52 protein-coding genes and 2 riboswitches (2 of these 54 only partly in view) are annotated in these 55,737 nt (G+C 69.8%); of the genes, 11 read left to right on the top strand and 41 right to left on the bottom strand.

From position 1 onward, the window contains the following. Together ACR3ZA_RS11155 and dapE are read right to left on the bottom strand one after the other, a co-directional pair. Positions 1–787 carry the 5' portion of a hypothetical protein gene (locus tag ACR3ZA_RS11155; protein WP_473662025.1) on the bottom strand. It extends 437 nt beyond the left edge of the window, so only the first 787 of its 1,224 coding nucleotides appear in the window; its start codon is at positions 785–787; its stop codon lies off the left edge, out of view. Further along, positions 766–1,845 carry a succinyl-diaminopimelate desuccinylase gene (gene dapE, locus ACR3ZA_RS11150; protein ID WP_473662024.1) on the bottom strand — a complete coding sequence of 360 codons (1,080 nt, stop codon included), beginning with the start codon at positions 1,843–1,845 and terminating at the stop codon, positions 766–768. Before dapE ends, ACR3ZA_RS11155 begins: the two co-directional genes overlap by 22 nt. 39 nt (positions 1,846–1,884) lie before the next feature. On the opposite strand from dapE, the gene dapD reads away from it, so the two are divergent. Further along, complete coding sequence (dapD, locus tag ACR3ZA_RS11145; RefSeq protein WP_473662023.1) at positions 1,885–2,820, top strand: 2,3,4,5-tetrahydropyridine-2,6-dicarboxylate N-succinyltransferase; 936 nt, start codon at positions 1,885–1,887, stop codon at positions 2,818–2,820. 251 nt (positions 2,821–3,071) lie between these two features. Then, the gene (locus ACR3ZA_RS11140) at positions 3,072–3,923 is read left to right on the top strand and encodes a DUF559 domain-containing protein (protein WP_473662022.1); all 852 of its coding nucleotides are present in this window, start codon (positions 3,072–3,074) and stop codon (positions 3,921–3,923) included. A gap of 332 nt (positions 3,924–4,255) precedes the next feature. On the opposite strand, the gene ACR3ZA_RS11135 is transcribed toward ACR3ZA_RS11140, so the two are convergent. The 9 genes from ACR3ZA_RS11135 to ACR3ZA_RS11095 all read right to left on the bottom strand — a co-directional run bounded on the left by ACR3ZA_RS11135 (position 4,256) and on the right by ACR3ZA_RS11095 (position 15,172). Beyond that, positions 4,256–5,482: a citrate synthase gene (locus tag ACR3ZA_RS11135; protein ID WP_473662239.1), complete on the bottom strand. Its 1,227-nt coding sequence runs from the start codon at positions 5,480–5,482 to the stop codon at positions 4,256–4,258. A 163-nt stretch (positions 5,483–5,645) separates the two neighbouring features. Further along, a complete protein-coding gene (dapC, locus tag ACR3ZA_RS11130; RefSeq protein WP_473662021.1) occupies positions 5,646–6,743 on the bottom strand; it encodes a succinyldiaminopimelate transaminase in 1,098 nt (365 codons plus the stop codon). A 6-nt stretch (positions 6,744–6,749) separates the two neighbouring features. Continuing rightward, complete coding sequence (fdxA, locus tag ACR3ZA_RS11125) at positions 6,750–7,070, bottom strand: ferredoxin (RefSeq protein ID WP_473554782.1); 321 nt, start codon at positions 7,068–7,070, stop codon at positions 6,750–6,752. Positions 7,071–7,079: 9 nt separating this feature from the next. Beyond that, the gene (locus ACR3ZA_RS11120) at positions 7,080–7,502 is read right to left on the bottom strand and encodes a hypothetical protein (protein WP_473662020.1); all 423 of its coding nucleotides are present in this window, start codon (positions 7,500–7,502) and stop codon (positions 7,080–7,082) included. Continuing rightward, positions 7,499–7,969, bottom strand: a complete 471-nt coding sequence (locus tag ACR3ZA_RS11115; RefSeq protein WP_473662019.1) for a hypothetical protein — start codon at positions 7,967–7,969, stop codon at positions 7,499–7,501. The genes ACR3ZA_RS11120 and ACR3ZA_RS11115 overlap by 4 nt, the downstream gene beginning before the upstream one ends. Before the next feature lie 89 nt (positions 7,970–8,058). Continuing rightward, positions 8,059–9,960, bottom strand: a complete 1,902-nt coding sequence (gene typA / locus ACR3ZA_RS11110; RefSeq protein WP_473662018.1) for a translational GTPase TypA — start codon at positions 9,958–9,960, stop codon at positions 8,059–8,061. Between the two features lie 57 nt (positions 9,961–10,017). Further along, entirely contained in the window at positions 10,018–11,811 is a 1,794-nt protein-coding gene (locus ACR3ZA_RS11105) for an ABC transporter substrate-binding protein (RefSeq protein ID WP_473662017.1), read from the bottom strand. Positions 11,812–11,832: 21 nt separating this feature from the next. Beyond that, complete coding sequence (locus tag ACR3ZA_RS11100) at positions 11,833–13,473, bottom strand: ABC transporter substrate-binding protein (RefSeq protein ID WP_473662016.1); 1,641 nt, start codon at positions 13,471–13,473, stop codon at positions 11,833–11,835. Positions 13,474–13,507: 34 nt separating this feature from the next. Then, entirely contained in the window at positions 13,508–15,172 is a 1,665-nt protein-coding gene (locus tag ACR3ZA_RS11095) for a dipeptide ABC transporter ATP-binding protein (RefSeq protein ID WP_473662015.1), read from the bottom strand. A gap of 47 nt (positions 15,173–15,219) precedes the next feature. On the opposite strand from ACR3ZA_RS11095, the gene ACR3ZA_RS11090 reads away from it, so the two are divergent. After that, on the top strand, positions 15,220–15,816 hold the full coding sequence (locus ACR3ZA_RS11090; protein ID WP_473662014.1) for a PH domain-containing protein: 597 nt from the start codon (positions 15,220–15,222) through the stop codon (positions 15,814–15,816). 5 nt (positions 15,817–15,821) lie between these two features. Here the strand turns inward: ACR3ZA_RS11090 and ACR3ZA_RS11085 are convergent, their stop codons facing one another. The 3 genes from ACR3ZA_RS11085 to ACR3ZA_RS11075 form a co-directional block, all read right to left on the bottom strand. Beyond that, positions 15,822–17,000: an ABC transporter permease subunit gene (locus tag ACR3ZA_RS11085; protein WP_473662013.1), complete on the bottom strand. Its 1,179-nt coding sequence runs from the start codon at positions 16,998–17,000 to the stop codon at positions 15,822–15,824. A 2-nt stretch (positions 17,001–17,002) separates the two neighbouring features. Next, entirely contained in the window at positions 17,003–18,541 is a 1,539-nt protein-coding gene (locus ACR3ZA_RS11080) for an ABC transporter permease subunit (RefSeq protein ID WP_473662012.1), read from the bottom strand. A gap of 191 nt (positions 18,542–18,732) precedes the next feature. Next, positions 18,733–20,508 (bottom strand): ABC transporter substrate-binding protein, encoded by a 1,776-nt coding sequence (locus ACR3ZA_RS11075; RefSeq protein ID WP_473662011.1) that lies wholly within the window; start codon positions 20,506–20,508, stop codon positions 18,733–18,735. Positions 20,509–20,764: 256 nt separating this feature from the next. On the opposite strand from ACR3ZA_RS11075, the gene ACR3ZA_RS11070 reads away from it, so the two are divergent. After that, complete coding sequence (locus ACR3ZA_RS11070; protein WP_473662010.1) at positions 20,765–21,163, top strand: DCC1-like thiol-disulfide oxidoreductase family protein; 399 nt, start codon at positions 20,765–20,767, stop codon at positions 21,161–21,163. Further along, on the top strand, positions 21,156–21,953 hold the full coding sequence (locus ACR3ZA_RS11065) for a CPBP family glutamic-type intramembrane protease (protein WP_473662009.1): 798 nt from the start codon (positions 21,156–21,158) through the stop codon (positions 21,951–21,953). The genes ACR3ZA_RS11070 and ACR3ZA_RS11065 overlap by 8 nt, the downstream gene beginning before the upstream one ends. Here the strand turns inward: ACR3ZA_RS11065 and gcvP are convergent. From gcvP to ACR3ZA_RS11030, 7 genes are all read right to left on the bottom strand, one after another. Further along, the gene (gcvP, locus tag ACR3ZA_RS11060; protein WP_473662008.1) at positions 21,950–24,898 is read right to left on the bottom strand and encodes an aminomethyl-transferring glycine dehydrogenase; all 2,949 of its coding nucleotides are present in this window, start codon (positions 24,896–24,898) and stop codon (positions 21,950–21,952) included. The two genes, ACR3ZA_RS11065 and gcvP, sit on opposite strands and share 4 nt — an antisense overlap. 6 nt (positions 24,899–24,904) lie before the next feature. Next, a complete protein-coding gene (gene gcvH, locus ACR3ZA_RS11055; RefSeq protein ID WP_473662007.1) occupies positions 24,905–25,264 on the bottom strand; it encodes a glycine cleavage system protein GcvH in 360 nt (119 codons plus the stop codon). Beyond that, positions 25,261–26,394, bottom strand: coding sequence for a glycine cleavage system aminomethyltransferase GcvT (gene gcvT / locus ACR3ZA_RS11050; RefSeq protein WP_473662006.1), 1,134 nt, complete (start codon positions 26,392–26,394; stop codon positions 25,261–25,263). Before gcvT ends, gcvH begins: the two co-directional genes overlap by 4 nt. Before the next feature lie 36 nt (positions 26,395–26,430). Then, positions 26,431–26,584, bottom strand: a riboswitch (glycine riboswitch). After that, positions 26,585–26,673, bottom strand: a riboswitch (glycine riboswitch). A 63-nt stretch (positions 26,674–26,736) separates the two neighbouring features. Next, positions 26,737–27,285, bottom strand: a complete 549-nt coding sequence (locus ACR3ZA_RS11045) for a DUF4190 domain-containing protein (RefSeq protein ID WP_473662005.1) — start codon at positions 27,283–27,285, stop codon at positions 26,737–26,739. Positions 27,286–27,324: 39 nt separating this feature from the next. Then, the gene (locus ACR3ZA_RS11040) at positions 27,325–27,660 is read right to left on the bottom strand and encodes a hypothetical protein (RefSeq protein ID WP_473662004.1); all 336 of its coding nucleotides are present in this window, start codon (positions 27,658–27,660) and stop codon (positions 27,325–27,327) included. After that, positions 27,657–28,871 (bottom strand): TFIIB-type zinc ribbon-containing protein, encoded by a 1,215-nt coding sequence (locus ACR3ZA_RS11035; protein ID WP_473662003.1) that lies wholly within the window; start codon positions 28,869–28,871, stop codon positions 27,657–27,659. The genes ACR3ZA_RS11040 and ACR3ZA_RS11035 overlap by 4 nt, the downstream gene beginning before the upstream one ends. An 18-nt stretch (positions 28,872–28,889) precedes the next feature. Then, on the bottom strand, positions 28,890–30,089 hold the full coding sequence (locus ACR3ZA_RS11030; protein WP_473662002.1) for an SHOCT domain-containing protein: 1,200 nt from the start codon (positions 30,087–30,089) through the stop codon (positions 28,890–28,892). Between the two features lie 321 nt (positions 30,090–30,410). Between ACR3ZA_RS11030 and ACR3ZA_RS11025 the strand changes: the two genes are divergently transcribed. Beyond that, positions 30,411–30,968 (top strand): DUF6434 domain-containing protein, encoded by a 558-nt coding sequence (locus ACR3ZA_RS11025; RefSeq protein WP_473662001.1) that lies wholly within the window; start codon positions 30,411–30,413, stop codon positions 30,966–30,968. A 26-nt stretch (positions 30,969–30,994) separates the two neighbouring features. Here the strand turns inward: ACR3ZA_RS11025 and ACR3ZA_RS11020 are convergent, their stop codons facing one another. Genes ACR3ZA_RS11020 through ACR3ZA_RS11010 form a run of 3 tightly spaced genes read right to left on the bottom strand, consistent with a single transcriptional unit; the run spans position 30,995 to position 33,011 of the window. Further along, positions 30,995–31,363 (bottom strand): zinc ribbon domain-containing protein YjdM, encoded by a 369-nt coding sequence (locus ACR3ZA_RS11020; RefSeq protein ID WP_473662000.1) that lies wholly within the window; start codon positions 31,361–31,363, stop codon positions 30,995–30,997. Then, positions 31,356–32,432, bottom strand: coding sequence for a redox-regulated ATPase YchF (gene ychF / locus ACR3ZA_RS11015; protein ID WP_473661999.1), 1,077 nt, complete (start codon positions 32,430–32,432; stop codon positions 31,356–31,358). Before ychF ends, ACR3ZA_RS11020 begins: the two co-directional genes overlap by 8 nt. Before the next feature lie 21 nt (positions 32,433–32,453). Then, positions 32,454–33,011 (bottom strand): hypothetical protein, encoded by a 558-nt coding sequence (locus ACR3ZA_RS11010; RefSeq protein ID WP_473661998.1) that lies wholly within the window; start codon positions 33,009–33,011, stop codon positions 32,454–32,456. Between the two features lie 60 nt (positions 33,012–33,071). Here ACR3ZA_RS11010 and ACR3ZA_RS11005 point away from each other — a divergent pair, with 60 nt between their 5' ends. After that, positions 33,072–33,662 carry an exonuclease domain-containing protein gene (locus ACR3ZA_RS11005; protein ID WP_473661997.1) on the top strand — a complete coding sequence of 197 codons (591 nt, stop codon included), beginning with the start codon at positions 33,072–33,074 and terminating at the stop codon, positions 33,660–33,662. Between the two features lie 13 nt (positions 33,663–33,675). On the opposite strand, the gene ACR3ZA_RS11000 is transcribed toward ACR3ZA_RS11005, so the two are convergent. The 3 genes from ACR3ZA_RS11000 to ACR3ZA_RS10990 form a co-directional block, all read right to left on the bottom strand. Then, the gene (locus tag ACR3ZA_RS11000) at positions 33,676–34,467 is read right to left on the bottom strand and encodes an SDR family oxidoreductase (RefSeq protein WP_473661996.1); all 792 of its coding nucleotides are present in this window, start codon (positions 34,465–34,467) and stop codon (positions 33,676–33,678) included. A 70-nt stretch (positions 34,468–34,537) separates the two neighbouring features. Continuing rightward, positions 34,538–35,008: a hypothetical protein gene (locus ACR3ZA_RS10995; protein ID WP_473661995.1), complete on the bottom strand. Its 471-nt coding sequence runs from the start codon at positions 35,006–35,008 to the stop codon at positions 34,538–34,540. Between the two features lie 4 nt (positions 35,009–35,012). After that, a complete protein-coding gene (locus ACR3ZA_RS10990) occupies positions 35,013–36,506 on the bottom strand; it encodes a CoA-acylating methylmalonate-semialdehyde dehydrogenase (RefSeq protein WP_473661994.1) in 1,494 nt (497 codons plus the stop codon). Between the two features lie 116 nt (positions 36,507–36,622). On the opposite strand from ACR3ZA_RS10990, the gene ACR3ZA_RS10985 reads away from it, so the two are divergent. Next, the gene (locus ACR3ZA_RS10985) at positions 36,623–37,954 is read left to right on the top strand and encodes a DNA recombination protein RmuC (protein WP_473661993.1); all 1,332 of its coding nucleotides are present in this window, start codon (positions 36,623–36,625) and stop codon (positions 37,952–37,954) included. A 3-nt stretch (positions 37,955–37,957) separates the two neighbouring features. Here ACR3ZA_RS10985 and glpX read toward each other — a convergent pair whose 3' ends face one another. The 10 genes from glpX to ACR3ZA_RS10935 form a co-directional block, all read right to left on the bottom strand. Continuing rightward, positions 37,958–38,953 (bottom strand): class II fructose-bisphosphatase, encoded by a 996-nt coding sequence (glpX, locus tag ACR3ZA_RS10980; RefSeq protein WP_473661992.1) that lies wholly within the window; start codon positions 38,951–38,953, stop codon positions 37,958–37,960. 144 nt (positions 38,954–39,097) lie between these two features. Then, complete coding sequence (locus ACR3ZA_RS10975) at positions 39,098–40,546, bottom strand: GntP family transporter (RefSeq protein ID WP_473661991.1); 1,449 nt, start codon at positions 40,544–40,546, stop codon at positions 39,098–39,100. A gap of 49 nt (positions 40,547–40,595) precedes the next feature. Further along, entirely contained in the window at positions 40,596–41,495 is a 900-nt protein-coding gene (locus tag ACR3ZA_RS10970) for an NAD(P)-binding domain-containing protein (RefSeq protein WP_473661990.1), read from the bottom strand. 20 nt (positions 41,496–41,515) lie between these two features. Next, on the bottom strand, positions 41,516–42,958 hold the full coding sequence (locus ACR3ZA_RS10965) for a four-carbon acid sugar kinase family protein (RefSeq protein WP_473661989.1): 1,443 nt from the start codon (positions 42,956–42,958) through the stop codon (positions 41,516–41,518). Between the two features lie 112 nt (positions 42,959–43,070). Further along, complete coding sequence (locus tag ACR3ZA_RS10960; protein WP_473661988.1) at positions 43,071–43,775, bottom strand: FCD domain-containing protein; 705 nt, start codon at positions 43,773–43,775, stop codon at positions 43,071–43,073. 44 nt (positions 43,776–43,819) lie between these two features. Then, positions 43,820–44,683: a phosphogluconate dehydrogenase C-terminal domain-containing protein gene (locus ACR3ZA_RS10955; protein ID WP_473661987.1), complete on the bottom strand. Its 864-nt coding sequence runs from the start codon at positions 44,681–44,683 to the stop codon at positions 43,820–43,822. After that, complete coding sequence (locus ACR3ZA_RS10950; protein ID WP_473661986.1) at positions 44,680–45,489, bottom strand: TIM barrel protein; 810 nt, start codon at positions 45,487–45,489, stop codon at positions 44,680–44,682. The genes ACR3ZA_RS10955 and ACR3ZA_RS10950 overlap by 4 nt, the downstream gene beginning before the upstream one ends. Next, complete coding sequence (locus ACR3ZA_RS10945) at positions 45,486–46,253, bottom strand: triose-phosphate isomerase (RefSeq protein ID WP_473661985.1); 768 nt, start codon at positions 46,251–46,253, stop codon at positions 45,486–45,488. Before ACR3ZA_RS10945 ends, ACR3ZA_RS10950 begins: the two co-directional genes overlap by 4 nt. Next, entirely contained in the window at positions 46,253–46,723 is a 471-nt protein-coding gene (locus ACR3ZA_RS10940) for a ribose-5-phosphate isomerase (RefSeq protein WP_473661984.1), read from the bottom strand. Before ACR3ZA_RS10940 ends, ACR3ZA_RS10945 begins: the two co-directional genes overlap by 1 nt. Then, positions 46,716–48,455 (bottom strand): dihydroxyacetone kinase family protein, encoded by a 1,740-nt coding sequence (locus tag ACR3ZA_RS10935; protein WP_473661983.1) that lies wholly within the window; start codon positions 48,453–48,455, stop codon positions 46,716–46,718. The genes ACR3ZA_RS10940 and ACR3ZA_RS10935 overlap by 8 nt, the downstream gene beginning before the upstream one ends. 143 nt (positions 48,456–48,598) lie before the next feature. Between ACR3ZA_RS10935 and ACR3ZA_RS10930 the strand changes: the two genes are divergently transcribed. Continuing rightward, positions 48,599–49,351, top strand: a complete 753-nt coding sequence (locus tag ACR3ZA_RS10930; protein WP_473661982.1) for an FCD domain-containing protein — start codon at positions 48,599–48,601, stop codon at positions 49,349–49,351. Positions 49,352–49,388: 37 nt separating this feature from the next. Here ACR3ZA_RS10930 and ACR3ZA_RS10925 read toward each other — a convergent pair whose 3' ends face one another. From ACR3ZA_RS10925 to ACR3ZA_RS10910, 4 genes are all read right to left on the bottom strand, one after another. After that, entirely contained in the window at positions 49,389–50,354 is a 966-nt protein-coding gene (locus ACR3ZA_RS10925) for a substrate-binding domain-containing protein (protein WP_473661981.1), read from the bottom strand. Between the two features lie 61 nt (positions 50,355–50,415). Continuing rightward, a complete protein-coding gene (locus ACR3ZA_RS10920; RefSeq protein WP_473661980.1) occupies positions 50,416–51,528 on the bottom strand; it encodes an ABC transporter permease subunit in 1,113 nt (370 codons plus the stop codon). Continuing rightward, positions 51,528–53,090, bottom strand: a complete 1,563-nt coding sequence (locus ACR3ZA_RS10915; RefSeq protein ID WP_473661979.1) for an ATP-binding cassette domain-containing protein — start codon at positions 53,088–53,090, stop codon at positions 51,528–51,530. The genes ACR3ZA_RS10920 and ACR3ZA_RS10915 overlap by 1 nt, the downstream gene beginning before the upstream one ends. Beyond that, a complete protein-coding gene (locus ACR3ZA_RS10910) occupies positions 53,087–53,689 on the bottom strand; it encodes a DUF2291 family protein (RefSeq protein ID WP_473661978.1) in 603 nt (200 codons plus the stop codon). The genes ACR3ZA_RS10915 and ACR3ZA_RS10910 overlap by 4 nt, the downstream gene beginning before the upstream one ends. A 217-nt stretch (positions 53,690–53,906) precedes the next feature. Here ACR3ZA_RS10910 and ACR3ZA_RS10905 point away from each other — a divergent pair, with 217 nt between their 5' ends. Further along, on the top strand, positions 53,907–54,665 hold the full coding sequence (locus tag ACR3ZA_RS10905; protein ID WP_473661977.1) for an SDR family oxidoreductase: 759 nt from the start codon (positions 53,907–53,909) through the stop codon (positions 54,663–54,665). Further along, a protein-coding gene (locus ACR3ZA_RS10900; protein WP_473661976.1) for a D-apionate lactonase family protein crosses the window boundary here: on the top strand, positions 54,662–55,737 show its 5' portion. The gene runs 697 nt beyond the window's last position; the window shows 1,076 of its 1,773 coding nt (coding positions 1–1,076); the start codon lies at positions 54,662–54,664; the stop codon falls past the right edge of the window. Before ACR3ZA_RS10905 ends, ACR3ZA_RS10900 begins: the two co-directional genes overlap by 4 nt.

Below are 55,737 nucleotides of genomic sequence, written 5' to 3'. Positions count from 1 at the left end.
GGTACGCGGTCGGCGAGCCGGTCACGAGCGCCGCGATCCCCAGCCAGGCGAAGCCGAGCACAGCGCTCGCGAGCCCCGCGACGACCAGGCGGACGCGCTCCCGCACCGGGAAGGGGTCCCGCGCCCGGGTCACGAAGCGATGGATCGCGTGCAGCCCCAGCAGCATCGCGAACGCCAGCGCGCCCGGCCGGGTGAGCGCGAGCGTCGCGATCACGGGAATCGTGAGCAGGTAGCGGCGCTCGAGCAGCAGCAGGAGCGCCGCGAAGAGCAGGAAGAGCTGCATCGACTCGGCGTACGCCACTTGCAGGATTGGGCTGAGCGGCGCCACGCAGAACAGCACGGTCGCGAACAGCGCGCTCTCCGGGATCACCCGGTGCATCAGCCGGTTGAACACGAGCGCCGCCCCCGCCGCGAACGCGACCGACACGACAACCGCCAGCAACTCGAACGGCAGTCCGGTGAGAAGCATCAGCAGCCGCACCACGCCCGGATAGGCCGGCAGGAACGCCCAGGCGTTCTCCTCCACGAAGCCGGCGGCATCCAGCGGAAGCTCCGTGGGGTAGCCCACCACCGCGATGATGTAGTACCAGTGACCGTCCCAGATCTTGGCGAAGCTCAGGTAGTCGGGGGCGGCATCCGTCCACGGATTCGCGGGCTGCAGCGCCGCGAACACCAGCAGAATCGTGGTCGTCACCACGCGGGATGCGGCGAAGACCGCCAGCACCTGGGCCCACCACGGCACAGCGGCGAGCCGCATCGGCAGACTCAGTCGCGCGCCGTCAGCCATGCCCGCAGTCCGCGCTCGCAGCGCTCGATCTGCTCGACCGGAACCCGCTCGTCGTCGGCGTGCGCAAGGCTCGGGTCGCCGGGACCGTAGTTCACGGCAGGGATGCCGAGCGCCGAGAACCGGGCGACATCGGTCCAGCCGTACTTGGGCCGCGCCTCGCCGCCGACGGCCGCGAGGAAGCCCTGCGCGAGCGGGGCATCGAGGCCGGGACGCGCGCCCTCGGCCAGGTCGGCCACGGTCACCTCGAAGCCGTCGAACAGGGAGCGCACGCGCTCGACCGCCTCGGCGCCGGTGCGACTCGGCGCGAAGCGGTAGTTGACGTGCACGGTGCACTCGTCGGGGATCACGTTGCCCGCCACCCCGCCGGCGATCTTCACCGCGTTCATGCCCTCGCGGTAGTCGAGACCGTCCACCGTGACCGTCTCGGGCTCGAAGGCGGCGAGGCGAGCGAGGATCGGGGCGGCCGCGTGGATGGCGTTCTCGCCCATCCAGGCTCGCGCCGAATGGGCGCGGCGGCCGCGGGTGGTGACGTCGACGCGGAGGGTGCCGTTGCATCCGCCCTCCACCTCGCCGTTGGAGGGTTCGCCGAGGATCGCGAAGTCGGCCGCCAGCAGCTCCGGATGCGTGCGGGCGAGGCGAGCGAGACCGTTCAGCTCTGCCTCGACCTCCTCGTGGTCGTACCAGACCCAGGTCACGTCGACACTCGGGTCGGTCAGCTCGGCGGCGAGGACGAGCGCGATCGCGCATCCGCCCTTCATGTCGACGGTGCCGCGACCCCACAGCGTGCCGTCGTCGTCGAGGCGGCTCGGCAGGTTGCCGTTGACCGGCACCGTGTCGATGTGGCCGGCGATCACGGCGCGCTGCGCCCGTCCGCCGTTTGTGCGGGCGACGATCGCATCGCCGTCGCGGATCACCTCGAGGTGGGGCAGCGCCCGCAGCGCCGACTCGATCGCATCCGCAATCGCGGTCTCATTGCCCGACACCGACTCGAGGTCGACGAGGGCTCGGGTGACGGCGACGCTGCCGGCCGCAAGGTCGAGGGCGGGGGCGTCGGTCACCGCACCAGCCTACCGAGCCGCGCCCGATACCCTGGAGGCATGAGCACAGCATGGGGTCACGGACTCGCCACCATCACCGCCGACGGGACGATTCTGGACACCTGGTACGCCGCGCCGCACCTCGGCGCCGCACCGGCCGGGCTCGATCCGTACATCGCCCCGGCCGAGTTCGAGGACTGGATCGGGGAGGACGCGCGCCGCGGCGTGCGCCTCGACTACGTCGCCACGTCGGTCGACCTCGACGAGGCCCCGGCCTCCACCCCGGATGCCTACCTGCGCCTGCACCTGCTCTCGCACCTGCTGGTGACGCCGAACTCGCTGAACCTCGACGGGATCTTCGGACACCTCCCCATCGTCGCCTGGACGACCGCCGGCCCGATGCTGCCGAGCGAGTACGCGCGACGTCGCCCGCTGCTGCAGCGCGCGGGCATCTCGCTGCACGGCATCGACAAGTTCCCGCGCCTGGTCGACTACGTCGTCCCGGATCGCGTGCGCATCGCGGATGCCTCCCGCGTCCGCCTCGGAGCGCACCTCGCGCCCGGCACGACCGTCATGCACGAAGGATTCGTGAACTTCAACGCCGGCACGCTCGGCTCCTCGATGGTCGAGGGACGCGTCTCGCAGGGTGTCGTCGTCGGCGACGGCTCCGACATCGGCGGCGGCGCCTCGATCATGGGCACGCTCTCGGGCGGCGGCACGCAGCGCGTCGCGATCGGCGAGCGTGCGCTGCTCGGCGCGAACTCCGGCATCGGCATCTCGATCGGCGACGACTCCGTCGTCGAGGCGGGCCTCTATGTCACCGCGGGCACCAAGGTCACGGTGCTCGTCGCGGGCGAGGAGCCGCGCGTGGCGAAGGCCGTCGAGCTCTCCGGTCAGCCCGGGCTCCTCTTCCGCCGCAACTCGGTCACCGGCGCCGTCGAGGTGCTCCCCCGCACCGGCTTCGGCGTCACCCTCAACGAGCAGCTGCACGCCTAGCGCGCCTCCCCTCCGCGCCGCCGCGCGCCACGCCGCGCGCCGCATCCGGCCCCCCGGTTGACGAAATGCAGGAGATTCTTCGGGGACGTGCGGTGTCTTCGGGAGAGACATCTCTCCGGCCGACGTCTTCTCCTGCATTTCGTCGCTCGACGGGGGCGGGCGGCTCCTCCGCAGGCTGGCCTGCGCCACGCTGTTCACGGATGCGTCGCGCCTCCGCCCAGTGTGCCGCCTGCGGGCGCGAGCCTGGCGGCATGAACCTCGTGCGCGAAGTTGCACTGCGCGGCGGACTCGCCGCCACGCACGAGCTCCTTCGCGCCGGAGCCACGGCGCACTCGCTGCGGGCGGCGGTCGACGCCGGTTTGCTGATCCGCATCCGACAGGGGTGGTACGCGCTCCCGACCACGCCGCCGGCGCTGCAATCGGCCGTGCGAGTCGGCGGACGCGCGACGTGCGTCACGGCGGCGCGCGACCTCGGGCTCTGGGTGCTCGACACACCTGCGGTGCACGTCCGCATCCCCGCGCACGACGCGCGCCTGCGCGAACCGGACAACGCCCGCCAGCGCCTCGCGCCGGGCGACCCGAGCGTCTGCGGGCATTGGGGTGCGCGCGGCAGCGGCACCCGGTTTCGCCTCAACGCGCCCGACGCGCTGACCGACATGATCCGCTGCCAGCGCCCCGAGCGCACCGTCGCCGCGGCCGAGAGCGCGCTCCGCGCCGGACTCCTGACGAGTCGCGAGTGGGAGCGTCTCGTCACGTGCGCACCGGAGCGGCTGCGGACGCTGCTCGAGGACGTCGACCCGCGTACGGAGTCGATCATCGAGTCGATCACGCGGTTTCGACTTCGGCGACTCGGGTACGACCCGCTGCCGCAGGTCGAGATTCCCGGGGTGGGCCGGGTCGACCTCGTGATCGGGCGGGTCGTGATCGAGCTCGACGGCTGGGAGCATCATCGAAGCCGCGAGGCCTTCGAGAACGATCGACGGCGGGATGCCCTGCTCGCGGCCCTCGGCTATCGCGTCCTGCGCTTCAGCTACCGCGCCGTGATGCGGAACTGGGCTGAAGTGCACGGTGCGATCGCGGCTGCCGTGGCGGCCACGGTCTGAGGAGTCCCGGTCGGCTGGCTCCCCGCGAGCGAGCCGTTGCCTGGCCAGTAGTCGTGCGCGGACTCACGCCCCGCCGCTCCCGCGCTCCCGCTCCCGCCGCTCCCGTCGCTGCCGCCGCTCCCGCCGCTCCCGCCGCTCCCGCGACGAAATGCAGGAGATTTTTCGTCACGGCGGCGTGTTCGCGGGGCGTGGCATCCGCTCGACCGCAGGATCTCCTGCATTTCGTCAACGCGGGAGGGGTCCCGCGGGCGGGCCTGGGGCCACGGGCGGGAGGAGTCCCGGCGGCGGGGTGCCGCGGGCGGGCGGGCGCCGGCGGGCGCCGGCGGCCGGGGCTAGCGGCCGGTGGGCCAGGGGCGAGCCGGGGGGCCGACGTAGAGCTGCTGCGGGCGGCCGATCTTGGTCGCCGGGTCGTTGTTCGCCTCGCGCCAGTGGGCGATCCAGCCGGGGAGGCGGCCGATCGCGAACAGCACCGTGAACATCCGCGTCGGGAAGCCCATCGCCTTGTAGATGACGCCGGTGTAGAAGTCGACGTTGGGGTAGAGACGACGCTCCTGGAAGTAGGAGTCCTCGAGGGCGATCTGCTCCAGTTCCTTGGCGATGTCGAGCAGCGGATCCTTGACGCCGAGGTCGGCGAGCACCGCATCCGCGCTCTCCTTGACGAGCTTCGCGCGGGGGTCGTAGTTCTTGTAGACGCGGTGTCCGAAGCCCATCAGGCGGACGCCGTCCTCCTTGTTCTTGACGCGCTCGACGAAGCGGCGCGCACCGTCGCCGGAGTCGCGGATCTGCGCGAGCATCGTGAGCACGGCCTCGTTCGCTCCGCCGTGCAGCGGCCCGTACAGCGCGTTGATGCCGGCAGACACCGAGGCGAAGATGTTGGCTTCGGTCGAGCCGACGAGCCGCACCGTCGAGGTGGAGGCGTTCTGCTCGTGGTCTTCGTGCAGGATCAGCAGGCGGTCGAGCGCCTTCGAGAGCACCGGGTTGATCTCGTACGGCTCGGCGAGGTTGCCGAAGTTGAGCTTGAGGAAGTTGTCGACGAAGCTCAGCGAGTTGTCGGGGTAGAGGAACGCCTGGCCGAGGCTCTTCTTGTGTGCGTAGGCGGCGATCACCGGCAGCTTCGCCAGCAGTCGAACGATGTTGAGCTCGACCATCTCGGGGTCGTGCGGGTCGAGCGAGTCCTCGTAGTAGGTCGAGAGCGCCGACACCGCGGAGGACAGCACCGACATCGGGTGCGCGGTGTGCGGCAGCGCCGAGAAGAAGTGCTTGAGGTCTTCGTGGAGCAGCGTGTGGCGACGGATCCGCTCGGTGAAGTTGTCCAGCTCGACGGCCGTCGGAAGCTCGCCGTAGATGAGCAGCCAGGCCACCTCGAGGAAGGTCGAGTTCGCCGCGAGGTCTTCGATCGCGTAGCCGCGATAGCGCAGGATGCCCTCGTCACCATCAATGTAGGTGATCGAGCTCTTCGTCGACGCGGTGTTGACGAAGCCCTGGTCGAGCGAGGTCAGTCCGGTCTGCTTCGTGAAGCTCGACCAGTCGACGGCGTCGCGTCCGTCCACGGCACGCATCACGGGAAGTTCGGCGTTGATGTCACCAAACGTGAGCGAGATCTTGTCGGGGCCCCTAGTGACGTCATTCACTCTTACAGCCTAGGGGGTTCCGGCGGTAGCTCGCCTCTTGCCAGAAGCAGGCGTCATGTGTTGGAGGGACCCTCCAACGCTCTGCCCGGGATTACTTGGCGAGTCCCGCCAAACGCGCGACCGCGGCGTCGATCCGCTCGTCGGTCGCGGTCAACGAGATCCGCACAAACTCGTCTCCGGCGGGGCCGTAGAAGTCGCCGGGGGTGACGAGGATGCCCTGTGCGGCGAGCGCATCGACGCTGGCTCGACCGTGCTCACCGCGTGTCGCCCAGAGGTAGAGCCCCGCGTCGCTCCTGTCGATGCGGAACCCGGCGGCCTCGAGTGCCGGCAGCAGGCGGGCGCGGCGCGCGCGGTAGCGCTCGCGCTGCTCGGCGACGTGCGCCTCATCGCCGAGCGCGGCGATCATCGCCGCCTGCACGGGCGCCGGCGGCATGAGTCCCGCATGCTTGCGGGCCTCGAGCAGCTCCCCGATCAGGTCGCTGCAGCCGGCGACGAACGCGGCGCGGTACCCGGCGAGGTTGGACTGCTTGCTGAGCGAGTAGACGGAGAGCGTGAGCCGGCGCGAGTCGCCGATCACCCGACGGTCGAGGATGCACGGCGTCGGCTCGGAGCCGTCCCAGTTGAGCTCCGCGTAGCACTCGTCGTTGGCGATGACGGCGCCGAGCTCGCGGGCGCGTTCGACCGCGCGGCGCAGGACGTCGATCCCGTCGATGTGGCCGTCCGGGTTGCCGGGGCTGTTCAGCCAGACCAGTCGGGTCTCGGCGGGCCACTCGTCGGGGTCGTCGGACGCGAACGGCGTTGCCCCGGCGATGAGCGCCCCCACGGCGTAGGTCGGGTAGGCGATCGTCGGGTGCACGACGACGTCGCCCTCGCCGAGACCGAGCAGTGTGGGAAGCAGGGCGACGAGCTCTTTCGACCCGATGGTCGGCATGACGTTGGCGACCTCGACGTCGACGCCGCGGCGGCGCGCGTACCAGTCGACGATCGCCTCGCGCAGCGCCGGGGTGCCCGCCGTCTGCGGGTAGGCGTGCGCATCGGTGGCGTCGCGCAGCGCGTCGCGGATCACCTCGGGCGTCGGGTCGACGGGCGACCCGACCGACAGATCAACGATGCCGTCGGGATGCGCGCGCGCCCGCTCGGCGGCCGGCGCGAGGGAGTTCCACGGGAAGTCGGGAAGAGACAGCGCCATGGGCGCTCAGTGGGCCTGCGGCGGCAGCGCCGACACGACCGGGTGGTCGCCGGCGATCACACCGACCTTGGCGGCGCCTCCGGGCGAGCCGACCTCCTGGAAGAACTCGACGTTGGCCGTGTAGTAGTCCGACCACTTCTCGGGCAGGTCGTCTTCGTAGTAGATCGCCTCGACGGGGCAGACCGGCTCGCAGGCGCCGCAGTCGACGCACTCGTCGGGGTGGATGTACAGCATCCGGTCGCCCTCGTAGATGCAGTCGACAGGACACTCGTCGATGCAGGCACGGTCTTTGACATCGACACACGGGAGGGCAATCACGTAGGTCACCCGACCATTCTAGGGTCGCGGCGCCGCACCTTCTGTCGCGTGCACGATGCGGCGCGGCCGGGGCTTGGGCCAGGCGATGACGATGGCCGACATGAGCGCGGGCGCGAGCGCCCAGCCGTAGCCGAGTGCGTCGTCGACGATCAGCACTGAGCCGCCCGCCCCCGGCAGGGCCAGGAGCGCGGTGGCGAGCACGACCCCGAGGGCCGCCGCGGCGGCATGCAGCCGACCGCCCATCGCGAGCCGGAAGCCCGCGATGAGGGCCAGCACGATGGCGAACGCGAGCACGAGACCCCAGGGCGCGGAGAGCCGATGCGTGAAGGTGAGAATCGCGCCGACGGCGAAGCCGATCCCTCCGGCGAAGGCGACGCCGAGCACATCGAGCGCGATCGCCACCATGTGGAGGGCGCGCTGCGGCGGGTGCGCTGCGGTCACTCGCCGGTCCCGCGGGTCACGGTGTAGTTGGCGACGTAGCCGTTCGATTCGGTGTCTTCGGCGACGACGACCAGCACGTTGAGGTCGCCCTTCTGGTACAGCAGCGTTCCCGCGTCGCCCGCGATCTGGGCCTCGCCGCTCGACGTGAAGCCGGCGGCCTCCAGCTCGGCGGCGATCTGCTCCGTGGCGTTGCTGCCGACCTTGATCGTGACGTTCCAGATCTTCTCGGTGTCGCTGCCGAAGCCGGTGCCGAAGATCACCTCGCCGTCGACGAGCGGCACGTCGCTCGGGAAGTCGTCGGGCACGCTGCCGCCGGGCAGGTCGATGTCTCCCCCGGTGACGCCTTCGATGACGCCCTCCACGGGGTTCGGGATGAGTCCGCAGCCGGACAGCAGCATCGGCGTCGCGGTGACGAGGGCTGCGGCCAGCAGGAACGTGACGGTGCGCGAGGAACGGTGATTCGACATGGGGGTCTCACTCTCTCGGATTCCGCCTTCAGTGTACGACTGAACCCGATGACGCGACCCGGCGGTCTCGTTCCCCGCCGCGACCGGCGCTACTGCTTCTTGGAGCGCGAGAGGTTGCGCGCGCGCTGCGTGGCGTCGAGCTCGACCTTGCGGATGCGAACCACCTCGGGGGTGACCTCGACGCACTCGTCCTCACGGGCGAACTCGAGGCACTCCTCGAGCGTCAGCTTGCGCGAGGGGGTGAGCTTCTCGAAGGAGTCCGAGGTCGACGAACGCATGTTCGTGAGCTGCTTCTCCTTCGTGATGTTGACGTCCATGTCGTCGGCGCGCGAGTTCTCGCCGACGACCATGCCCTCGTAGACCTCCTGCGTCGGCTCGACGAAGAAGCTCATGCGCTCCTGCAGGGCGATCATCGCGAACGGCGTCGCGACACCCGAGCGGTCGGCCACGATCGAACCGTTGGTGCGGGTGTTGATCTGCCCGGCCCACGGCTCGTAGCCGTGCGAGATCGCGTTGGCGATGCCGGTGCCGCGCGTGATGGTGAGGAACTCGGTGCGGAACCCGATGAGTCCGCGCGAGGGAACGATGAACTCCATGCGCACCCAGCCGGTGCCGTGGTTGGACATCGACTCCATGCGGCCCTTGCGCGCCGCGAGCAGCTGCGTGATCGCACCGAGGTGCTCTTCCGGGGTGTCGATCGTGAGGTGCTCGAACGGCTCGTGCTTCTTGCCGTCGATCTCGCGGGTGACGACCTGGGGCTTGCCGACGGTGAGCTCGAAGCCCTCGCGGCGCATGTTCTCGACGAGGATCGCGAGCGCGAGCTCGCCGCGCCCCTGCACCTCCCAGGCATCCGGCTTGCCGATGTCGAGCACGCGGATGGAGACGTTACCGATCAGCTCGCGGTCGAGGCGGTCCTTGACCATGCGCGCCGTGAGCTTGTGTCCCTTGACCTTGCCGACGAACGGCGAGGTGTTGGTGCCGATCGTCATCGAGATCGCGGGGTCGTCGACCGTGATCGCGGGAAGCGGGCGGATGTCGTCGGGGTCGGCGATCGTCTCGCCGATCGTGATGTCTTCGATGCCGGCGACGGCGACGATGTCGCCCGCGTGGGCTTCCTCCGCGGGGTAGCGCTCGAGCGCGCGGGTCTTCAGCAGCTCGGTGATGCGCACGTTCTGGTGGCTGCCGTCGTGCTTGACCCAGGCGACCGTCTGGCCCTTCTTGAGGGTGCCGTTGAACACGCGCAGCAGGGCGATGCGGCCGAGGAACGGGCTCGCGTCGAGGTTGGTGACGTGGGCCTGCAGCGGGTGCTCGTCGTCGTACTCGGGCGCCGGCACGTGCTCCAGGATCGCCTCGAACAGCGGCTCGAGGTCGTCGTTGTCGGGCAGGGTGCCGTTCTCGGGCTTGTTGTGGCTGGCGGCACCGGCGCGGCCGGAGGCGTAGACGACGGGAACCTCGAGGATCGCGTCGAGGTCGAGGTCGGGCACCTCGTCGGCGAGGTCGCTCGCGAGGCCGAGCAGCAGGTCGTGGCTCTCCTCGACGACCTCGTCGATGCGCGCATCCGGGCGGTCGGTCTTGTTGACGGCGAGGATGACGGGGAGCTTGGCAGCGAGCGCCTTGCGCAGCACGAAGCGGGTCTGCGGCAGCGGGCCCTCGGAGGCGTCCACCAGCAGGACGACGCCGTCGACCATGCTGAGACCGCGCTCGACCTCACCGCCGAAGTCGGCGTGGCCGGGGGTGTCGATCACGTTGATCGTGATCGGACCGTCGGTCGCGAACTTGCCGTCGTAGCTGACGGCGGTGTTCTTGGCGAGGATCGTGATGCCCTTTTCGCGCTCGAGATCGTTCGAGTCCATGGCGCGGTCTTCGAGATGCTCGTGCGCGCTGAAGGAGTTGGTCTGACGCAGCATGGCGTCGACGAGCGTCGTCTTGCCGTGGTCGACGTGGGCGACGATCGCCACGTTGCGCAGATCGGAGCGGCGAACGGAAGCCATGGAAATACCTCAAAAAAGAATGTGGGGATGCGGCGCAGAAAGTGGCCAGCGTCCAGTTTAGGGGGCTGGACGCCACTCCCACGCGTTCCCGGCAATACCACGGGTGAACGGCGAGGGCGAAACCGACTCCACGGTGTCGCGCACGAGAGTCACGGTCGGGTAGCTGAACAGCGGAAGACCGTAGGCGTCCGACCAGAGTTCGGCGTCGATCCCGGCGAGCGCGGCGGCCCGCTCCTCGGCCGTCAGCGGGGTGCCGAGGAGGTCGATCAGGCGATCCACCTCGTCGTTCGCGTAGCGGTTGAGGTTGGCGATCGCGGAGTCGCTGCGGTACACCGTGCCGAGCGCATCCGCGCCGAGCGCCTGCGTGTCCCACGCGAACAGCGCGGCGTCGTAGGAACCGGCGGCACCGAGGGCGCTCTGCCAGTCGGCGCGCGAGCAGTCGCTCACGCGGAACCCGGCGCCGGCGGCGCTCTCGGCGATCAGGCCGACGGCGAGCTCGCGCCGCGCGTCGTTCGCGTCGAAGAGGATGCACACCCGCGGATCCGGCTGCCCGGCCTCGGCGAGCAGCCGCTTCGCCTCCTCCAGATCCGGTTCGGCGAAGCGGGTCGAGCCGTTGCCCGCCACGACCTCGACGTAGGCGGGAGCGGTCTCTCCGATCACGAACGACTGCAGCGGGGCCGCCTCGGGCGCGAACTCGCCGAGCATCTCGGAGATGATCGCCTCGCGCGGGATCGTCAGCAGGAACGCCTCGCGCACGAGCGGGTCGTCGAAGACCGCGTTGCGCGCGTCGTCGAACTGCAGGTCGAGATGCTCGACTCGGGTCTCGACGCCGTGCACGACGCGCACACCGTCGAGGTCGGCGAGCGCCTCGGCGGTGTCACCCAGTCGCGCCTGGGCGACGTCGAGCTCCCCCGAGCGCACCAGGTCGATCGCCTCGGCCGGATCGGCCACCACTCGCAGTCGCACCGTCTCGAAGGCCGGGCGCCGGTTGCCGTCGTATTCGGGGTTCACCCGCAGCGCGACCGCGTCCTCGGCGATCGCGTCGACGACGTACGGCCCGCTGGCCAGCCACAGGGACGCCGCAGGCAGCGTCGCGTCGTCGCTGCCGACCTCGACATCGAGCGCGGTGCTCCAGGCCTCGGCAAGGGCCGCAAGCGCGCGGCGGTCGCGCGTCAGGATCGCGTCAGAGACCGCCGCCTTGGCCTCGGCCGCGCTCGCCTCCGCGTCCAGGTCGAGCGCGACGCGCGCGAGCGCGTGCGCGGCCACACCTGGCGCGAGCACGGTCTGCCATTCGGGCAGATACCGATCGAAGTGGACGAACAGCACCTGTTCGCTGCCGAGCTGCGGTGTCTGCGTCGCGAACCGGATGCCGCCCGTCGCGGCACTGTCGAAGTCGGCACTGTCGAAGTCGACGCGAGCGGTCTGCTCGGCGTCGCCCTCCCGGTCGTCGCCCGCCTCCGGGTCGTCGAGCGCACCCGAGGTGGCCGCCCAGGACAGCAGCAGATCGACCGCATCCACGGCGACACCGTCCGACCACCGCACGCCGGCTGCGATCGTGTACTGCACGGTCAGCGGATCGAGCGCGAAGATCTCGGCGGTGCCGAACGACTCGTCGAGCACGAGTTCGCCGCGCGCATCGCGATAGCCGAACCCGGTCCCGGTGAGTTCGGCGACTTCGGCGCTGGTGCTCGAGGCGCGACCCGCCGTGCTCGCCGCGTTGAGCGAGGTCAGCGGCTCCGAGACCGCGATCGTCACCTCGCTGCCGCCGACCAGCCGTGACGGGGTGCAGGCCGAGAGCGCCAGCGCCGCGGCGAGGCAGGTCGCCGCCGCAATCCATCGTCGGATCGTCACCGGCGTCAGCCTACTCAGCCGTCACGGGGCGGCGACGATGGCCGTGTAGTCGAGCACCGCGCCCCACTCGTGCTCGACCCCGGTGACACCGGGGGCGTATCCGCTGCGGACCGTCGGCGACCAGATCGGCATGATCGGCACCGTCTCCCACAGCTCGTCCAGGGCCGCGACCGCGAACACGGTGGCCCGCTCGTCATCGCTCGCGGTCGCCGCCTGCGCGATCCGCTGTCGGATGCTCGCCGAGGTCAACGATCGGGGGAGCACGGCGGACAGGGCAGCCCCCAGGGAGCCGGTGTCGACGGTGGTGGTGCGCAGCGTGAACGCGGTGAGCGGCTCATCCGAGTCGCCGAGCGCCGCGGCGAGCTCCTCCGAGCTCTCGAACACGACGATCTGGATGTCGAGGTTGAGCACGGCGTCGAACCGCTCCCCGATCTCGGTGGCGAGCCGGACGTCCGGCGTCCCCGCCACGACCGCGATCGTCAGCGCGCCCTCCCAGTCCGAGTAGTCGTTGGCCTGACGCCACAGCGAGCGAGCCAGCTCGTCGTTGGCGCGATCGGTCCACGCTTCCGCGCCGCCGCCCATGCCGAAGCCGACCGGCACGAAGCTGAGCGCCGGTTCGGCGGCCCCGGCCGTCAGGTCGCGCACCAGGATCGCGCGGTCGATGGTGTGGGAGAGGGCGGCCCGCCGCAGGATGCCCTCCTCGCCGGCGAGGTTGCCGGCCGAGCGCGGCGGCACCAGCGAGACGAGGGTCGGGAGGGCCGCCTCGCTGACCCGCCCCTGCAGGAGCGAGGAGAGCGACCCGTCGGTGCGGTCGGGAAGCTCATCGACGACATCGATCTCGCCGGCGAGCAGCTCGGCGAACGCGATCGTGGAGGTGCGATAGAACCGGAACGAGACGCCGGAGTTCTCCACGGTGCGGGTGCCGCTGTAGTGCGGATTCAGGATCAGGTCGAGTCGATCGCCCGGCACCCAGGCGTCGGCGTCGGCCAGCATGTACGGACCTGCCCCGGCCGGCGCCGACTCGAAGCCGGCGGGGTCCTGGAACGCCGTGTCGGGCAACGGCAGGAACAGCGGCTGCGCGAGTCGGCGCGCGAAGGCGGCGTCCGGTTCCTCCAGGGTCACCGCGAAGGTCGCGTCGTCGAGGATCTCGAGCGCGCCCGACTCGACGAGGTCCAGCTGCGTCTCCTCGACGTCGTCCGCCTCCTCCGAGCCGATGCTGCTCACGAAGCCGGCGACGCCCGCGAAGTCGGCGAACCCGGTCGGCTCGGAGAGCGCGTCGCCGGACCGCGCCCGCTCGCGCCACGCCTCCACGAACGAGGCGGCGGTCAGCGGCTCGCCGTTGCTGAACCGCGCCCCCGGGTCGAGCGTCACGACGAAGTGCATGTTGTCGGAGCTCTCGATCGATTCGGCGAGCTCCAGCACCGGCGCCCCGTTCGCCTCCAACCGCACCAGCCCGGAGGCGATGGCGGGAAGGATCCGCTGCACCGCCGGATCCGTCGCGTACTCGGGCGTGATGGGCGATCCCGGCTCGCTGACCGCGATCGAGACCACGCTGTCGGGGTCCGCCTCGCCCGGCAGGCTGGCCGGACCGCACGCCGCGGTCGCCACGAGCACGGCGAACGCCGTCGTGATCGTGGCCGCCGCCCTCACCCGTGCTCGCATCCCGCCCAGCATAGCCAGGCGAGATGAGAGGAGGTCAGCCTTGCAGACGCTGCTCGCGTCGCTCGCGCTGCGCCTCCGGATCCGGCAGCGGCACCGCCGAGATCAGGCGCTGCGTGTACGGGTCCTTCGGACTGCGGAGCACCTCGGAGCTCGTCCCGACCTCGACGATGCGCCCGCGGTGCATCACCGCGATGCGGTCGGCGAGCAGGTCGACGACGCCGAGGTCGTGGCTGATGAAGAGCGTCGCGAACTGCTGCTCGCGCTGGATCTCCTGCAGCAGCTCGAGCACGCGGGCCTGCACCGAGACGTCGAGCGCACTGGTCGGCTCGTCGGCGACGAGCACGCGCGGCTTCAGGGCGAGCGCGCGGGCGATGCCGACGCGCTGACGCTGGCCGCCGGAGAGCTCGTGCGGGAAGCGGTTGCGGTAGTTCCGGGGCAGGTGCACGAGCTCCAGCAGGTCCTCGACGCGCTTGTCGACGACCTTCTGGTCCTTCTCCCCCGCCAGCACCAGCGGCTCGCCGATCGACTGGCCGATGGGCCAGCGCGGGTTGAGCGACGATCCGGGATCCTGGAACACGATGCCGAGGCTGCGACGCACCTCGCGCAGGTCGTTCCGCGAGATGCCGACCATGTTGTGGCCGTCCACCGACAGCTCACCCGAGTGCGAGGGCACGAGGCCCACGACGGCGCGGCCGATGGTGGTCTTGCCCGACCCGGATTCGCCGACGAGGGCGAGAACCTCACCCGGGTAGATGTCGAGCGTGGCGCCTTCGACGGCGCGGAACGCGGGCACGCGGCCGCGCTTCGGGTACTCGATCACCAGGTCGCGCATCGACAGCACCGGCTTCACCGAGGCGTCGCGCTGCGCGACGCTGACGGCGGGGCCCTCGGCGGCGAGCTTCGGAACGGCGGCGAGAAGCTCCTGCGTGTATTCGACCTGCGGGTCGCGGAAGACCTGCATCGCGGTGCCGGACTCGACGACCTCGCCGTCCTTCATCACGATCATCTTGTCGGCGAGGTCGGCCACCACACCCATGTCGTGCGTGATCAGGATGATCGCCGAGTTGAGCCGCGTGTGCAGGTTGCGGAGCAGGTCGAGGATCTCGGCCTGCACCGTCACGTCGAGAGCCGTGGTCGGCTCGTCGGCGATGAGCAGCAGCGGGTCGCACGAGATCGACTGCGCGATCATCGCGCGCTGGCGCTGGCCGCCGGAGAGCTGATGCGGGTAGGAGTCGAAGGCCTTCTGCGGGTCCGGCAGCTCCACCATCTCCAGCAGCTCCAGGGCGCGCTCGCGCGCCTGCGCCTTCGAGAGGTTGGTGTGCACCTGCAGCGCCTCGATGATCTGGAACCCGATCGTGTAGACGGGGTTCAAAGCCGTCATCGGCTCCTGGAAGATCACCGCGATGCGGTTGCCGCGCACCTTGCGCAGGGTCTGCAGGTCGGCCCCGATGAGCTCCTGCCCGGCGAGCTTGGCGCTGCCGAGCGCGCGCCCGTTGTCGGGCAGCAGCCCGAGGATCGCCATCGAGCTGGTGCTCTTGCCGGAGCCGGACTCGCCGACGATGGCGAGCACCTCTCCGGGGCTGAGCGAGTAGTCCATGTCGCGCGCGGCGGACACCCACTCGCCGTCGACCCAGAAGTCGACGCCGAGTCCGGAGACCTCGAGGATGGGGGCGGCCGGATCGGTCGCTGTCGTGCTCACAGTCGTGCTCGGCTCTCTGTGCTGGTGCGAGATGGAATCATGGGGGTGTGTCGACTCACGTCATCGCCCCGGTGTGGGGCAAGGTCCTGACCGTGGTCATTGCGGCCCTCGCCGCACTGTCGCTGGTCAGCATCGCGCTCGGACCGGCGCCCGTCGATGCGGCGCGTCTCGCGCCGACGCTGGGGCTCATCGCGCTGGCGACGTGGGCGATCTACTGGCGCCCCCTCGTGCGCATCGACGACAGCGGCGTCACCGTGCGCAACGTGCTGCGCACCTTCACCGTGCCGTGGAGCGCGATCGACCAGGTCGAGACGCGCTTCGCGTTCACTCTCGTGGCCGACGGCGTTCGCATCGTCGCCTGGGCGGCGCCCGCTCCGGGCCGACTCGCCGCGATGCGGGTGGGACGCGAGGACCTGAGGCATCTGCCCGAGGGAACGCACGTCGACGGCATGGCGCGCCCCGGCGACAGCGCCGGCAGCGACTCGGGAGCCGCCGCCTACCTGGTTCGCACGGAACTGGCGCGGCGCGCCGAACTCGGCCTGCCCGCGGAGGGCGCGCGCGTCGAGCGCCGCTGGCACCTGGGAACGATCGCGGCGTTCGCGGCCCTCGGCGTCGCGGCGTTCGTCGCGACGACGCTCACGTAGCGCGGTCACGAGTCGTCCCGCGGCGGGTTCCGTCGGTCGCGTTCCTCGGCCTCCGAGCGCAGCTCCTCACCGGAGTCGCCGATGCCGGCCCCGCCAGCCGTGCCGCCGCCGACGGCGGCCGTGCGCACGGCCGTCGACGAGGCGAGCGCCCGCGCCTTGCGCGTGAGCGCGCGCTTCTGGCGCGGGTCGAAGGCGTCGCGCAGACCGTCGCCGATGAAGTTGATCGTGAGCGCGATCGCCACGATGATCAGGCCCGGCCACCAGAACAGCCACGGGCGCGTCTTGAACGCCTCCTGGTACTCGGTGATGATCTGCCCCAGCGACACGTCGGGCGACTTGATGCCGAAGCCGAGGTAGCTGAGCGAGGTCTCGAGCAGGATCGCAGCGCTCATCAGCAGCGTCGTGTTGACGATGATGACGCCGACCGCGTTCGGCAGGATGTGGCGGAAGATGATCCGCGCATCCGATGCCCCGGCGACGCGCGCCGCGTCCACGAACTCGCGCTCGCGGAGCGACAGGAACTCGGCGCGAACCAGTCGCGCCAGGCCCGGCCAGGCGATCAGGCCGAGCAGGATCGCCAGCAGGATCGCGTTGCCGCCGATCGTGCGGCCGAGAACGGCGCCGAGCACGAGCAGCGGAATGATGATGATGACGTCGGTGAAGCGCATCAGGAGCTGGTCGGCCCAGCGGCGGAAGTAGCCCGAGATCGCCCCAACCAGGATGCCGATGATCGTCGAGAGCAGACCGACGATGACGGTGACCGTCAGCGACTGCTGGGTGCCGCGCATCACGCGAGCGAAGACGTCCTTGCCGAGCGTGTCCTGGCCGAACGGGTGCTCGCCGATGTGGAACGGGAAGAGCGTGAGCGTCGGGCTGCCGCCGTTGACGATCGGGTAGTTGGTGTACCAATCGGCCCACCACCAGCCCGCGAGTCGAACGCCGTCGACGACCTGCCGGCCGGTATCCGGGTCGACGATCAGTCGACCCGAGCCGCCGACGACGGTGCCGACCGAACTGAAGGCGAAGAGGGTGATGAAGATCAGCACGCCGAGCGAGATGACGGCGCCGCGGTGGTGCAGGAACCGCCGGCGAACGATCGTGCCCTGACTGAGCCCCGCGGTTTCGCGCTGCTCGATCGTCATCTCGTTCGCCGCGGCGTCCGCGGTGGGGTTCGTGTTCGTCATGATCAGCTCACTCGAATCCGGGGGTCAAGGGCCGAGTACACGAGGTCGGCGAGGATGTTCGCGACCACCACCAGGATTCCGGTGATGAGGAAGAAGCCCATCACCAGGTTCACATCCGTGTGCGTCAGTCCGTTGATGAAGAGGGTTCCCATCGCCTGCCAGCCGAAGATCCGCTCGGTGATGACGGCGCCGCCGATGAGCGAACCGAAGTCGAGCACGACGATCGTCGTGATCGGGATCAGCGCGTTGCGGAAGGCGTGCCGCAGCACGACCACGCGCTCGCTGAGGCCCTTGGCCCGCGCGGTGCGCACGTAGTCCTGGTTCATCACCTCGAGCAGGCTCGCGCGTGCGTAGCGCGTGTAGCCGGCGAACGAGATGAGCGTCAGCGCCAGGGTCGGCAGGACGAGGTGGGCGATCAGGTCGAGCGCGTCGATCCAAATGTCGCCCTTCAGGTTCGGGGTGGTGGCCCCGATCGTGGGAATGATGCCGTTGGACAGCGGGATCTTGTTGCTGTACTCGTCGAAGACCAGCAGGATCCGGTCGAGGATCAGCACGAGTCCGACGACGCCACCGGTGATGCCAGCCCAGCGTGCGAGCGTGGCCCGGTTCTCGCCACCGAACACAAGGCCGAACGCAATGCCGATCGCGATGCTCGCCAGCAGCGTGATCGGGATGATCCAGACGACCTCGCGCATGCTGAAGAACAGGAACTGCAGCGGGTACCAGAGGCCGATCAGCACGGCGACGGTGCCGAACACGGCGATCAGGTAGGGGCGCTGGCGGAGACCGCCCGCGGCCAGCAGCACGATCGCGGCGGTGCCCACGCCGAGGATGACGAGTCCGATGATGCCGATCGACGGCTGCGAGAACCATCCGGTGGCCAGCAGGATGCCGAAGATCCCGCCCGACACGAGGCCCGCGACGACAAACGTCGTCGCGCGACGCCGCACCGCTCCGCCGATGACGGCCTGCCAGATGAGCCCGCCGACGGCGCCGAACGCGATCACGCCGAGGATGGGGACCGCGGGGTCGGACATGAACTGGTTGACCCGGATCGCGCCCCACTCCTTGAGCAGCACCGCGACCCAGAAGACGGGAAGCGAGTAGAGCACGAAGGTGATGAAGGTGATCGTGTAGTCGAAGCCGCTGTACTGACGCAGCGCCGAGACCATGCCGACGGCGATGCCGAGGATGATCGCGATGAAGGTCGCGGCGGTGACCAGCGACAGCGTCGCCGGGACGGCCGCCGCGAGAGCCGCGGTGACCTCCTGGTTGGTCACGTAGGACTGCCCGAGGTCGCACTGACCGATGAAGCAGCCGCCGACCCCGGCCAGCCAGCTGAAGTAGCGCAGCGGGACCGGAGTCTCAAGATTCAGCTCGCGAATGCGCTCGGCGATGAGCTCTTCGCGGTTGGGGTCGCGCGAGCCGATGAGATCGGCGAGCGGGTTGCCCGAGTAGGCCGTCAGCAGGTAGACGACGAAGGAGGCGGCGAGAAGGACGAGGAACGTCGCGAGCGTGCGCCGGAGCACGAAGGTCAGCATGCGCCGACCATGATCTGGGGAGTCATATCTTCTGGTTCTTTGTGTCAAGGTCCGGTCGTGTCGCGCACGACGCGACCGGAGTTCCGGACGTGTGCGCGCGTCGGGGCTGACGCCTCAACGCGCGCACACGGATTCGGTCAACACCGGTGGGAAGACGGCGTGGCCGCCTTCCCACCGGCTAGGGATGATCCCTACGCGTCGGCCGGAGCCCACTCCCAGAAGTTCCAGAAGTAGTCCGGGCTGAGCGGGTTGCCCTTGACACCGGTGACGGTGTCGCTCGAGACCCAGAGACCCGGGAACTGGTAGAGCGTGGCGCCGTAGGCGTCGCCCCACAGCTCCTGCTCGATCTGCAGCTGCAGGTCGGCCTGAGTGTCGGGGTCCGAGGTGACCTCGAGCGTCGCGAGGAGCTCGTCCACCGTCGGGTTGCAGTAGCCGTTGTAGTTACCGGCCTTGTTGAGCGGCTCGTCGTAGCACGCGAAGATCTGGTCGGAACCAGAGATCGCGAGGCTCGTCGAGGCCCAGGCGAAGACGACCACGTCGTGCGGGTTCACGGGGAACGCCTCGGGGTCGGTGAACGCCCAGTCGGGCTCGCTCGTGTCGATCACGTTGAAGCCGGCGAGGGCCGCGGAGGCCTGCGCGAGCTCGAACTCCTGGCCACGACGGACGTTGCCCTCGGGGTACCAGAAGTTGACGTCGATCGGGGTGTCGACACCGGCCTGCTCGAGGAGAGCCTTGGCCGCGTCGATGTCGGTCGCCGCGTAGAAGTCCGAGCCGTTCTCGGCGACGATTCCGTCGTACGACGGGGCGCCGGGGATGACGAGCTGCGAGTTGCGAACCGACGCGTCGGGGTTGAGCGGCGAGATGATCTTCTCGACGATCTCGTCACGCGGGAGGGTCAGCAGGAACGCCTGGCGCACCAGCTTCGCGGTCTCCTCGTCTCCACCGTAGGTCGCCGCGTCGAACGGGCCGCCGTTGTTGAAGGTGAGGTCGATGTGCTCGTACGCAGCCTGGACGCCGGACTCGACGTTGACGCCGTCGAGACCCTGAGCGAGCTCGAGGATGTCGGCGGTCGGCTGGCCGGTCCAGATCTGGATGTCGCCGTTCTCGAGGGCCTGCAGCGCCGCGGTCGAGTCACTGATCGTGCGGATCGTGATCGTCTCGTAGTGCGGCGACGGGCCCCAGCTGAACTCGGGGTTGGCCGTCAGAGTGATGAACTCGTTCTCGGCGATGTCCGAGACGATGTACGGGCCGCTCGACAGGTAGAGCAGCTCGTTGTCGGGCATCGTGGTGTAGCCGTAGCCGTTGTTCCACACCTCGACGACGGGGGCGAGCCACTCGGTGTCGCCCTCCTGGATCGCCGTGATGAGGTCCGCCTTGGCCGCGTCCTCTTCACCCGCGGGGTACTCGTCGGGGTAGGCGAGCATCACGGTGCCGTGAGCCGAGACGCCCATGCCGAACGCGAGCTCCCAGTCGACGTACGCGTCATCGTAGACGAGCGTCATCTTGTGGTCGTCGATCTCCGGCGTCGCCGTTACGAGCGAGAGCCCGGCGGTCGAGGCGGGAGCGAAGTCGGTCACGTTGCCCGAGAGCGCCGCCCACTGGAGGAGCATGTCGGCCTCGTCGACGTCGGTGCCGTCGGACCACTTCACGTTGCTGTTGATCGTGTACTCGACGGTCAGCGGGTCATCGCTGATCTTCTCGAAGGAGCCGAAGTCGGTGTTGCGGACGAGCTCCGGAGTCGCGTCGTAGTACGCGAAGTCCGAGCTGGTCATGTACCGGACGTTGCCGTTCGCGGTGTTGTTGCCCGCGGAGCTGTCGTCGTTGTAGTTGAAGAAGTTGTCGTTGTACGCGACGGTGATCGAGGTGCCCTCGATGACCTCCGACGTATACGGGTTGGTGCAGCCGCTCAGTACGAGCGCACCCGCCGCAACGACAGCGCCGATGGCGGCTGTCTTCCGAATATTCATGCATATCCTCCTGGCAATGTGACGGCGTGACGCAGGAGGACCCCCCGCGCCGCGCCCAGATAACTACCGACCCTATGGACGTGGAGTGAGCGGCGCAAAATCTTTGGGAGGAATCGTTACATAGCGGAAACGGAAACGATGATTCTTTGCGTTCAATGCAGAAATCCGCATAGAACTCCCGCCAGGTGCACGATAGTTGTCCGCTACCCGGGAGGACGCCCAGAAATCCTCGCCGGAGCCGCTTAGCATGGGGCTGATGAACTCGGGCACGCCATCGACAGCCGCGCAGCACGACCTGCTCATTTTCGACGGGGACTGCGCCTTCTGCACGCTGTGGGTCAACCGCCTCCGCGACTGGCTGCCGGCATTTCCCGAGGCGCAGCCCTCGCAGTGGACCGATCTGTCTGCGTACGCGCTCAGCGACGACGATGTTGCGCGGTACGCCTGGTACGTGACGCCGCGTCGCCAGTACGCGGGACACCTCGCCCTGTCGGCGCTGCTGCGGCGCCAGCCGCGGTTCGGACTGCGACTCCTCGGCTGGCTGATCGCCACGCCGCCGTGGTCGTGGCTGGCCGCCGCCGGCTACGCCTTCGTCGCCCGATTCCGCCACGTCCTGCCCGGCGGCACCCCGGCGTGCGCGATGCCGCGTGACTGAGGCTGCCCTCCGCGGTGGCAGGGTCAGCGAACCCGGCCGCGCGCGGATCCGCTGGGAGATCGCCATCGTGCTCGGCCTCTCCCTCGGGCAGTCGGCCGTCTACTCCATCGTCGCGATTCTCAACCGGCTCACCCTCGAGGTGCCGCTCGCGGAGCAGACGGCGACCCTCAACCCCTCGCGCAGCACCCGTGAGATCTTCGACCTGATCTACCAGCTGCTGTCGATCGGCTTCGCCCTGGTGCCGGTCGTCCTCGTCGGATTCCTGCTGTGGAGCTCGCAGCGGCCGCACCTCGGCCGGCTCGGGATCGACGGGACGCGGCCGGCCCGCGACGTGCTGTGGGGCGCCGCTCTCGCGCTCGGCATCGGGATTCCCGGCATCGGCGTCTATCTCGCCGGGCGCGCGCTCGGGCTGAGCGTCGCGGTCGACCCGAGCGGCCTCAACGCCTACTGGTGGACGATCCCCGTGCTGCTGCTGTCGGCGCTGCGCGCCGCGCTGCAGGAGGAGGTCATCGTGCTCGGCTACCTGTTCGCCCGGCTCGGCGATCTGGCCTGGCGACGCTGGACCATCATCGTCAGCGCCGCCCTCCTGCGCGGCAGCTACCACCTCTACCAGGGCATCGGTGCCTTCCTCGGGAACGTGGCGATGGGCATCCTGTTCGGCTGGATCTACTCGCGCACCCGCCGCGTCGTGCCGTTCATCGTCGCGCACCTGCTGCTCGACGCCGCGATCTTCGTCGGCTACCCGTGGGCGGCCGCCGCATTCCCCGAGCTGTTCGGCCTGCCCGGCTAGGCGAACGCCTCCACGGGCGGGCACGCGCACACCAGGTTGCGGTCGCCGTAGGCCTGGTCGATGCGCCGCACCGGCGGCCAGTACTTGCGGTGCACGAGCTCGGGCACCGGGTACACGGCCTGCTCGCGACTGTACGGCCGCTCCCACTCCCCCGCGATCACCGCGTGGGCGGTGTGCGGCGCGCGCACCAGCGGGTTATCGTCGCGCGGCCAGTCCCCGGCCGCAACGGCATCCGCCTCCGCCTTGATCTGGATCATCGCGTCGACGAAGCGGTCCAGCTCGGCCAGGTCCTCGCTCTCCGTCGGCTCCACCATGAGGGTGCCTGCCACCGGGAACGACATCGTCGGCGCGTGGAAGCCGTAGTCGATCAGGCGCTTGGCCACGTCGTCCACCGTCACCCCGGTCGCCTCGCGCAGCGGCCGCAGGTCGAGGATGCACTCGTGCGCCACCAGGCCGTGCTCGCCCGCGTAGAGCACCGGGAAGTGCTCGCGCAGGCGCGCGGCCACGTAGTTGGCGGCGAGCACCGCGGCACCGGTGGCCCGCTGCAGGCCGTCGGCGCCCATCATGCGCACGTACGCCCACGAGATCGGCAGGATGCTCGGGCTGCCGTAGGGCGCCGCGCTCACGATGTTCGCGTGCTCGGGCAGTGCGGCGCCGTCGCGCCCGGCGACCACGTCGCGCTGCTGCATCGGATGCGACGGCAGGAACTCGGCCAGGTGCGCCTTCGCCGCGACCGGCCCCACGCCCGGTCCGCCGCCACCGTGCGGGATGCAGAACGTCTTGTGCAGGTTGAGGTGGCTCACATCGCCGCCGAGGTCGCCGAAGCGCGCGTAGCCGAGCAGCGCGTTGAGGTTGGCCCCGTCGATGTAGACCTGGCCGCCCGCCGCATGCACGGCGGAGGTGATCTCGCGGATGTCGTGCTCGTAGACGCCGTGCGTCGACGGGTACGTGATCATGAGCGCGGCGAGGTCGTTCGCGTGCTCGGTCACCTTGGCCCGCAGATCGTCGAGGTCGACGTTGCCGAGCGCGTCGCAGGCGACCACGACGACGCGCATGCCCGCGAGCACCGCGCTCGCCGCGTTCGTGCCGTGCGCGCTCGACGGGATCAGGCAGACGGCGCGCTGCGCCTCACCGCGCGAGCGGTGATAGCCGCGGATCGCCAGCAGCCCGGCCAGCTCACCCTGCGAGCCGGCGTTCGGCTGCAGCGACACCGCGTCGTAGCCGGTCACCTCGGCCAGCCAGTCCTGCAGCTGCTCGATCAGCTCCAGGTAGCCGAGCACATCCGACTCGGGCGCGAAGGGGTGCAGCCCGGCGAACTCGGGCCAGGTGACCGCCGCCATCTCGGTCGCTGCGTTGAGCTTCATCGTGCACGAGCCGAGCGGGATCATGCCGCGGTCGAGCGCGTAGTCCTTGTCGGCCAGATACTTGAGGTAGCGCATCATGCCCGTCTCCGAGCGGTGCGTGTGGAAGACCGGATGCGTCAGATACTCCGACTGCCGGTGCAGCTCCGGCTGAATGCTGCGGTGCACCGGCTTGAAGCCGACCGTCGGGGCGGCGTCGCCGAGGATGGCGGCGAGCACCGCATCCAGGTCGTCGGGCGTCGTCGTCTCGTCGCAGGTGACGTGCACGATGTCGCCATCGACCTGCCAGAGCAGCACGTCGCGCTCGGCGGCGGCCGCGACCACCTCGGCGGCGCGACCGGGCAGGCGCACGCGCACGGTGTCGAAGAAGGAGTCGTGCACCAGCTCGGCACCGCCCGCGAGCAGCGCGTCGGCGAGCAGGTTCGCCTGGCGGTTCGTCTCGTGGGCGATCCGCTTGAGCCCGCCGGGCCCGTGGTAGACGGCGTACATCGAGGCCATCACCGCCAGCAGCACCTGGGCGGTGCAGATGTTCGAGGTCGCCTTCTCGCGGCGGATGTGCTGCTCGCGCGTCTGCAGCGACAGGCGGTAGGCGGGGTACCCGGCCGCGTCCTGCGAGACGCCGACGAGGCGGCCCGGCAGCTGGCGCTCGAGGCCTGCGCGCACGGCCATGAAGCCGGCGTGCGGGCCGCCGAAGCCCATCGGCACGCCGAAGCGCTGGCTGGAGCCGACCGCGACATCGGCGCCGAACTCTCCGGGGGCGGTCACCAGGGTGAGGGCAAGCAGGTCGGTCGCGGCGACGACGAGGGCCCCGCGCTCGTGGGCGGCGGCGGCGAGCTCGGTCGGGTCCCAGATCAGGCCCGAGGCACCCGGGTACTGCACGAAGACGCCGAAGCAGTCGGGGAGGTCGACGGGGGCTGGTCTCGATACGCCCTGCGGGCTACTCGACCGGCTCGGGGTGTGCGGGCTGCTCGACCGGCTCAGGTCGAGGGTGACGAGCTCGATGCCGACGGCCTCGGCACGGTGCGCCAGCAACGCACGCGTCTGCGGCAGCGCATCCGCGTCGACGACGAACACGTTCGAGCTGGAGCCGGAGGCACGGCGCGCGAGCAGCATGCCCTCGACGACCGCCGTCGCCTCATCGAGCATCGACGCGTTCGCGGTGGCGAGACCGGTCAGGTCGGCGACCATCGTCTGGAAGTTGATGAGCGCCTCGAGGCGCCCCTGCGAGATCTCCGGCTGATACGGCGTGTACGCGGTGTACCAGCTGGGGTTCTCGAGCACGTTGCGCTGGATCACCGCGGGTGTGATCGTGTCGACGTAGCCGAGCCCGATCATCGAGCGCCGCACCCGGTTGCGGCCAGCCAGCACCCGCAGCTCGGCGAGCGCCTCGCGCTCGGTCGCGGCGACGGGCAGGGAGCTCGCGCGCACGTCGCCCGAGCCCGGTCCGTGCTCGGCCACCCGGATGGCGGAGGGCACCGCCGCATCCATCAGCGCCTCGACCGAGTCGAAGCCGACCGCCCCGAGCATGGTCTTCTGAGCAGCCGAATCGGTGCCGATGTGACGATCGGCGAAGAGCTCCCGCATGGTGTCCTATTCGTTCGTGAGCGCGGCGTACTCGTCCGCACTGAGCAGGGTCGGCAGCGCCGTGAAGCGCACCTTGATCAGCCACGCGCCGAGCGCATCGGCATTGACGAGCGACGGGTCGTCGACGACGGCCTGGTTCGACTCGACGACCTCGCCGTCGACCGGGGCGAACAGCTCCCCCACCGACTTGGTCGACTCGATCTCGCCGACGACGGTGCCCGCCGCCACGCTCGCGCCCGCCGCGGGCAGGTCGACGTAGACGACGTCGCCGAGCTTGTCGGCGGCGTACGGCGTGATCCCCACGGTCGCGACGTCGCCGTCGACCGAGATCCACTCGTGCTCGGCGGTGTACTGCAGTTCGCTCATGATCGTGACTCTCTCCGGTAGAAGGGCAGGGCGACGACGGTCGCGGGAATGCGACTGCCGCGGACATCGAGTTCAAGTTCGGTGCCGACGGCCGAGGCGGCGGGGTCGACGTACGCCATCGCGATCGGGTGGCCGAGCGTCGGCGACAGCGCCCCGCTCGTCACCTCGCCGACCGGCGCGTCGCCGTGCAGCACGGCATAGCCCGCACGCGCGGCGCGCTTGCCCTCGGCGGTGAGGCCGACCAGGACGCGGGCGCCCTCGGGCGCACCGGCCTCGAGCGCGGCGCGGCCGACGAAGTCGGCGGTCTTGGTCTTCGGCAGCCCGACGCGCGCCAGGCCCGCCTGCGCGGGCCGGATCTCGGTGCCCAGCTCGTGGCCGTAGAGCGGCATGCCGGCCTCGAGCCGCAGCGTGTCGCGCGCGGCGAGACCGCACGGCACCAGGCCGTGCTCGGCGCCGGCCGCGCTCAGCGCATCCCAGAGCGTCGCCGCCCGGGCCGCCTCGACGTACAGCTCGAAGCCGTCCTCACCGGTGTAGCCGGTGCGCGCCACCAGCACCGCGGACCCCTGGAACGACATGCCCATGCAGGCGTAGTAGGGCAGCTCGTCGAGCGTGTGACCCATGGCCCACTCCTCGCGGTGCTCAAGCCCCGCGGTCGCCTCGAGGATGGCGCGCGAGTTCGGACCCTGCACGGCGATCAGGGCGAGCGCCTCCGTCAGGTCGGTCACGACCGCCTCGAAGCCTTGGATGCGCTCGGCGAGCGCCGCCGCGACGACGTCGTGGTTGCCCGCATTCGCGACCACGAGGTACTCGCCGGGGGCGTTCTGGTAGACGATCAGGTCGTCGAGGATCCCGCCGTCCTCGGCCAGGATCATGGTGTACTTGGCGCGCGAGAGCGGGATCGCGCTGGCGTCGACGCACAGCGCCGCGTCGAGGAAGGCGGCGGCCTGCGGCCCGGCCACCATGAACTCGGCCATGTGCGAGATGTCGAAGATGCCCGCCGCGCCGCGCACCGCGTGATGCTCGGCCAGGTCGGAGCTGTAGCGCACGGGCATCTGCCACCCGGCGAAGTCGGTGAAGCTCGCGCCGAGAGCGCGATGCGTCGCATCGAGGGGCGAGAGTCGATCGGTCACGGAGTTCTCCTGAGCACGGCGGGCTGCGGGTGGAACTCCCCCTCTGTACCGGTGCCTGAGAGTTTCACGACGCCCGGCCAGGGGCGGCGCTTTCACCGTGGGCGGCTGCGTCTGCGCGGAACCGGTCTCGATACGCCGACGATGTCGGCTACTCGACCAGCTTCACGCTGCGAAGCTCTTTCCAGAGCGGCCTGTCGATGCGGTACTCGTACCTGAGAGATTGGCGGGGAGGCTTGCTCCTTCGGTGCCTCCGTGCGGAGGCTCTCCCGCATCGCGTGCGGCCCGATCTTCGATTGTGGGCTCAGCCTAGCAAGCTCGTCCGCCGGTCCGAGTCGACAGACCCTAAGAGCCCATCATCGAGATCGGGATGAGCGCGAACGGAACGAGCATCATCATGAAGCTGAACGCGATCGTCACGAAGATCACCAGCAGGTACGCGGCACTGAGCGCGTATCCGATCACGAGGCCGGCGATCGCCATCTCGCGACCCTGCTGACCGGTCGTCTTCAGCTCGCGCAGCGCCAGGTGGCCGAAGATGACGCCGATGATCGGGATCACGAACGACGAGGCGAGGGCGACGATCGCGAACACGTTGTAGGTGGGCAGCGCGGACGACGCCGGTGCGCTCGCGACGACCGGCTCGACCGGTGCCACGACCTGCGGGACCTCGACCGCGGTCGCGTCGGCGGCGGTCGCCCCGGCCTCGGCGAAGCTCAGCCCGCGCTCCTGCAGTGCATCTTCCAGGATCGCCACCGTGCCCGGTGCGATCCCGCGCACCTCGGCGACCTCGTCGCGCGTCTTGGTGGCGAGGATCTCCAGGCTGGTGAGCCCCTCGGCCTCGAGAGCGCGCCGCGCGGGCGCCGACAGCGGGAGGTCTTCGAAATCGGTCATGTCACCATCCTGACACCGCAAACTGAAGGTTGGGTCAGTTCAGTTCGCGGTCACACGCTGCACACGCGTCCGGTGGCTGCGCACGTTGTCGCCCTGCACCGTCTTGCGTGATGTGCCGCGCACCTCGTCGATCTTGGCGTCGCTCCCGGTGACCGGCTGCGAGGAGATCGCGGTCTCCTTCTCGAACTGGTGCGACTTGTCGGTGTTGCGGTAGTAGCGATAGAGCGCGGCGTAGAGAGCCGCCCCCGACAGGGGTCCGGCGACGAGCAGCCAGCTCGCACCGCCGTCTGAGGATTCGGTCGCCTGGCGAAGGTGGGGCACGGAGGCCAGGAGCCCCGTCGCCAGCTCGAACGCCCCGAACATCGTCTCCATCATGAGCTCACCACCAGGAACGCGATCACCAGGGATTCGACGAAGGTGCCCGCGGTGAGCGCGGCGAGGAGGAGCCGTCCGTGCGAGACCGGCACGCTGCCCATCGTCTCGCCGGTGCGGCCGTTGACGGCGATGTAGTGCACCATGCTCTTGCCTCTCTCGACGTGATGGAACGAGTACAGCCAGACTGGCAAGTACATCGACACCCATTTGGTGCCGTGCACGTCGAGCCGTTCCTGCTCCCACCGAACACCGCGGTCGTACGCCGATACCGAACTCGACACCTCGGAGCGCCCGATCGACAGCAGCTGGTTCTCCAGCGCCGGTTGGAGGTGCTCCACGTCCTGGTCGCGCTTCTCCGAGGTGATCCCGTTGAGGTAGCTCGCGTTCCACCGCACGGCGTTCTTGGTGTCGAACGGCAGGATCGTGTTGATGATGTTGTTCGTGTTCTGCGTCGTGTCGAAGTTCGCACGGTTCTCCGACGACTCGAGGGTGAGGTCATCCACCGTGAAGTCGACTCGGCGCTGCACCCGGTAGACGTCGGCGTCGTAGTACGTCTTCTGGTTGTTTCCCGAGCCGCGCGTGTACTGCCGGGTCTTGATCTCGCCAACGCCCCACACTTCCGCGCTCACGTTGCCGTCCACCACCATGTACGGCATGTAGACGGGCACGACGTTCCCGGGCGTGAACTCGCTCTTGAACCGCGCATGCGCGAACATCCGCCGCTTCTTGGCGAACGCGCTGATCCGTGCGACCGCCTCGTCGTGAGACAGGCTGAACGGCAGGACCGCGTCCGGCACCGCCCCGTTCGGAATCTGCTCGTTGACGGACAGCACATGACGACACCAGTGACAGCGCGAGGTCAGCTGCTCACTCGTGTTGATGACGACCTCGGCCCCGCAGCCCGCGCACTTGAGGGTCAGGACGGCGTCGACCGAGTCGTCGATGTCTGCCGCCCCCGACCCGACGACCGTGCCGGACAGCTGGGTGAGGTCGTCGTCGTTCGACGCCTCCTCGAGCAGGCTCTCGGCCCACTCGTGACGACAGAACAGGCAGATCAGCTTCCCCGCCGACGGACGCAGCTGGATGTCGGTGGACCCGCACCGCGGGCACCGATTCACGCCGTCGGCCAGGTCGGTGTTCTGAGTGCTGAACTCCTCGGGCTTCTCGGGGTGTTGCGAATCCGGCAGTTCGGCTGGCAGTGAACTCGACATCTCGACTACCCCGCGCGCCTAGAGGCCGAGCGCCTTGGCCTTCGCGGCGTCGTAATCCTCCTGCGTGATGAGCCCCGCGTCGAGCATCTCCTTGAACTTCGCGAGCTGAGCCATCGGGTCGTTCGCGGCGGGAGCTGCGGCTGCCGCCGGTGCTGCGGGTGCCGCCGCAGGGGTGCTCTGCGCGCCCACTCCGGGAACGGGCTGCTGGAGGCCGCCGAGGCCGGTGGCTCCGGCTGCCATGCCCATGCCGAAGATGCCGGCGGCGCCTCCCGTCTCACCGGCCGACTCGAAGCCTGCCGCCACCGAGGCCTGCAGGTTCGAGTTGCCGCGAGCGCCCGAGAGCGCGTCGGCGCGCTGCACGTTGCGCAGCAGCTCGCGCGTGTTCTCGTCGTACTCGATCGCGATGATCGCCGTCGACGCGATCTCCAGGCCTCGCGCCGAGGACCACTGGTAGTTCTCTTCAACGGCCGCCGACAGGCTGTGGGCGAATCCGATTGAGTCCTGCTGGATCTTGGTGATGCGGTTGCCCTTGGACGGGTCGTTCGTGTACATCGAGAAGGCGGGCGCGAGCGACCCGACGACCTCGTTGAACAGCTGCGATGCGGCGTCGTTCTCGATGTCGGTGAAGTCGAAGACCTGACCGGGCTCGAGATACTTGGCGGGGACGAACGCCTTCACGAACAGGATCGGGTCGACGATCTTCATCGTGTAGGTGCCGCGCGTGATCGCGCCGACCTGGGCGTTCATGTACGCGTCGTCCCAGTAGATCTCCGACTGCGTGCCGAAGCGGTTGTTCGGAAGCTCCTTGAGTGCCACGAAGTAGGCGCGCTGCTGCGATCCCGGCCGCCCGCCGAACTTGAACCGCTCCCACGAGGTCGTGATCAGGGGGCTGACGATGCCGTTGCCGGCGAAGATGGACTGCGAGTCCTGCGCCTCGCTGCTCCACTCATACGCTCCCGCCTCAGCCGCGAAACCGGTGATGGCGCCGTCCTGCATGAGGATCAGCCCGTAGCCCTCGGGGACGAGGATCTTGCTGCCGTTCGAGATGATGCTGTCGGAGGCCTTGGTGTTCGAACCGCGACCAGCGTTCTGACCCTGTGGGACCGCCGCGACGAGTGCCGCAGTCGGCGCGAGGCCGGTCGGAACGGTGTAGAAGTCCTTCCACTGATCCGCGAGTGTTCCGCCGAGTGCGCCGATCGCTGCCTGGATGAGTCCCACTGTTCGCTCCTGTCTCGAGAGGTGTGTGCGTCTGAAATGGGGTCGCCATACGGGAGGGCGCACTGCCGCTCAACCGTGGAGAAGATCCATCGTTCGACCTCACTCCTGAAGCAACGCGCACGCACAAGTACTTTTCAGAGCGCACCCAGCCTAGTTGAGTGCCGCTCGCTCCTGGCAAGCGGGGCGGCTTGTCGCGCCCATGACCCCGGAGCCCGGGGACGGCGGCGCGACCGTGACAGTCGAGGTTCCGCGATCGCGGATTGGCGACGTCGCGCGAACATGCCTCACTTTGGTGAGACGTGCCCGGTACCCTGAGCGGCGATGACCGACGAGAAACGCCCACCGCTGTCACCGCAGCTGACCGGCGCTGAACTGCTCCGCTGGTACTGGCTCAAGGACGAGTTGATGGACTTCGCGCGTCGGCTCGGCGTCCGGACCACCGGCGGCAAGGAGATCCTGGCCCAGCGAATCGCCGCGAAGCTCGACGGCATTTCTTTCGAGGAGCCGCAACCGGCCCAGCGCACGGCCCGCGCACAACTGGACGGCCCGCTGACGCCCGAGACGGTGATCCCGAAGGGCCAACGCTGCAGTCAGGTCGTCCGCGCCTGGTTCGTCGAGCAGGTGGGAGCATCCTTCGGGTTCGATGCCGAGATGCGCGCCTTCTTCGCGGGCTCCGACGGCACGCAGACCCTGCAAGACGCGCTCGACCACTACGGGGCAACGCGCGGGCGCGACCCCCAGACGATCGATGCCCAATTCGAGTACAACCGGTTCACCCGCGCCTGGCACGCGGCCAACCCCACGGGAACCCGCGAGGAGCTGCTGCACGCCTGGCGGCGCTACCGGGAGCGCCCGGTCGACGAGCGCGGGCGTGCGTGAGCCCGCGAGTTCGCGAGGGGCTGTGACTACGCGGACTTCTTGACGACGCTCGACTTGAGCTGCATCTGACCGAAGCCAGGCACCTTCGCGTCGATGTCGTGATCGCCGACGCCGTCGGAGATCAAGCGGATGCCGCGGACCTTCGTGCCGACCTTCACGACTCCCCCGCCCGCACCCTTGACCTTGAGGTCTTTGATGATCGTGACGGTGTCGCCGTCTTCGAGGACGTTGCCGACCGCATCCGTGATCGCGGGAGCCTCGGCCGGGTCGTCTTCATCGCCCGACTCGGCGCTGAGCATCCACTCGTGAGCGCACATCGGGCACACCAGCAGCGACCCCGACTCGTACGTGTAGCTCTCGGCACACGCCGGGCAGGCCGGCAGTGCCTCAGACATTGAAGCGGAACTCGACCACGTCGCCGTCCTGCATGACGTAGTCCTTGCCCTCGATTCGGGCCTTGCCCTTGGCGCGAGCCTCAGCGATCGACCCGGTCGCGACCAGATCGTCGAAGGAGACGATCTCGGCCTTGATGAAGCCCTTCTCGAAGTCGGTGTGGATGACGCCCGCCGCCTGCGGTGCCTTCCAGCCCTTGCCGATGGTCCAGGCGCGCGCCTCCTTCGGGCCCGCCGTGAGGTAGGTCTGAAGGCCCAAGGTGTCGAAGCCGATGCGCGCCAGCTGGTCGAGCCCCGACTCCTCCTGCCCGGTCGAAGCGAGCAGCTCGGCCGCATCCTCCGGGTCGAGGTCGATCAGCTCGGACTCGATCTTCGCGTCGAGGAACACCGCCTGCGCGGGCGCGACGACGGCGGCGAGCTCCGCCTTCTTGGCGTCGTCGGTCAGCACCGCCTCGTCGACGTTGAAGACGTAGATGATCGGCTTGGCCGTCATCAGCCCGAGCTCCTTGATCAGGTCAAGGTCGACACCGGTGGCGCGCGACAGCGGCGTGCCAGCGTCGAGCGCCTTCTGCGCGGCGAGCGCCGCCTCCAGCACCGCCGGGTCGGCTTTCTTGCCCTTGACCTCCTTCTCGAGACGCGCGATCGCCTTCTCGAGAGTCTGCAGGTCAGCGAGCGCGAGCTCGGTGGTGATCACCTCGAGGTCGGAGGCGGGGTCCACCCGTCCGGCGACGTGCACGACGTCGTCGTCGGCGAATCCGCGCACCACCTGGGCGATCGCGTCGGCCTCGCGGATGTTGGCAAGGAATTGGTTGCCAAGCCCCTCCCCCTCACTGGCGCCCTTCACGATGCCGGCGATGTCAACGAACGACACGGCAGCCGGCAGGATGCGCTCGCTGCCGAAGATCTCGGCGAGCTTCGCGAGCCGCGGGTCGGGCAGGTTCACCACGCCGACGTTCGGCTCGATCGTGGCGAACGGGTAGTTCGCCGCGAGCACGGAGTTCTTGGTGAGCGCGTTGAAGAGCGTTGACTTGCCGACGTTGGGCAGTCCGACGATGCCGATAGTGAGAGCCACGAGGGTCGAGCCTACCGGCGCTCACTCAAGCGTCACACCGCGGTCGTACGCGAGGTCGAGCAGGTCGAGCGCCACGAACGCGGCGATGCGCTCGTCGCGCCCCACGTGATAGTTCGGGCCCGGCCGATGCGTCGCGGCATCCTCTGCCAGTCGGGTGCTCAACGACGACGCCAGCTCGGACCACGCGGCGTCGCGCGCCTGCTCGACGATTCGCTCCAGGAACTCGCGATCCACGGCATCGGCTTCGAGCGCCGCGGCGAGCCCCGTGAGCACCGGGCCACGGCGGACGGAGTGCTGACCCGCGCGCTCGTACTCGGCCGCCGCGCGCTGCTGCTGCGCGAGCTGCTCGAGCGTCTCGCGCGCGAACGCCCGCAGCTGCACCGGATCGAAGCTCCGCCGCTCCCCCGCCGCCACCACGATGATGCGATTCTTGACCGCCATCCGCACGGCCGCATGCGCGACCATGCGTGCCTCATCCACCAGCGTCGCCAGCGGCGGGCGCGGCGAAGGCGCGGGTGCTCGGTAGCGCCCGATGATCCTGCGCGGCGCGCGCTTGCGGAAGAAGGCCATCGTCTCCATTGTCGTCCCTTCTCGGCGCGCTCACCGGCCGAGGTCGGCGGTGCGTGCGAGAGTCGGAACGTGCCGCTGGACTTCACCGCAATCGACTTCGAGACCGCCAACGGTTCACGCGCCAGTGCCTGTTCGGTCGGTCTCGTCAAGGTGCGCGACGGTCGGGTGGTCGACAAGACCGGCTGGCTGATCCGTCCGCCCGCAGGCCACGACGAGTTCGCCCCCTGGAACATCACGATCCACGGCATCACCGCCGACATGGTCACGGGAGCCGCCGGCTGGGCGGAGCAGCTGGATGACCTGCTCGCCTTCACCGACGGCGACGACCTGGTGGCCCACAACGCGGGCTTCGACATCGGCGTGATCCGCGGCGGCTGCGAAGCGACCGGACTCGCGATCCCCCAGCTGCGCTACCTGTGCAGTCTCCAGGTCGCGCGACGCACCTACCACCTCGAGTCGTACCGACTGCCGAGCGTCGCCCTGGCCGCCGGCTTCGACGACTTCTCGCACCACGAGGCGCTCGCCGATGCGGAAGCGTGCGCGGCGATCATGGTCCACGCGGCCGCGCGCCACGGCGCCGCCAGCCTCGACCAGCTCGCCGAGCTCTCGGGGGCTCGCCTCGGCGTGATGGCGCCAGCCGCGGCGGCCAGCGTCTCCTAGCCGACCCCGCGGCTCAGTACCGGGTGTGCTTGCCGCCGTCGACGATGAGATCCTCGCCGGTGACGAATCGTGCGGCGAGCAGCGCGAGCACCGCGTCCGCGACGTCGGCTGCGGTCGCGACGTGGCCCAGAGGAATCTCTGCCGCCTCACGCTCCCACGACGCCTGCGCCGTGTCGGCGCCGACCAGCCCCTCCATCCAGCGCGAGCGAATCGACCCCGGCGACACCGAGTTCACGCGAACCTCGGGAGCGAGAGCACGCGACAGGCCTCGCGTCAGCTGAAGGAGCCCCGCCTTGCTCACGCCGTACGGGATCGACGAGCCGACGCCGAAGTGCCCGGCGACCGAGGCGACGTTCACAATGGCGCCGGATCGCACCTTCAGGAGCGGGGCCGCAGCACGGGCGCAGTAGAAGGCTCCCTTGATGTTGACGTCGACGACGCTCGCCCAGTCGTCATCCGTGACGGCGTCGAGGTCGTCGAAAGGGATCAGTCGCGTGGTGCCCGCGTTGTTGACCAGGAAGTCGAGTTCGCCCCAGCGCTCGGTGATGTCGGCGAACAGCGAGCGGACGGCCGTCTCGTCGCGCACATCGGCCTTGATCGCGATGGCCTCGACCGTGTCGCTGCTGAGCTCCGCGGCGAGCGCCTCCGCCTCCGTCGACGAGCGTGAGTAGACGATCGCAATCCGCGTCGAACCGCGCGCGACCAGCCCGCGGCACACCTCGGCTCCGACTCCGGTGCCGCCGCCCGTGACGACGGCGCTGCGGCCTGCCCAGGGTTGCGCCAGCTGCTCGACCTGCTCGACCATGCGACCTCCTCCTGGCGACCGCGACGTCGCCCGTGGGCCACGCTAGCGGACCGGCGCCAGGCTGAGCGGGTCAGTCGGCGCCCGGCGGATCCAGCAGCAGGCCGACCCGCTCCTCGAGGTACGGCGCGAGCGGCGTCGGCGTCGCGCCTGCCGCCCACACCACGCCGACCCCCTCCGCGGTCGCCGCGAGCGGAGGCTCGAGCACCTCGGCCGCCAGGTCGAGGGGGCGCGCGCCGACGACGATGGTCTGTCCCGGAGCGATCCCCGCGCGCGCGGCGAGACGCCGCAGCTCGTTGCGTTCGAGCGCCGAATTCGACCGGAAGTTGGGATGCGTCGGCGGCGTCACGACCAGCACCTGGCCCGTCGCGTACATCGTCCCCGTCTCATCGAGACAGAGGGCGCCCACCCGCCAGACCTCTCCGCGCGGCACCATCCGCCACGAGCCGCGCCGAAGCCCCCGTCCGCGAACCAGGTCGACCCGGAGCTCCGAACTTGCGCCCGCGGCGGCGAGGCGCGCGACCGCGGCGCGCACCGCATCCACGACGTCAGTTCTGCGGGAAGCCCAGGTTGATGCCACCGTGGCTCGGGTCGAGCCAGCGGCTGGTGATCGCCTTCTGCCGGGTGAAGAAGTGGATCGCGTCCGGCCCGTACGCCTTGGTGTCGCCGAACAGCGAGTCCTTCCAGCCGCCGAACGAGAAGTAACCCACGGGCACCGGAATCGGCACGTTGATGCCGACCATGCCGACCGTCACCTCGCGCTGGAAGCGGCGCGCAGCACCGCCATCGTTGGTGAAGATCGCCGTGCCGTTGCCGTAGCGGCTCGAGTTGATGAGCGCGAGACCCTCCTCGTAGGAGGCGACGCGCACGACACTCAGCACCGGGCCGAAGATCTCGTCGGTGTAGACCTTGGAGCTCGTCGGCACCTTGTCGACCAGGGTCGGGCCGAGCCAGAAGCCGTCCGCCTCGCCGTCCACCTCGATGCCGCGGCCATCCACGACGATCTCGGCGCCGTCGGCCGTCGCCACGTCGAGGTAGCCCGCGACCTTGTCGCGGTGCTCCTTCGTGATCAGCGGCCCCATGTCGCAGCCGCGGGTGCCGTCGCCGACCTTCAGGGTCGACATGCGCTCGGTGACCTTCGCGATCAGCTCGTCGGCGACGGGCTCGACCGCGACGACGACGGAGATCGCCATGCAGCGCTCACCTGCCGAGCCGAAGCCCGCGTTGACCGCCGAGTCGGCGACCAGGTCGAGGTCGGCGTCGGGCAGCACCAGCATGTGGTTCTTCGCACCGCCGAGCGCCTGGACGCGCTTGCCGTTGGCCGAGGCCGTCTCGTAGATGTACTTCGCGATGGGGGTCGAGCCGACGAAGCTGATCGCGGCGATGTCGGGGTGGGTGAGCAGGGCATCCACGCTCTCCTTGTCGCCGTGCATCACGTTGAAGACGCCATCCGGGAGACCGGCCTCCTTGAGCGCCTCGGCCATCCAGATCGCCGCCGACGGGTCCTTCTCGCTCGGCTTCAGCACGACCGTGTTGCCGAGCGCGATCGCGATCGGGAAGAACCACATCGGCACCATCGCCGGGAAGTTGAAGGGGCTGATGATGCCGACGACGCCGACCGGCTCGTGCACCGAGTAGACGTCGACCCCGGTGGAGACGTTCTGGCTGAACTCGCCCTTCGCCAGGTGCGGGATGCCGCAGGCGAACTCGATGACCTCGAGTCCGCGCGCGATCTCGCCGAGCGCGTCGGAGGTGACCTTGCCGTGCTCGCTGGTCAGGATCGCGGCGAGGTCGCCCTTGCGCGCGTTGACGATCTCACGGAACGCGAAGAGCACCTGCTGGCGCTTCGCCCAGCTGGCCTCGGCCCAGGCCGGGAGGGCCGCCTTGGCGGTCTGGACGGCGACATCGACGTCAGCCGTGGAGGCGAGACGCACGTCCTTCTGGACGACGCCGCGCGCGGGGTTGTAGACGGGGGCGGTGCGCGTCGATTCGCCGGTGAATGCGGCGCCCGCGACCCAGTGATCGAGGATGTTCGTGGTCATGACGTGAGCCTACGCCCGGAACATTTCCCGAACATTTATCTCCCAGGTTTCGTCCGGGCTGCTCCCGCGCCGCCGCGGCGAGCCGCGGTGTCGGCACCGGGTGCGACCATGGGCGCATGGATCCGATCATCGCTCTGCTTGTCGGCCTGCTGCTCGGTGTCGCGGTCGGTGTGCTCATCGGGGTGCTCGTGACGCGTGCTCGAGCCACGGCCGCGCGCGAGGCGCGCGGCGTGGTCGAAGCGCGGCATCAGGCCGCGCTCGCGGACCTGCGCACCCAGGAGGCCTCGCTTCGCGCCGAGCTCGGCTCCGAGCTGGCGCGCGTGCAGGCGACCGCAGCGGGCCTGCGCGAGCAGGTCGCCGCCCAGCAGGAGCAATACCGCGAGTTCGTCACCCGCACCGAGGTGGAGCGCCGCGAGCGCGAGGAGCACGCGAAGGCCGAGAGCAAGGTGCTGCAGGCTCTCACCCCGGTGCAGGAGACGCTGCGCACGATGCAGGCCAAGGTGACCGAGCTCGAGACGCAGCGCTCACAGCAGCACGGCGAGCTGAGCCAGCAGCTGAAGACCGCCGCCGAATCGGAGGAGCGGCTGCGCGCCACCGCCGAGCAGCTGGCGAGCGCCCTGCGCAACAACGCCACCCGCGGGGTGTGGGGCGAGACGCAGCTGCGCACGCTGGTCGAATCCGCCGGGCTGCTGAACCGCGTCGACTTCACGACCCAGGCGAGCATCACCTCGGAGTCCGGCGCCCGCCGCCCCGACATGGTGCTGAACCTGCCGGGCGGCAAGTCGATCGCCGTCGATTCGAAGGTGCCCTACAACGCCTACATCGAGTCGGCCGCGATCCCCGCCACCGGCGGCCCCGAGCAGGAGGCGCGGCGCCGCGACCTGCTCACCCAGCACGCCAAGCAGGTCAAGAGCCACGTCGACGCCCTCTCGGCCAAGACGTACTGGTCGGGGCTGGAATCGAGCCCCGAGTTCACGATCGCGTTCATCCCCAACGAGTCGCTGCTCTCGACCGCCCTCGACGCCGACCCGACCCTGCTCGAGTACGCCTTCGGCAAGCGGATCGCCCTGGCGAGCCCGGTGAGCTTCTGGGCGGTGCTCAAAACGGTCGCCTTCACCTGGCAGCAGGATGTGCTCACCGAAGACGCCAAGCGCCTGTTCGACCTGAGCCGCGAGCTCTACGGCCGGCTGGCGACCCTCGCCGAGCACGCCGAGAAGCTGCGCCGCTCGATCGATTCGACGGTGACGAGCTACAACAACTTCGCGTCCTCGCTCGAATCACGCGTGCTGGTGACGGCGCGCAAGCTCGACGCGCTCGACGAGTCGAAGGTGCTCGGCGAGCCGAAGCTCGTCGAAGACCGACCGAAGCAGCTCAGCGCGGTCGAACTGGTCGACGAACTGCTCGACGGCGACGCAGCGGGCGACGACACCGAGCGCGACGAGGCCTGAGACTCAGTTCTCGTCGAGCCACTTCTCGACCAGGTGGTCGGCCGTGATGCGACGGATCGTGCCGGAGCGGGCGCGCAGCACGATCGACTCGGTGCGGATGATCGGGCCCTTGCGGCGAACGCCCGCCACCAGGTTGCCGTCGGTGACCCCGGTCGCGACGAAGAAGGTGTTGTCGCCCTTGACGAGCTCGTCGGCCTCGTAGACGTGGTCGAACTTGAGCCCCGCGTCGAGGCCGCGCTGCTTCTCGTCGTCGTCCAGCGGCGCCATGCGCGTCTGGATCAGTCCGCCGAGCGCCTTGATCGCGCACGCCGTCGCGACGCCCTCCGGGCTGCCGCCGGTGCCGATGCAGAGGTCGAGGCGTCCGTCGTAGCTGGCCGCGTCGATGCCGCCGGCGACATCGCCATCGAGCAGCAGTCGCGTGCCCGCGCCCGCGGCACGGATCTCGGCGATCAGCCCCTCGTGGCGCGGCCGGTCGAGCACGCCGACCTGGATCTCGGCGACGCTCTTGCCCTTCGCCTTCGCGATCGCGCGCACGTTCTCGGCGACCGACTGTCGGATGTCGACGACGCCGATCGCCTCGGGTCCGCCCACGATCTTGTCCATGTAGAACACACTCGACGCGTCGAGCATCGAGCCGCGGTCGGCTGCGGCGATCATCGAGATCGCGTTGCGTCGACCGGAGGCGGTGAGCGAGGTGCCGTCGATCGGGTCCACCGCGATGTCGCAGGCCGGGCCGCGGCCGTTGCCGACGACCTCGCCGTTGAACAGCATCGGTGCCTTGTCCTTCTCTCCCTCGCCGATGACGACGGTGCCGGCGAAGTTGACCGTGCCGAGGAACTTGCGCATCGCATCCACCGCCGCACCATCGGCGCCCAGCTTGTCGCCGTGACCGATGAACGGGGTCGCGCGGATGGCGGCGGCCTCGGTCGCGCGCACCAGCTCCATCGCGAGGTTGCGGTCGGGGTGGAGGAACAGAGTTCCGGTTTCGGTGGTCACCATGGGGCATCCGTTTTCGTCGTCGTGAAAGGGCGGGGATGCGCGATGGTGGCGAACGCGCTCCTCCAGCCTATCGGGCTGCGGGCCGGGCACGAGCGAGAGGGTGCGCCGGTGGTGGCCGACGCACCCCCTCAGGGGTGATGCGGGTCAGAGCCCCGCGGCACTCACCACGGCCCAGAGCAGGCTCACGAGCAGGAAGCCCGCGACGCCGAGAACGGTGGTGAGCACGGTCCAGGTGCGCAGTCCGTCGGCGACGCTCAGCCCGAGGTAGCGCGTGACCACCCAGAAGCCGGAGTCGTTGACGTGCGAGAGGCCGAGCGCGCCGAACGCGATCGCCATGGCGATGAGCGCGACCTGCACGACCGAGAACTCCCCGTCGGCCACCGTCGCGGCCAGCAGGCCTCCCGTGGTGAGGATCGCGACCGTCGCCGAGCCCTGCGAGGCGCGCAGCACGAGCGCGACGAGGAAGCCGAGCACGAGGATCGGCAGGCCGGTCGAGGCCATCGTGTCGGCGAGAGCCTTGCCGACACCGCTCTCGGTGAGGATGCGCGCGAACGCGCCGCCGGCACCGGTGACGAGGATGACGATCGCGGCGGGCGGCAGCGCCGCCTCCATGACCTGTCCCGTGTGCGCCAGCGACCAGCCGCGGCGCACCGTCAGCAGGAAGAACGCGAGCACGAGCGCGACAAGCAGCGCGAACACCGGCGAGCCGATGAAGGCGAAGAACGGACGCATCGCGTCGCCAGCGGGCAGCACCGTGGTCGCCACGGTGCCGAGCATGATGAGCGCGAGCGGCACGAGGATGAGCGTGAGGATGGTGCCCGCGGTCGGCGGCGCCTCGGTCTTGGTGAGCGTGCCCGTGCGTCCCGAGCCGGAACCGCCGGTCGGCTCCGTCGACTCCGAGCCGAAGGCGGCGAACTGCGCGGCGGTCGCCGGAAGCATCGTGAACTCGCGACGGTTCAGGAACTTCGCGACGTAGTGCGCGAGCACACCGAGCGGAATCGCGACCGCGAGGCCGATGATCGTCACCCAGCCGAGGTCCGCGCCCAGCAGCGCGGCACCGCCGACGATGCCCGGGTGCGGCGGCACGGCCACGTGGACGGCGAGCATGATGCCTGCGACGGGCAGCCCGAACTTCACCGGGTTGACGCCGGCCGCCTTGCAGAAGCCGTAGATGATCGGCACCAGGATGATGAAGCCGACGTCGAAGAAGACCGGGATCGCCAGCACGAGGGCCGCGGCGGTCAGCGCGGCCGAGACGCGCTTCGGTCCGAGCAGCGAGGTGAAGCGGCCGGCGAGGCTGGAGGCGCCGCCGGAGACTTCGATCAGGCGGCCCAGCATGGCGCCGAGCGCCACGAGGATCGCGACCGAGCCGAGCGTGCCGCCCATGCCGGCGACGATCGCCTGAATGATGCCGAGCCGCTCGGGGGTGTCCTCCGTCGCCGCGACCGTGGTGAGCGGAATGCCCGCGGCAAGGCCGACGAGCAGGCTCACGAGCAGCAGCGCCACGAAGGCCTGCACCTTGAACTTGATGATCAGCACCAGCAGCAGGGCGATTCCTGCTGCCGCAATGCCGAGAAGGACAGGGGTATCCATGCGGGGTGTCTCCTTTGACTTTCGGTTGATGAAGGGTGGTGCTGTCGGATCAGGTCGTGGTGGGCGCGATCACGGTGATCACGGCCGAGTCATCGAGCGCCGCCGAGCCCTGAGCGGCGCCGAGAAGGTAGAGCTGCTCCGCGGCCGACGCCACCGGCGTCGGAAGGCCCGCGGTGCGTGCGGCACTGGTGACGATGCCCATGTCCTTGACGAAGATGTCGAGGCGGCTGAGCACCTCGGCTCCGCCATCGCGGTAGGCCTCGAGCATGCGCGGCCCGCGGTTGGCGAGCATGAACGAGCCGGCGGCGCCGGCCGCGAGCGTCTCCAGAGTCTTCTCGGTGTCGAGTCCGAGCCGGTCGGCGAGTGCGAGCGCCTCCGCCGCGGCGGCGATGTGAACGCCGCAGAGCAGCTGGTTGACGGTCTTGAAGGCCTGGCCGTCGCCCGGCTTGTCGCCGATGATCGTCAGGGTCGAGGCGAGGCGCTCGAGCACCGGCATCGCCCGCTCCCGCGCGCTCGGCTCGGCGCCGACGACGATGAGCAGATCGCCCTGGCCCGCGCGAGCCGGTCCTCCGGACAGCGGCGCGTCGACGAGCTGGATTCCGAGGTCGGCAAGCCGCGCGGCGACGTCGATGACGTCGTCGATTCCGACCGTGCTCGTCATGATCACGACGGCGCCGGCACTGAGCGACGCGGCGATCCCGGCCGAGCCGAAGAGCACCTCTCGCAGCTGCTCGCCGTTGCGGACCGCCAGCAGCACCGCATCCGCCCCGCTCACCGCGCTCGCGGCGCTGGTGTGCGGCGTGATGCCTGCGGCTTCGGCGAGTTCGAGTCGCGCGGGGGCGATGTCGAAGCCGTTGACGCTGAGCTGGCTGGCCAGGCGCGTCGCCATGGGCAGTCCCATGGCGCCGAGTCCGAGCGCGGCGACGGTGTAGGGGGTCGACGTTGACATGGTTTCTCTTCTCGTGAGGTTCAGGCCGCGACGGGCACGGAGGTGTGGGACAGGATGCGGACGACGTCGGCGAGCGACTCGTCATCGCCGACGTTGCCGGCGAACACGATGTACGGAATGCCCTTGGCGGGGCCGTCGACCGGCTCCCACAGCGACACCAGCCCGGGAAGCATGGGGCCGCGCACGATCGCGTGGCGGATGCTCAGGCCGTGTGCGGCGACGTCGCTGGAGGTGATCCCGCCCTTCGCGATCACGAAGCGCGGCGGGCGAGCCGCGAGCACGCGCTGCACGAGGTCGACGACGGCCGCCGAGACTCGGCGTGAGATCTCGAGGCTCTCGTCCGCATTGTCGGTGCGGCGCAGCAGTCGGCTGGTGTGGACGACCACGTCGCCCTCGCCGAGGCTCGAGACGATGTCGGCGACGAGGCCCGCGATGTGGCCTTCGGCGGCGTTCTCATCGAGGACGCGCTCGACATCGATCTCGGCGATGCGCGCGAGCGGCTGACGAGCGGTGAGCCGGTCGAGCTGGCGGGTCGTGAGCCCCACATGCGAGCCCACCACGATGAGGCCTCCGACGGCGTCCGAGCCGGCATCGCCGTAGACGTCGGTCGCGGTCAGCGGCGCGTGCGGTGCCTGGCCGACACGGGCCCGCACGAACGGCGGGCCGACCCGGTAGAGCAGGTTCTTGCCCGCAGCCTCGGCGGCGGCGAGACCGAGCGCGAGGGCGCGCAGATCGTTCTCCGTCACGATGTCGACCACGACGGGAGCGGAGTCGCTGAGCCCGGCCAGCACGTCGGCGATGCCTTCGGCTCCACCGCGCACGATGTCGAGGGTGAGGGCGGTGACGCCGTCGGCCTTCCAGCGACCGGCCGACTTCTCTTCGACGTAGGCGCGCAGGTCGGAGTGGGCGAAGCCGAAGGTGGCGTCTCGCGCGAACTCCGTCTCGGCGACCGGAGTGAGGCCGTCGGCGGTGCGCATGTAGTGGACGGAGTCGATGGTGATGCGCCCGGCATCGGGGAACGCGGGAACGATGATGACGGCGTCGACGGCGCGACCGGTGACATCGAACGCGGTGGCGGCGAGCACATCCGTCTCGAGCGGGTAGTGCCCACGCAGCGTCGAGTCGCTGCGGCTCGCGAACGAGACCGACACGCCGCTGCGCTCGGCGGCGGCCAGCGCGTTCACGACGATCTGCTGGTTGCGCTCGGCCGCGGTGTCCTCGGCCAGGCTGCGCGTGTTGGTGAGCACGTAGACGGCGGGGGCGCTCTGGCGGAAGGCCCAGGCGAAATCGTCCGGCTCCCACGCGGTCAGCACCGGGAGTCCGGCAACGGACTGGGTGCCGGTGGGGTCGTCGTCGAGGACGACGAGAACGGAGGCGGCGGCCACGGCCTGGTCGGCGACCTGCTGCGGATCGATCTCCGTCTCGCGGGGATACCCGGCGAGGAGGTCGTGCTCGGTGACCATCACATACTCCCTTGTAGTCTGATGTCAGACATCTTATTGCGAAGCATGACGAAGTCAAGCCCGGCATCCGAGCGGGCGGATGCGGCGGGCGCGGCCCGTGCGCGCAGACCGGCTAGGAGTTGGCGAGCACGTAGTGGCGCAGATCATCCGAGGTCTGCGTCATGTGCGCATCCATCGCGATGCGCGCGCGCTCGGCGTCCCCCGACGTCACCGCCTCCAGCACGGCGGTGTGCTGGGCGATCGCGTTGGCCTGGATCTGGGGCACCGCCGAGGTCTGCTCGCGCTTCTCCCGCATCACGCGCGCGAGAGGGTCGAAGATCACCCCGACGAAGACATTGCCCGTGGCATGGAAGATGACCTCGTGGAAGGCGATGTCGGCCGCGACGAACGCCTCGAGGTCGTTCGCCTCATGCGCCCGGCGCATCTCGGCGAGGTGACCGTCGAGGGCGGCCAGATCCGCCTCGGTGCGCCGCGTCGCGGCCAGTGCCGCCGAGCCGGTCTCGATCATGCGGCGCACCTCGACCAGCTGCAGCGACGTCTCACCCTTGTCCGCGCCGTGCGACGCTATCCGCAGCACCGGCGCGACGTCGGTCCACTGCGAGACGGGAGTCACGTAGGTGCCGCGCCCGGGAACCACCCGCACGACGTTCTGCGCCTGCAGGGTCTTCAGTGCCTCGCGCACCGTCATCCGGCTGACGTCGTAGGTCTCACAGAGCACCGCCTCCGTCGGCAGCGCGTCATCGACGGCGAGCTCGCCGCTGACGATCTGGTCCAGCAGCGCATCCGCGACCACGCTTACGAGCGATTTCCGTGCCACTGCCTGCCACCTCCCGCGCGCCGATCGAATCGCGCCCAGTGTATCTAGCGCTCGATGTGGTCGAGATGCAGCATGCGCGCGAGGTTCTTGTCGAGCTCCTCGTCGCTGAACACCTTCTTCCAATCCTCCTTGATGATCGCCTCCTTGCCGTAGTCCATCGCGATCAGGCAGGCGTCGCTGAACGGGTTGTCGCCCTTGAGCGTGTTGGCGAGGGCGACCTGGGTGTGTCCGAGCAGGATCGCTCGCGCTGCGGGCTCCGGAACGCCCATCGTGTTGACGGCTTCGTCGAGGGACTCCTTGAGCAGCGCGCCCACCATGCAGGCAATGGTCTCAACGAGGGTCGGCTCGAGCTGAGCGAGCTGCTTGACGGTCACCCAGTGCACGTCGACGACGGGCGCGAAGATCACCCGCACGACGGTCTCGAGCATGTCCCGCTTGGCCGGGTCATCCGACTCGATGGCCGCGATCGCATCCTGCTTGGCCGCGATGCCGCCGAAGGTGTCGGCGTACTCCTCAGGGGTGTAGCGCTCGACGAACACGGACGGGTGGCACGGGTGCGTCACCCCCTGGATGATGTCGTCCCGCGTGGTGAGCAGGCCCGCGTAGGCGGCCGCCGGGTCGAGCGTGAGGGCGATCGCGCCCGACTTCATCAGCGGAACCAGCTCCGCCGTCACCGCCTTGAGGGCGAGGTCGGGAACAGCGAACACGACAACATCGGCGTCGCGCACCGCCTCACTGCCCTCGGTCAGCGTGCGGCCGGCGCCGGTCACGCGCTCCTGACCGGCCGGCGACACCTCGCTGTAGGTCACGGGGTGGGCGGTCTTCACGAGGTTGTTGGAGACGCGCATCCCCATCTTCCCCCCGGCGCCGATCACGGCGATCTTGACGTTCTCGACGGTGCTGGTCATGAGTGCTCCTTGAGGTAGGCAACGCTGTGGGCGGTCCACGCGTCTTCGAGGGTGAGTGTCTCGCCGAGCGAGCCGGTGTAGGGCAGCCAGTGCTCCACGATGCGGTTGACGCCGCGCGACTCCGGGTCGACGGTCGTCATGAGGTGGTCGTAGTCGAGCAGTCCTTCGCCGAGCAGGGCACCCGCGAAGGTGAACCCGACCCAGCCGGGCTGCCGTTGGAACGCGAAGTCCTTGACGTGCAGGTTCTTGACGTGCGGGGCGCAGCGCTCGACGATGTCGCGCGGGTTCTCGAGCGCGGCGACGCCGTTGCCCGGATCGAGGCAGATTCCGAGACGCGGGCTCGCCACCGTCTCGACCAGCGACACGAGGTCGGCGCTGGGCACCTGCTCGTAGGTCTCGAGGGCGAGGTCGACCCCGGCGTCCTCGAAGGCCGGGAGCGCGAGGCGCAGCATCCGCTCAGCCTCCGCGATCGTCGGGCGCGAGTCGGGGGCGAACAGCATGCTGCGCACGACCTCGACCCCGAGAGCGTCGGCGAGATTCAGGAATGTCACCAGGTGATCGGGCGCGACCCCCTTGGTTCCGAGCTCGAGGCGGATGCCGAGGTCATCGGCCGTGGCCTTCAGCGTGCGCAGCTCGGCGGCCGAGAATCCGAGCAGCGGGAGGTAGTCGCAGATCTGGAACACGTCGACCTCGAGCGCGCGGGTGCGCCGCAGCATCTCGGCAAGGTCGATCGGATCACCGGACGACCCATCGGGAAGCGTGCTCTGGTGGTGCCAGAAGAAGGCGTAGGTGCCGAGTCCGATCATGATCGCGCCTCCGCGAGCTCGGCGGCCTCGTCGAGAACGGCGGTGAGCGCCGCGGGGTCGTGGGCGAAGCGCCCGAGGAACAGTCCGTCGGCGTCGCCGTCGAGCCGGGCCAGCAGCCCGGGCCCGGCACTGCCGCCGTAGATCACGGCGCTGCCCGCCCGGCCCGCCCGCGCGGCGAGCGCCGCACCGAGCGCCGCCGTCACCGCGCGAATGTGCTCGACCGGCGCGGGCTCGGGAGCCCCGATCGCCCAGACCGGCTCGTAGGCGATGAGCACGCGCCCCGCGGGCGCGTCATCCAAGGCCACGGAGAGCTGACGCACGGCCTCTGCCGCAGCCTCGGCCGCGGACCCGTGCGCCTCCTCGCCGACGCAGACGAGCGGCACGAGACCGTGACGGAGAGCAGCGGCGCACTTGCGGGCGACGAGCGCATCGTCTTCGCGATAGAGGCGCCGACGCTCGGCGTGGCCGATCTCGGCGACCGCGATCCCCACCTCGGCGAGCTCGGCCGCGGTCACTTCACCGGTGAACGGCCCCGCCTCCTCGGCGGAGACATCCTGCACTCCGACTCGGGCGCGCGTGCCGGAGAGCGCCTCCAGCGCGGGCAGCGCCGCGAGGTAGGAGGGCACCACGATCAGCTCGACCGCGTTCGATGCCACGGCCGGGTGCGCGGCGGCGATGTCGGCGACATGCGCCAGCCAGTCGCGCGCCTCGCGGTGGCCGAAGTACGCCTTCAGGCTGACGGCGACCGTGACAGGAACAATCATCAGCAGGACCCGGTGCTCTCGTACTCCCCGATCAGGGCGACCTTCTCGGCGCTCGCGCTGCTCGTGTCGAAGCGGTAGGTCAGCCACTCGCGGGCGAGCCGGCGTGCCAGCTCGATGCCGACGACGCGCTGACCGAAGCACAGCACCTGCGCGTTGTTGCTGAGCACCGAGCGCTCGACGCTGAACGAGTCGTGCGCCGTGACGGCGCGGATGCCGGGCACCTTGTTCGCGCTGATCGCCACGCCGAGCCCGGTTCCGCACACCAGGAGCGCGCGGTCCGCCTCCCCCCGTCGAACCATCTCGGCGGCCTCGATCGCGACCTTCGGGTAGGCCGTGTGCCCCTCGGCATCGACTCCGACGTCCACGACGGAGGCCACCAGCTCGCTGGCCTGAAGATCCTTCTTGAGGATCTCCTTGTACTCGTATCCGGCGTCGTCGCAGCCGACGACGATGCGCAGGGGCTCAGGCATGGGAATCCTTTCGATCGGTGAGGACGCCGGCGATCGCGGTCGCGATGAGGGCGAAGGAGTGGGCTCCGGCATCCGGGGTCCCGAGGCTCTTCTCGGCGTGGGGCCGCGCTCGACCCATGCGGGGCAGCAGGTCGGCGGTGGCTGCGGCCGCCGCCGTCGACACCTCCGCGGCCTCGCGCCACGCGGCGGCGAGCCCGAGGCCCGCCTCGACCTGCTGCGACAGCGTCGTCGCGAACGGCACGAGCGCGTCGACCATGGTCTTGTCGCCCACCTCGGCCTTGCCGAAGCGCATGATGCCGTCGCGTGCGGCGGCGACACCACGCGCCACGTCGGCAGCGCCGGGAACGGCCCGGTCGCCCAGCTCCGCGGCGACGGCCCGCAGCGCCACCCCCCACAGCGCACCCGAGGTTCCGCCGGCCCGGTTGGCCCAGGCGTCGGCCGCGCGCTCGAGCGCCGTCTGCGCACCCGCCTGCGCGGCGAGCGCCGCCTCGGCCGCCGCGCGGGCGGCGTGCGCTCCGCGCTGCATGCCGATGCCGTGGTCGCCGTCACCGGCGACCGCATCGATGCGACCGAGCTCGGCCGCGTTGTCGTCGACGACGCGCTCCAGCGCTCGCAGGGCATCGACGACGCGTGCCGACACCTCTCGGGATTCGGCGGTGGACTCGGGGATCTCGACGGCCGTGGCGGCCACGACCTCCGCCTCGTCGATCAGTTCGATCGCGCCGACGGATCCGGTGCGGAACGCGGGGCTCTCGCACGCGGCGAGCCAGAGCGGCTCGAGCTCGTCGTCGAGCCAGAGCAGCGTGAGGGAGGCGCCCGCCATGTCGAAGCTCGTGCAGAACTCGCCGACCTGCGGGTCGACGACGACGATGCCGGCGTCGTCCAGCAGTGCGGCGATCCGTCGATAGACCACGAAGAGCTCTTCGTACTTGACTGATCCGAGACCGTTGAGGATGGGCACGACGCGGGCGCCGCGCGGCGACGTGATGCCCTCGGGCAGCTCGCCGAGAAGCGTCTCGACGTAGAGGGCGGCGAGCTCGTCGGCGGTCGGCACGTCGGTCTCGTCGATGCCCGGTTCCCCGTGGATGCCGAGCCCGACCGCCATGCGCCCCTCGGGCACGGTGAACAGCGGTTCGCCAGCGCCCGGCAGCGTGCATCCGCTGAACGCGACGCCGAAGCTGCGGGTTCGGTCGTTGGTGTGCGCGGCGAGGCGGGCGACCTCGTCGAGTGAGGCGCCCGCGTCGGCGGCCGCCGAGGCGACCTTGAAGACGGTCAGATCCCCGGCGATGCCGCGGCGCTTGTGCCGTTCGGTGCGCGGCGCGCTCGAGATGTCGTCGGTGACGACGACGGTGCGCGTGTCGATGCCGTCGGCGCGCAGGCGCTCCTGCGCCTGATCGAAATGGAGCACGTCGCCGGCGTAGTTGCCGTAGCTGAGCAGCACGCCGCCGCCGCGGTGGGCGGCAGCCGCCACCGAGTGCACCTGCTGGGCGGACGGCGAGGCGAAGAGATTTCCCATCGCGGCACCGCTCGCGAGCCCCGGCCCGACGAGTCCGCCGAACGCCGGGTAGTGGCCGGAGCCGCCGCCGATGACGACGGCGACGGTGCCCGGCTCGCTTCGCGTGGCACGAATCACGCCGCCGGGCACGGCACGCACGTGACGGCCGTTCGCGGCGACGAATCCTTCGATCATCTCGTCCGCGAATGCCGCCGGGTCGTTGAACAGGCGGGTCATGTGGTTCTCCTCGAGGCGGTGTCGGCGTTGACGGTGCTCATTCGGTGCAAGTCCGGCCGGGTGGTGCATCCCCAGCATATCAACCGGTTGACCAGTCTGCGCGCCACCCCGGAATTCATCCGATCCGTCGCTATGCTCGCCGCATGCCTGCCTTTGCTGACGACGCGACGGAGATCTCCGCACGACTCGCGGGACTCCCGGCGGGGACCCCCGTCTCGGGTGTCGCCACGCGGCTCATGGAGCTGTTCACGAGCGGTGACATCCCCGCAGGCACGCGCCTTCCCCCGGAGCGCCAGCTCGCCGCCAGCCTCGGTGTGGGACGCTCGGCCGTCCGCGAGGCGCTCGCCGCCCTGGAGATCCTGGGCGTCGTCGACGTGCGCCCGGGCTCCGGCACCTATCTGCACGGCAGCACGAGCGAGCTGCTTCCGCAGAGCCTCGGCTGGGGAATGATGATCGGCGAGCGCAGCACCACCGAACTCATCGAGGTGCGCGGTGCCCTCGAGATCTACGCCGCGCGGCTCGCCGCCGAGCGCCTCACCGACGAGTCGGTCGAGCAGCTGGGGCACCATCTCGCGAAGATGCGAGCGGCCGTCGACACCGATCTCGGCGCGTTCGTCGAGGCCGATCTTCAGTTCCACCATGAACTCGCATCCGCCACCGGCAACACGGTGCTGCTCGACCTGCTGCAGATCATCCGATCGCTCCTGCGGGTGTGGGTGGATCGTGCGGTCACCGACCGCACGCACGCCCGCGCGGCGATCGAGGAGCACACGGCTGTCTACGAGGCGATCGCGGACCGCGACGGCGATCGCGCCGCGTCGGCGATGGCGGCCCACATGCTGACGGCCGGAAACCGGCTCGCCCAGTCGATGGGGCCGGGGACCCCGACCGAGTGAGCGCACGCGGGCGCCGCACCCGATCGGGGCCGCACTGCTAGTCCTCCAGGCCGAACAGCGTGTACTTGTCGGCGTTCGCGGCGTTGATGACGACGCAGTCGATCGACTGCTTCTCCTCAGCGCCGGTGTCACCGGTCGTCAGGTACGAGTCCGCCTGCTGCACCGCGAGCTGAGCAATCAGCACCGCCGGCTGAAGGCCGGTGGCGACGAGCTTGCCCGCCTTGATCGCGGCGACCGCGTCGGGGCTGCCGTCGAAACCGACGATCTTGATCTGGTCGAGGAGGCCTGCCGCCTCGACCGCCGCCAGGGCGCCGAGTGCCATCGTGTCGTTGCCCGCGATGATGCCCTGCACGTTGGAGTCGCGCTGGAGCAGCGTCTCCACCTTGGTGAAGGCCTCATCCTGACTCCAGTTCGCCGTCTCCTGCGCCACGCGCACGAGGTTCGGGTACTGCGAGATCACGCTGGCGTACGCCTCCGAGCGAACACCGGCGTTGGTGTCCGACTCCTTGCCGGTCAGCTCGATGTAGTTGCCGCCATCGGGCAGCGCCGCCACGAACTCCTCGGCGACCGCCGCCGCGCCCTGCGCGTTGTTGGCCACGATCTGTGCGTGCGCGATGCCGGTCTCGTTGATCTCGCGGTCGATGAGGAACACGGGGATGCCCGCGTCTTCGGCCTTCTGCACCGGTCCGATCGAGGCGTCGGCTCCGGCGTTGTCGAGAATGATCGCCTTCGCGCCCTGGCTGATGGCCGCGTCGATGAGCTCACTCTGCTTGTTGGGGTCGTCATCGTGCGAGGCGACGGAGGTGCTGTAGCCGAGCTTCTCTGCTTCGGCCTGCGCTGCGTCGGCCTCCGCCTTGAAGAACGGGTTCTCCTGCGACGGCGTGATGATGGCGATCAGTCCGCCGTCGGTGCCCTCGCCGGAGTCGCCAGCGGCGCACCCGACGAGCGCGACGCCCGCGAGTGCCGCCGTGGCGACGGCGGCAATGATCTTCCGCTTCAACATGTGGTGGATCCCTTCGTGTGTCTCCTGGTGCCGATCGACGTCGTTGCCGATCGACCGCCGATCAGCCCACCCGTGCGGGTGGCTGATCCGACGTCTGGGCCGACGCCTCGGCGTCGGGTGCGCCCTTGCCGGCGGCGGCGAGGGCGGCGTTCTGGCTGCGCTTGATGCGCTGCTGTGCCTGGTCGAGCATGACCGCAAGGATGATGACGGCGCCCTTGATCGCGATCTGCCAGAAGGTCGACACGCCGATGATCACGAGTCCGTCGCTCAGGAATCCGATGACGAAGGCGCCGAGCAGGGTGCCGCGCACGGTGCCCCGGCCGCCGGTCAGTGCCGCCCCGCCGATCACCACCGCGGCGATCGCGTTCAGCTCGAAGGTCTCGCCGGTCTGCGGCGCCGCCGCTGTCAGCTCGGAGGAGATGATGAGCCCGGCCGTCGCGGCGCAGAAGCCGCTTGCCATGTACGCCCAGATCTTCACGCGGCGCACGGGCACACCGGCCAGCTCGGCGGCTCGCTCGTTGCCGCCCGTCGCGTAGATCCAGCGCCCGAACGGCGTGACGCGCAGCACAAAGGCGGCCACGATCACGAAAGCGATGAGGATCCAGATCGCCATCGGGATGCCGAGCGGGCGCCCGCCGCCGATGAGCAGGAATCCGGTGTTGCCGAGCTCCGGATCTCCCGCCAGTCGCGGGTAGGTGGATCCGTCGGAGATCAGCAGCGCCGCACCGCGCGCCACGTAGAGCGTGCCGAGGGTTGCGATGAAGGGCGCCACGTTGAACCGCGTGACGAGGATGCCGTTCAGCAGCCCCACGCCGGTGCCGACGAGCAGCGAGATGACGACGACCACCCACACCTGCGGATACAGCACGACCTCAAGCGAGTCCAGTCGCACGCCTTCGAGCAGCACGCCCGCGACGACGCCGGACAACCCCACGATCGACCCGACGGAGAGGTCGATGCCGCCCTTCAGGATCACGAAGAGCATGCCGAGCGCGAGGATCGCGTTCATCGCGACGTGCTTGGTCATCGTGATCAGGTTGGGGATCGTGAGAAACGCATCTGACAGGAACGAGAAGATGACGATCAGCACGATGAGCGCGATGAAGGCGCGGCCCTCCAAGAGGATTCCGCCGATGTCGATCGGTCGGCGGGAAGTGGTGGAGCTGGCGCTCATCACGCTCGTCCTTTCTGCTGGGTCTCGCCGCTGGCGAGCATCACGTCGTCTCGAGCGGCTGTACGGGGGTCGAATTCGCGGACGATGCGTCCTTTGGACATCACGAGGATCCGGTTGCTCGCGCCGAGCGCCTCGCCGATCTCGCTGGTCGCGTAGAGCACGGCGAGCCCCCGACGTGCTTCGCGCGCCATGAGGGCGAAGATCTCCGCCTTCGCGCCGACGTCGATGCCGCGCGTCGGCTCGTCGAGCAGGAGCACCTCCGGTGTCGTCATCAGCACCTTGCCGATGACGACCTTCTGCTGGTTGCCGCCCGAGAGCGAGGTGATCGACGCGGAGGGGCCGGCCGTCTTCACGCGAACGTCGCGGACGCCCTCGTCGACGGCCGCGCGCTCCTGGGGCCGAGAGACGATGAGCCCACGAACGAATCGGAGCAGTGCTGCCAACGACAGGTTCTGCCCGACCGACATCGTCTGCACGAGTCCGTCGCGCTGCCGGTCTTCGGGGACCAGCGCGAGCCCGAGTCCGATCCGCTGCGCGATCGACTGCCGTGCGATCGGCTGACCCTGGAGCCGCACCTCGCCCGCGATGATCGGCAGACGGCCGGCGAGCGCCTCGAGCAGCTCCGTTCGGCCCGCTCCCATGAGGCCGTACAGGCAGACGACCTCCCCGGCGCGGACGTCCAGATCGAGTCGGTCGACGCTCAGGCGCGCCGAGTTGCTCGGATCGCCGACACTGACACCGCGGAGCTCCAGCGCCACCTCTCCGAACTCGTCGCGCAGCTCGGGGGCGAGGTCGTCGGCGGCCCGCCCGACCATGTTCGAGATCACCCAGTCGATGTCGATGTCGGCGCGCTCGCCTCGCGCGACCAGCTCGCCGTCGCGGAACACCACGGCGTGGTCCGCGATCTCAAGCGCCTCCTCGAGATGATGGGAGATGTAGACGATGGCGACGTCGTGCGCCGTGAGTTCGCGGATCACCTTGAAGAGAACATCGACCTCGCTGCCAGAGAGGGCGGAGGTCGGTTCGTCCATGATCAGCACCCGCGCCTCGCCGGCGAGAGCGCGCGCGATCTCCACCACCTGCTGCTGACCCAGCCGCAGGTCGGCGACGAGAGTGCGCGGGTCCAGCTGCTCTTCGAGGCGCTCCAGCAGCACGCGGGTCGCCGCCGTCTGCGCGCGATCATCCACCATCAGTCCGCCGGCGCGCCGCTCCTCGCGACCCATGAAGATGTTGTCGCGCACGCTCAGGTTCGGCGCGAGGCTGAGCTCCTGGTGGATGATCGAGATGCCGCGCGCCGCCGCGTCGACCGAGTTCTTGAGCGTCACCGGCTGGCCATCCAGCTCCAGCCGCCCCGAGGTCGGCTGCTCGACGCCGCTCAGGATCTTCATCAGAGTCGACTTGCCGGCCCCGTTCTCGCCGAACAGCACCGTCACCGATCCCGCCCGGACGTCGAAGTCGACTCCCTTGAGCGCGTGCGTGGCTCCGTAGCGCTTGGTGATGTCGGCCGCGCGCATCACGACGCGACCACCCGCGTCAACGACGGGCGGCGTGCCTGCGGTCACGGAAGCACCTCGATCGACACCGGAACGACCGAGACGAGAGCCGGGTTCACACGCAGGTAGGCGCCCGTCACCCGGACCGTCTTGCCCTCCGCCGCTGCCGCGTCGAACGCCGCCAGCACTTCGTCGCGCACGATCGAGTTCAACTCGGTCGAGACCTCTTGGTACTCGAGCTGATTGGTGAACTGGTTGAACGAGATGGTGCCCGAGACATCGCGCAGTGCCGTTCCCGTGATGGCCGGGCCCACCTGCACCTGGACGGTCACCGCCGAGTCGACCCCGTCGACAGCGACAGGCAGAACCGGGGCGACGAGCTCGCCCGCCAGCCCCTCGAAGGTGACCGGAAACGCGAACGCACTGCTGGCGCCCGAGGTGTTGCCGAAGTCCGCCTCGTCGGCGCCCGCGTCCAGCGCCGCCAGCAGATCGGCCAGCGGAACCGCGTCGGCGGCGATGCCGTTGGCGATGTCATCGAACTCGTCGCGGGCGAATGTCGCCGGATCGAAGGCGTCCGCATCGCCGGCATCGGCCTGCTCCGTCGAGATGACCGTGGTGCTGAAGCCCGCCGCGACGACAAGCCCCGCCGCAAGGGCAAGGGCAACCATCCAGGGGCGGATCCGCCTCGGTCGATCGGAAGACGTCATCGTCGTAGGACTCCTTTGTGCACTGCTCCGGCGATCACGCCGGTCGATTCGGGAATCAGCTGAGTCATCGTCGCATAGCAATCGCGACAGGTCAACCGGTTGATGGATCTGCGTTTTCAGATACACTCGACGCCACCGCGCGATCCTGTGCGGCCACGATTCTCGAAGAGGAGCCGCGATGGCCGAACGACTTGTCGGAAAGACCGCATTGGTCACGGGCGCCGCCGTCGGCATCGGCCGCACGGTCGCCGATCGTTTCGTGCGCGAAGGCGCCCGCGTCGTCTTCGCCGACCGCGATGCTGACGGCGCGCGCGACGCCGCCGCCGCCGCGGGCGAACTCGGTCGAGCGGTGACGATGGATGTCGGAGACGAGTCGAGCGTCGCCGCCGGATTCGAGCAGCTCGACCGCGACGGATGGACTCCGGACGTGGTCGTGGTGAATGCCGGAGTTCAGCTGTTCGGCCACGACGCCGAAGTCGCCGACCTCGACCTCGAGGTCTGGCAGCGCACCCTCAACGTCAACCTGACGGGCGCGTTCCTCACCACCAAGTACGCGGTGCGCGGAATGCTGAAGCTGGGCGGCGGTTCCCTCATCTTCACCGGCAGCCCGACCGCGGTGCGCGGCGAAGGCTCCGACTTCACCGCATACAGCACCTCGAAAGCGGGCATGCACGGCCTCGGTCGCACCGTGGCGGCGGCGTACGCCACGCGCGGCATCCGCGTCAACACCGTCGGCCCGGCGTACACCGAGACGGGACTCGTCTCCACGATTCGCGACGACCCCGAGGCGCGTGCGGCGATCATCGGGCGCATCCCCATGGGGCGCGCCGGAAGCCCGGCGGATCTCGAAGGAATCATGGTGTTCCTGGCCAGCGACGAATCCGCATTCGCCACCGGCGCCGTGTTCCCGGTGGACGGCGGAATGACGACGCTGTGACCGGCGACGAGCTCTCCGCGGAGGCGTGGCTCGACCGCGACCCCCTGCCGCAGCCGCAGCGCTTCGGCGCCTGGGAGTTCGAGCTGCGCGGAGACGAGATCGCCGACCTGCGTTACGACGGCAGCCTGGTGCTCCGCTCGCTCCGTGCGGTTGCTCGTGACCGCGACTGGAACACCGTCCCGACGGTCGCCGAGGTCGCACCCATGAGCGACGGGCTCCGCCTCGCGCTGACCATGCAGGGGCTCGGCGCCGACCTGCGCGGCCACATCACCGTCCGCATCTCCGGCTCCCGACTCCGCGTCGACTTCGACGTCGAGTCGCACACCGAGTTCTGGCGCGCCCGGATCGGTCTGGTGGCGCTCCACCCGCCGGAGGTGGCGGGCACACCTCTGACCATTCGCCACCCCGACGGCAGCGCCACAGCGACGCAGTTCCCGCAGCGGATCGCCCCGCACCAACCCGCCTTCGACATCGCAGGGCTGGACTGGACGCTCGACGGCGTGCGCTCCGAACTCGCCTTCGACGGCGACGTGTTCGAGATGGAGGACCAGCGCAACTGGGCGGATGCCTCCTTCAAGACCTACTCGACTCCGCTGGCGATTCCGTTCCCCGTGCGCGTCGCGGTCGGAGAGCGCCTTCACCAAGCGGTCGAGGTCACGGCGACGCGCACGGCACGCGCTGCGGCGTCATCCGCGAGCGAGACCGCATCGCTTCGAGCGCGCGAACGCGCACTGCCCGACCTCGCGCTTCAGGCCAGCACCGGGCCAGACCCGGTGCTCGGGGTCAGCGCACCGTCCGCGCCCGTGCTGCTCGTGGAGCTGGACGCCCGCACGGCGAACTGGCCCGCCGCCCTCGACCGTGCGCGCGCCGAGGCCGGCGACGCGCAGCTCGATGTGCGGATCATCGCCCCCGACGCCGCCGCGCTTGAGCAGGTCCTCACCCGCGTCGGAGATGCGCCACTCGCCCGGATCGCGGCCTTCGATCCGAGAACGCACGTCACCGAACCCGCACTCGACGCCGCGCTGCGCGCCCACCTCGAGGGCCGCGGCGGCGAACCGGCTCAGCTCGCCGG

It is taken from the genome of Herbiconiux sp. J20-20 (assembly GCF_057365085.1).
This window is presented reverse-complemented; position numbering and strand designations above follow the sequence as displayed.

Bases quoted from the DNA above. Each gene is read 5' to 3' on its own strand.
- dapD (WP_473662023.1), top strand. From the start codon at position 1,885: ATGAGCACAGCATGGGGTCACGGACTCGCCACCATCACCGCCGACGGG.
- ACR3ZA_RS11140 (WP_473662022.1), top strand. From the start codon at position 3,072: ATGAACCTCGTGCGCGAAGTTGCACTGCGCGGCGGACTCGCCGCCACG.
- ACR3ZA_RS11135 (WP_473662239.1), bottom strand. From the start codon at position 5,482: ATGCGTGCCGTGGACGGACGCGACGCCGTCGACTGGTCGAGCTTCACG.
- dapC (WP_473662021.1), bottom strand. From the start codon at position 6,743: ATGGCGCTGTCTCTTCCCGACTTCCCGTGGAACTCCCTCGCGCCGGCC.
- ACR3ZA_RS11115 (WP_473662019.1), bottom strand. From the start codon at position 7,969: ATGTCGAATCACCGTTCCTCGCGCACCGTCACGTTCCTGCTGGCCGCA.
- typA (WP_473662018.1), bottom strand. From the start codon at position 9,960: ATGGCTTCCGTTCGCCGCTCCGATCTGCGCAACGTGGCGATCGTCGCC.
- ACR3ZA_RS11100 (WP_473662016.1), bottom strand. From the start codon at position 13,473: ATGCGAGCACGGGTGAGGGCGGCGGCCACGATCACGACGGCGTTCGCC.
- ACR3ZA_RS11085 (WP_473662013.1), bottom strand. From the start codon at position 17,000: ATGACGAACACGAACCCCACCGCGGACGCCGCGGCGAACGAGATGACG.
- ACR3ZA_RS11080 (WP_473662012.1), bottom strand. From the start codon at position 18,541: ATGCTGACCTTCGTGCTCCGGCGCACGCTCGCGACGTTCCTCGTCCTT.
- ACR3ZA_RS11075 (WP_473662011.1), bottom strand. From the start codon at position 20,508: ATGAATATTCGGAAGACAGCCGCCATCGGCGCTGTCGTTGCGGCGGGT.
- ACR3ZA_RS11070 (WP_473662010.1), top strand. From the start codon at position 20,765: ATGAACTCGGGCACGCCATCGACAGCCGCGCAGCACGACCTGCTCATT.
- gcvP (WP_473662008.1), bottom strand. From the start codon at position 24,898: ATGCGGGAGCTCTTCGCCGATCGTCACATCGGCACCGATTCGGCTGCT.
- gcvH (WP_473662007.1), bottom strand. From the start codon at position 25,264: ATGAGCGAACTGCAGTACACCGCCGAGCACGAGTGGATCTCGGTCGAC.
- ACR3ZA_RS11045 (WP_473662005.1), bottom strand. From the start codon at position 27,285: ATGACCGATTTCGAAGACCTCCCGCTGTCGGCGCCCGCGCGGCGCGCT.
- ACR3ZA_RS11040 (WP_473662004.1), bottom strand. From the start codon at position 27,660: ATGATGGAGACGATGTTCGGGGCGTTCGAGCTGGCGACGGGGCTCCTG.
- ACR3ZA_RS11035 (WP_473662003.1), bottom strand. From the start codon at position 28,871: ATGTCGAGTTCACTGCCAGCCGAACTGCCGGATTCGCAACACCCCGAG.
- ACR3ZA_RS11025 (WP_473662001.1), top strand. From the start codon at position 30,411: ATGACCGACGAGAAACGCCCACCGCTGTCACCGCAGCTGACCGGCGCT.
- ACR3ZA_RS11020 (WP_473662000.1), bottom strand. From the start codon at position 31,363: ATGTCTGAGGCACTGCCGGCCTGCCCGGCGTGTGCCGAGAGCTACACG.
- ACR3ZA_RS11010 (WP_473661998.1), bottom strand. From the start codon at position 33,011: ATGGAGACGATGGCCTTCTTCCGCAAGCGCGCGCCGCGCAGGATCATC.
- ACR3ZA_RS11000 (WP_473661996.1), bottom strand. From the start codon at position 34,467: ATGGTCGAGCAGGTCGAGCAGCTGGCGCAACCCTGGGCAGGCCGCAGC.
- ACR3ZA_RS10990 (WP_473661994.1), bottom strand. From the start codon at position 36,506: ATGACCACGAACATCCTCGATCACTGGGTCGCGGGCGCCGCATTCACC.
- ACR3ZA_RS10985 (WP_473661993.1), top strand. From the start codon at position 36,623: ATGGATCCGATCATCGCTCTGCTTGTCGGCCTGCTGCTCGGTGTCGCG.
- glpX (WP_473661992.1), bottom strand. From the start codon at position 38,953: ATGGTGACCACCGAAACCGGAACTCTGTTCCTCCACCCCGACCGCAAC.
- ACR3ZA_RS10975 (WP_473661991.1), bottom strand. From the start codon at position 40,546: ATGGATACCCCTGTCCTTCTCGGCATTGCGGCAGCAGGAATCGCCCTG.
- ACR3ZA_RS10970 (WP_473661990.1), bottom strand. From the start codon at position 41,495: ATGTCAACGTCGACCCCCTACACCGTCGCCGCGCTCGGACTCGGCGCC.
- ACR3ZA_RS10965 (WP_473661989.1), bottom strand. From the start codon at position 42,958: ATGGTCACCGAGCACGACCTCCTCGCCGGGTATCCCCGCGAGACGGAG.
- ACR3ZA_RS10955 (WP_473661987.1), bottom strand. From the start codon at position 44,683: ATGACCAGCACCGTCGAGAACGTCAAGATCGCCGTGATCGGCGCCGGG.
- ACR3ZA_RS10950 (WP_473661986.1), bottom strand. From the start codon at position 45,489: ATGATCGGACTCGGCACCTACGCCTTCTTCTGGCACCACCAGAGCACG.
- ACR3ZA_RS10945 (WP_473661985.1), bottom strand. From the start codon at position 46,253: ATGATTGTTCCTGTCACGGTCGCCGTCAGCCTGAAGGCGTACTTCGGC.
- ACR3ZA_RS10940 (WP_473661984.1), bottom strand. From the start codon at position 46,723: ATGCCTGAGCCCCTGCGCATCGTCGTCGGCTGCGACGACGCCGGATAC.
- ACR3ZA_RS10935 (WP_473661983.1), bottom strand. From the start codon at position 48,455: ATGACCCGCCTGTTCAACGACCCGGCGGCATTCGCGGACGAGATGATC.
- ACR3ZA_RS10930 (WP_473661982.1), top strand. From the start codon at position 48,599: ATGCCTGCCTTTGCTGACGACGCGACGGAGATCTCCGCACGACTCGCG.
- ACR3ZA_RS10925 (WP_473661981.1), bottom strand. From the start codon at position 50,354: ATGTTGAAGCGGAAGATCATTGCCGCCGTCGCCACGGCGGCACTCGCG.
- ACR3ZA_RS10920 (WP_473661980.1), bottom strand. From the start codon at position 51,528: ATGAGCGCCAGCTCCACCACTTCCCGCCGACCGATCGACATCGGCGGA.
- ACR3ZA_RS10910 (WP_473661978.1), bottom strand. From the start codon at position 53,689: ATGGTTGCCCTTGCCCTTGCGGCGGGGCTTGTCGTCGCGGCGGGCTTC.
- ACR3ZA_RS10905 (WP_473661977.1), top strand. From the start codon at position 53,907: ATGGCCGAACGACTTGTCGGAAAGACCGCATTGGTCACGGGCGCCGCC.